Here is a 57671-nt window from a genome sequence, read left to right on the forward strand (position 1 = left end):
AATTTCAAAACAAATTCTCTGGTAATCCGTATGCATTCATGATTAATCCTGACAATATCAAAATACAAAAAAGCATCGAATACAACGAACAGCAAGCTCCTGCAACAAGTTCGGCTTCGCAAAAATACAAAAGTACTCCAAGCGATAAACTGAGCTTTGAAATGGTGATAGACTGCACTGGAATCATAGATGTCAAACGTACCGATATGGCCAAAGAAATAACAGCATTAGAGACGATAATTTATACTTATAATGGCAAAATACACCGTCCTAATTTTGTAAAAGTGCAGTGGGGTCAGAATATTACATTCAACGGAGTTCTCGATTCTATCGACATCTCTTATACCCTATTTAAACCAGATGGAAGTCCGCTAAGAGCCAAGATATCTTTGTCTTTTAGTCGTTATATTTCTCCAAAAACTGTAACTAGAACAGATGCTCCAGAATCTCCAGACCTTACGCATATTGTAAGCGTCTCAGAAGGAATGTCTTTACCGCAATTGTGCCAGAAAGTATGGAATGACGATTCGTTTTACATACAAGTTGCGGAGTACAACAAACTAAACAAATTCAGAAACCTCAACGGTATCGACAAATTAATATTTCCACCAATAAACCCTTCTAATTAATGAGTGCTTCAACTGAAATAAAAAGTGGCGGAATTGCAACATTCGCAGTCAAAGTTAATGGAAAAGCTATAGCCGATGAACTAAGCGTGCTTTCTATTCATATTGAAAAAAAAGTAAATCGAATTGCTTCTGCAAAAATTATAATTCTAGACGGAGAACCCAATACAGGTAAATTTGATGCTAGTTCTTCTGCGACTTTTGCTCCAGGAGCATCGATCAGCATTGAAGCTGGATACGACAATACTAATACGATTATTTTCTCTGGCTTAATTATGAGTCAGACCCTTCGCGTTGATAATCTTGTCGGATCTGCTCTAGAAGTAGAATGCCGTGACAGTGCCATAAAAATGATTGTAGGCCGCAAAAGCCTTACTTTTTCTAAACAGAAAGACAGTGATATTATAGCATCAATTATAGGAACTTATTCTGGGTTAAGTGCAGATGTTACTGCCACAAGTACAGAATGGCCTGAACAGATCCAATTTTATGCTACCGATTGGGATTATATTATGTCACTAGCGGAAGCAAATGGACTAATTGTAACCACTTTAAACGGAAAAATTTCTGTATTTCCTCCTGATAAAACTACGACATCGGTGCTTACGGTAACTTATGGAGATAATCTACTTGAGTTTAATGCCAAACTAAATGCAGTAACACAATTAGGAAACGTAGCTGCCAATAGCTGGGATTTTAAAACCCAAGCCGTTTCAACGGGCAATGCTGCACCAAATGTTTCAGGAGCTGGAAATTTAACTACAAAAAAATTATCTGATGTTATCGGACTTTCTACGTATCAATTGCAGACTTCTGCTCCATTAGAAACAGCAGATTTAACCAATTGGTCAAAAGCCCAGATTATTAAAAGTGAATATTCTAAAATAATGGGTGAAGCTAAATTTCAAGGCACAAATTTAGTCGACCCTGGAAAATATATGACCTTCGCTGGTCTTGGAGATCGCTTTAATGGCGATTACCTCATTGGAGGCGTTGTGCACGATTTGTCTCAAGGAAACTGGGTTACTGAAGTAGCACTTGGACTTTCTCCTTTATGGTTTACCGAAGAACCAGATGTTATGGCACCTCCGGCATCTGGTCTTGTTCCTGGTGCAAAAGGTCTCTTTAACGCAACAGTAAAACAGATGTATGAAGATCCCGATTCTCAATATCGAGTTTTAGTCGATGTTCCATTATTAGACCCAAAAGGTCAAGGAATCTGGGCGCGTCTTACCAATTTTTATTCAACAAGCGGAGCTGGAGCCTTTTTCATGCCCGAAGTTGGAGATGAAGTCATTTTGGGTTTTATAAATGAGGATCCGCGTTATCCTATAATTCTTGGAAGCGTTTATAGCAGTACAAGCATAAAACCTTTTACAGGTTTAGATCCAAATCAGAAAAACTCAATAAAAGCGATTGTTTCCAAATCAGGAATCTCAGTACAATTTGATGATGATAATAAAGTATGGACTGTTGCCACTCCTAATAAAAATACAATCATCATAAGCGATAAAGACAAGAAAATCACCATTCAGGACGAAAACAATAACAGTATCGTAATGTCTAGCAGTGGAATTGATTTATCAAGTCAGAAAAACATCAACATCTCAGCCAATCAAAACGTTACCATCAAAGGAAACCAAGGCGTCAACATACAATCAAGCGGTGGAGATGTCGCAATAAAAGGCCTAAACATAAAAGAAAACGCAGATATGCAATACAGCGCTCAAGGCGGACAAATGGCACAAGTTTCTGGAGGAATGCAATTGACTCTGAAAGGTGCAATGGTCATGATTAATTAAGATGAAAGATGCTAGAAGCAAGATTCGCTAATCGCGATTAAACAAATAAACGATTAACCAATTAAACAAAATAAACTATGCCACCAGCAGCAAGACTTACAGATTTTCATCAATGTCCGATGGTTACTCCTGGAGTACCACCAATTCCTCATGTAGGCGGACCGATAATTGGCCCATGTGCGCCTACTGTTTTAATAGCAGGATTACCAGCCGCCAAAGTTGGCGATACATTGGTTTGTGTAGGGCCTCCAGATTCTATTATAAAAGGATCTGCAACGGTTATGATATGCGGTATGCCAGCCGCAAGAATGGGAGATCAAACTGCTCACGGAGGATCCATTATGCTAGGAGCATTTAATGTAATGATCGGTGGATAATATAGCACATAATGACACTGCCTTTTTAGGTTCAGGATGGGCATTTCCTGTTTCATTCTCTGCAGATAATCATCAGTTAAATCTATCTGCTAATGAAACCAATATTAACGAGTCGATCAATGTCATTTTAAATACTCGTAAAGGCGAGCGAACACTTGAAGCTGAATTTGGTTCTGGAATTCAACAATTTATGTTCAAAAAAATTGACAGTACATTGAAAGGCGAAATTATAGAAGCCATCAAGTTTGCTTTATTACGTTACGAACCGAGAATACTTGTTCAAGACGTTAGAATTGCATCTACCGATATAGTAAACGGAACTATAGAAATACTGATTAGCTACATCTATTCTAAAACCAATACAAGACACAATTATGTGTTCCCATTCTATTTAAAAGAAGGAACCAACTTAGACAAGAAAAAATGATTTTAATTGATCAAAATAGCGCCATAAATTCTCTTAACGAAGCACTCGTTCCAAATCCGCATTTAATAGACGGAAGAACCGAGCAAGACTGGCTTTACTTTTTGACAGAATTTAGCAAATTGATCAATTTCTATAATGACAGCAATACCATTGACGGAAACTGGAGTCCATTTTTACTCAAAGATCCCGTTTTTTTGACAGCTTCGATTTCAAAAACAAATTACAAAAAACTGTACGTTGACTATAAAAATGGTTGTTTAGAAATTCAAAACTTAATCCTAAAAAAAGTCTTGATTCCGAACTCAAGAGCTTTAAATAACTTGTTTGATCGCATTACGGCTATCTATCAAATTATAGAACGATGGACGCATTATATGCAAAGCAATAGTGAAATATACGATCTCAAAACGTATATGTTGCAAGAAGTAAAAACTAGATTAAGCATTGATTTTTGGGCTATTCAATCCTATCGACAATATTTGTACAAACTAAATGTCGATGGTTTATTTATTATGTCGGCTCCTTTTGAAGAATTCAAATCTTTTGACAAAAATATCTGGTATATCAATAAAGATAAAATTCCTTTTTGGCAGGTTTTCGGATTTGAAAAAGAACATCCGATTTTGCAGGAAACTAAGTCCGTACTGATTACTAGCTTGGATATTCTAACCAAAATCGGCGATAAGTTGTTTCAGTTTTTAGAAACCATAATTCATCATGCTTCAAAAGAATTTAAGAAACTAAACCTTAAAAAAGGACATTTTCCAGATACTGTTTTGTTGCGTTCATTTGTAAATATTCTAAAAATTCAGCAAGAGCAATTAAATGGACTTTCAGAGAAACATCTTGATTTTTATTATCAAAATATCCTGAAACAAACCAAATTACCTGCAGTTGCAGATCAGACGTTTTTGTGCGCAACACTTACAAAACCAACATCTGTTTATACTTTGCCTAAAGGAACTTTGTTTAACGCTGGAGTTGATGCAAATAAGAATCCTATTTTGTTTGCATCACAAAAAAATGCAACCCTAAATCCTGCTACGATTGCAAGTGTACACAAGCTTTCCTATCAGAATAAAAACAATGCGTCTTACAATTTACAAACTATTGTTAAGCCGACCGAAATTCAATTAGATGCAGAAAATAAGGCAATCAGCTGGGAAACTTTTGGTTCAGATGATCTTTCTCTAACCCCTTCTTTAATCGGAATTGGGTTTGCTTCGCCAATGCTATTATTACGTGAAGGAAAAAGAAAGATAACCTTGACACTAGAATTTGATTCGCCAATAGATTTACAAATTCTTCAAAAAGCCAATTATTTTCTAAGCACGCAAAAAGATTGGCTAAAATTGGATTTGGTTCCATCAAATTTTACAATCGACGCAACAAGACAGAATATCGTTACCATTGTTATCAATCTTGACGCTACTGTCGCTGCAATCGAACCGTTCTTGGTTAATCCAGACGGACTCAAAAGCGATTGGCCCATGATGAAGGTTTTGTTTCAAAACGTTCCTAATCCCCAGAATCCTCCTAAAGTTATTTCTATCACTATTGCCTTAAAAGTAACAGGTATGAAAACGTTTCAATTATACAATGATTATGGAGAATTAAGCACCAAAAATCCATTTCCTCCTTTTGGACCAATTCCGTTGGTAAATGCCAATTTTATTATCGGAAACAATGAAATCTTAAGCAAACCTCTTGATAGTTTTATTGTAGAAATAGATTGGGATAAAAGACCTAATGATTTTTCAGTGTATTACAAGGAATACAACCTTTATTTAAATCCTCCTCCAAAAAAAACGTCGCTTATTGAGGAAATCGAAGAGGGAATCAAACACATTTTTTTTCCAAAAGAAGAAGAAAAAATAATTGTTCCCGAATTTTCGAATGCCAGTTTTATGGTTGATTTTAATATTATGAAGAACAAATCTTGGCAAAATGTCAAAATGAGCAAAATTACCAGCAGTGAAGTTGATAAAGTATTTGTTCCCAAAGATCTTATCCCTAAACCTCTTTATCTGTTTGATCTTGAAACTGGAGATCCTAGCAAGCCTATTCTCAATGCATCTAGCAGTTATTATCTGTATTGCAAACCCGATTCGACTCTGAATACTATTGCGTCTCCAAAAATTCCTAAAATCTGGAAACCTGACCCAAACATTCAGAAAGAGGTTTTAAAATTTACAGAAGAAAGTTCATCTGGATTTGTAAAAATGACTTTGTCTAGTCCAGAATATGGTTTTGGTTCAGAATTGTATACAAATGTTGTGGCTAGCATTGCTTTGCAAAACGGCAATAAACTTGCAATGGCTAAAGATCAAGAAGTAACCGATTTTATTGCTGCAGCCAATGTTCCGTTTGTTCCAAAAATACAAGGTTTTTCAGCTATTTATAATGCCAGTGTCACCTACAAACTTGATGGCACTGCAGGCGATTATCCGCTACAATATTTTATTTATGCTCCATTCTCAAATTATACGGTTTTTGATAGTGCTACGGCAGATAAAACCGAAACCAATCTATTCAGTACAGAAATCGTAGGGAGTTCTGAGAATGGTGCTGTAAAAGGTTTTCCGCTCTACCCGTCTTTCAATTATAACGGAGCATTGTTTATAGAACTGGATAATTTGATTTGCAACAGCACTTTGAATCTCTATTTTGAATTGGCCAGAAATTCGACTGCGCTAACCAACCAGAATAGCATTTCGTATTATTATTTAAGCGAATCAGGTTGGAAAAACATTCAGCCATTGTCAGATCAGACCAACCAATTTAGATGTTCAGGAATTATAGAAATTCCGATTCCAGCAGATTGCAACAATGACAATACTATAATGCCTGGAACTAAAAATTGGATTTCTATTGCGGCTATTGGCAACCTTGCTTCTTTTTCTAAAACCACTTTTATGCAAACCAACGGTTTTAGCGTGCAAAGAACAGGAACTGCATTTCTGACCGATACTGAAAGTCCGCATATTGATGCCAATACAATTACAAAACCAGAAAACAAAATTCCGGAAATAGGTACAATCCTTCAGCCTTTTGCTTCTTTTGGAGGAAAAGCTGCCGAGGACAAAACTGATAGAAATAAAAGAGTAAGCAACAGCATTAAAACCAAAAATAGAGCAAGCACACCCTCAGATTATTATACTCTGATTGCTGAGAAATTCAATACCATTTATTATTCAAAAGTTGTCACTAAAAAAAATGATAATAGTACAAATGTTTACCTGATAAGAAAAATAGCATCAGATAATGATTCAAACGCTTTTATTCCTTTGGTGACCAATGCTCTAGAAATTCAGGTGCAAAAGTTTTTAAGTGCTAACTCATCGCCATTTATTAATCTAAAAGTTTCCAATTTCAATCTAGAGTACGTTTGCATCAATATCACAATTCAAGTCGATCCAAACTATCAGACGACATTGGTCAGCAAGAATGTAAATCTAGCTCTAAAAAAGTATTTGTCGCCTTGGATTTCGAATTGTCCATCTGAAATAGCAATTGGCAAACCTCTTGTCGATGCCAAAGTGAGCACATTTATACAAAACATAAAAGGAGTTCTTACTGTCGAAAATGTAACCTTTTCGAGCTATTATATCGATCCTGTTACAGGAGCTCAAACTACCATAAAAAGCGAAAAAGAAACTTTAATGCCGTATGGTTCAACGACGCTTTTAGTTTCGGCGCCCAATCATAATATTTCATATCTGATATAAAAATGGATACTAATAATCAAATAACAAGACTTCAGCTTCCACCGTATCAGGATTTTAATTTCCTGAAAGACGAGGCTATTGATTATATCCAAAATCATATTGGAAATGAATGGACAAACTTTAACCCCAGCGATCCTGGAATGACCATTCTTGATCAGGTATGTTATGCATTGACCGAATTGGGCTATTGCACCGATTTTTCGATACCAGATATTTTGACAGATTCTACTGGAAAAATGGAAATCGAAAATCAGTTTTATATGCCTTATAAAATCCTGACTACGTCGCCCTATACTATTGATGACTATAGAAAATATATCATCGACGGAATTGAAGATGTATATAATGTTGAGATTGCAACTTACAATGATAATATCTTGCCATTTAGCCGAGTGTATCAAACTTATCTCTACATCAATCCAGACATTACAGATGTTAGCACATACAATAACATTTGCAAATCGGTCTTTTATTACCTCAATCAGAGCCGAAATATTGGAGAACTTTTTAATATGCCGATTGTGTTACAGCCCCAAAATTGCTGGATTGGAGCAAAAATAGAGCTCGAAAAGGATGTTGATGAGCATACAGTTTTATTAGAACTTCAAGATAAAATTCGCACTTATATATTTCCAAAAATAGATCAGGTGAATTATGATGCTATGAAAGACGACGGATATGATTCTGCCGAAATATATGATGGGCCTTATCTTAAAAATGGATGGATTTTAAATCAATCTTTATCCGATAAAAAAGATATTATAAAAGCCATTGATCTGATTCCTGTAATCGAATCAGTAACAGGCATTATTTCGGTTTCAGGAGTGCAACTTTATCAAAATACAAATACTGTACAAACATTGCAATCAACTGAAAGCCAAATATTATCTATTGACATTATGGCTTCTTATAAAGAGAAAAAATTAATATTGAGCAGTAACGGAAAACAAGTTGCTGTTGATCCTTTTGGTCCGTTGCAAATTAATATTGGCAAATATCAAGATACCTCGACAAGTTTAAACAACAAGCCAACTATAAAATTGCCCAAAAGCAGTTTTAGAGACATCAACAGTTATTATTCTATCCAAAATACATTTCCGCAGCAATATGGTATTGGCGAAGATAAAATCGAAGACAATTCTGCGCCAATTCAAGTTGCGCAATCGCGTCAATTAAAAGGTTATTTAACCTTATTTGATCAGGTTTTGGCAAATCAGTTTTCACAATTGGCAAATGTTTCAAAACTATTTTCTTTTACTAATTCGGTATGCGGAGCACCTTCAGACAATGAAGCTTTTTATGCCTTTAAAGATAAGTACGAGAAAAAACATCTAGAATATCCTGTTCCGTACAAAATGTTTTCTCCAAGTTATTTCTATCAGTCCTTGTATAATATTCCTCATATAAAACCTTTATTAAAAAATAATGCCATTTTCGAGTACAGTTATGGAGACGAAACCAAAAAGGAATTGAAAGAAAAAAGCTGGCGAGAATATCAGCAAGATCCTTATAATGCCTACATTTTTGGAATGATGAAAATCATGGAGGAAGAAGATGTAAACTTTGAAAGACGCAATAAAATACTTGATCATCTGCTTGCTAGACATGGTGAATCTCCAAAGGTAATTGATGCCATAATTCACGATACAATCTATACCGGAAACAAGAAAAAGGATCAGATTATCCTAAAGAGCTTGTATTTGCAGAACCTTGATTTATTGTCGTATAACCGACTAAAAGGCTACAATTTTCTGACTGCTGCAAAGATAGATCAAAACAATGATGCTGGTTTGCAAAACATTAAAAAGGAACATTTTGACCATATTAGTGAAAACACCTCAGATTTTGTTTTTCAATCTAATAAAATCAATAAAAAGGAAAAGCTAAGCAAAACAGATTTCAGTAATTTTTCGGGTTTAGAACTAAAACTTAATTTACTTTTCGGATTAAAAAACATATACGCCAATTTTATTACAACTCAATTTGAAACTTCTCAAAATTCTATCGAAGATCAATTAAACAGCAACAAAACGATACAAAAAATATATTGGTTTAAAGAAAAAAGAAAAGGCTGCGTTTTTATCGAAACTTCTATTCTTTTAAGTCAATTAAAATATAATATTGAAATTCTAAAACAAAGCAACAATTCATATAACCGAATTCAAAACATAGATTTTCAATCAATTGCTAACTTAAATTATATTTTAAATACAACAAGCCAATCTATTTTGGATGCTCAGCTTTTGAAAGGTTATTTAGAATTTTCTAATGAAAAATACTCTTTGATCTCTGATGATTCTAAAAGCATACTTGCTTCAGAATATACAAAAAGTAAATTATCTGATTATGCTTTCCGTATTACGGTTTCATCTGGAAACGGAACCATTACAATAACCGATGAGGTTTTTAAGAAAAATGCAATTTTAGTATTTCCAGATTTTATTCCAGAATTGCAAACGCCCCAATTCAAAAAACGCTTAAAAGAGTTTCTTACAGTCAGCCTTCCAACAAACATAAAATGTGAATGTTTATTTGTAAGACTTCAAGATCTTGAAACTTTTGTGCCTAATTATAATAGTTGGCATGAAAGCTTACGCTTCAAAAACACTTTGGATGTTCTCGATAAAGAGAGAAACAACTCAGAAACAACAAGTTCAAATGCTGAACAATCAGCAGTGAATTTAATCAATAGTCTAACCTCAATTTTAGAAACAAAAAATGGAAGAAATAAATAGCCATATTGTATCGAGTCTAAAATGGGACACGACTTTTGATCAAAAAAAAGAAAGTTACAGGCTTCAGGAGCGTTTGAGCACTTGGAGCAAAATTACTTTGCCAAGAGAAGTCAACGCCATTTTTAACGAATTATGTCCGCAAGAGCAAAGCTGGCGTATTGAAACGCTCGAACTAGATTTAGGTTCTTGTGATTATAGCGATCTTGAATTTGATCTTAGCCGAAAAATACGAAATCTATTAAGAGAAAAAATTGCCGAACTAATTCTGTATCAAAACAGTCAAAAACAAAACGGAATTGCAGTTTACAATAAAGAAAAATCGATTCTGGAAAACCTGATGATCTTTCTTTTAGAAGGTTATCTGCCTTGGAATTATCAAAATAAAGAAGGTTCTGTAAATCAGATTATGGCAGAATTACTTCAAAATAATCTAGCTGAGGTTATTGCCATTATTAAGGAAACCGGAATGACACATGAAGAGGTTAGAAAACGAATTGCATGGCAGTTTGAGGAAAAGAATATAACCAAAATAATTGCAGCACTTGAACCTAACAATAGTAGTTCTATTATTGAATTTAGCGCAACGATGGTTAATATTCAGGTTAAAGAAACCATTATTCAAACTAGCACGGCAAGTTTTAAAAAGAATCTGTGGTTCTTTATTCTGAACTTTTTACTACTAGAACGCGGAACTCTTTTTAATAAACTCGCTTTTATGAAAAGCAGTATTCTACAAATGGCTAATCATTACAATATTGCTTACGCAGAACTTATTATCTTAATTGAAAACACGATTATAAAACTCTCAGATAAAACGTCTCAGAATAACGATTTCATTGCTTGTCTTAAAATATTGACTCAAGAATATGAAACTCAAAAAAGTGAAAATTACAAGCCAGAAACTGCTACAAATTATTGGAACGTATTAGACCAATTACTAAAAAACAAAAACAATAGAAAATTTAAATCCGACAAAGACAATCTGAACGAGTTGATTATTGCATTGAGTATCGAGAATAAAACAAAGTTTAATGCTCTTATTCAGCCTATTTTTAAAGACAAAACCCAGATTGGATCTCTACTTCAAGATTTAAACGAGACTTCTATAAAAGTACTTTTCTCAAGATTAGACTCTACTCCATCGCTTCTTCAAATGGAATCAATAATTTATTTGAATAAGCTGAGCCAGACTTTTAAACTTAAAACAAACAGTAAGGCTTTGTGGGAAATTGGAATGCTTTTTCTTATCAAAAATAAAAATGCTGACAATAGTGTGTTTCTGCTTTTCTGCGTTAAGGAATTAGGAAGAAAAAATAATCTGAGCCATGAACATCTATTGGCGATGTTTACCAATGCTAAAATACCAGCCGCAGTAAAAAACAATAATTCGGCAACAATTTATACCAATCTCAATGCTATTTATTGCAAGGAAATAAGCAATAATAATTCTAATTATCCCGCTGTTCATTTCAAAAATCTTGTAGCTAAACTTGAACTTGAATTACAGAAAAACAGTACCAAAAGCGTCTTTTTTATCGATTTGCAAAGATCTCTGACTAGAAGCATTTTATTGCATCCTAAAATGGCGTTTGAAGTCATGTTAACACACGTAAACAAAGAAGTTTTGAAAAAAATACTTCCGCTGGTTTTAAATCGAGAAATGCTTCAATTATTGGTAAAAACAGCCAATTATAAAAAAACAAAACTTGTGCAAACGATTCAAGTTGTTTATGAAATTCTAAATGAAAAAGATAAATATGATTTTCCTGAAGAATTAATAACAGACGATTTGTTACTATTTGGAATGCAAGAAATATTGTTTCATCCAGAACACAATTCTTCTTTATTTCTGGAAACTATTATTGTGCAACTATCCAAAAAAGTAGCCGATAAGAAACGTAACGATTATTTTCAGTTTATCGCAAAACTGATTCAGTCCAAACGAATTAAATCTTTTGGAGTTTCCATTAAAAAAACTTTTTTAAATCAGTTAAAAAATACAAAATCAATTGATACTGTTGCGCTTGCTTTACTCATTCAAAATACATCACAGCAAAACCAACAAGAATTAGCGCAATTATTGACCGTTAATTTTAATGATTCAGGATTTGTTTTACTGCGAAAACAAGATAGAAAAGAGAGCGAAAATATATTGCATTATTTCTTGACCAATGGAGTTGCACTGAAAAAGAATTGGATTCAGAAAACTACTTCTGTTATAACTCAAAATGCAAAATCGGTTTCAAAAACTAAGATTATTGCAGAATTAAACGAGCTTTTTTGGAACACAATTTTAAAATATTCAGCTTACAAAGGCAATGAGGTTTTATTTGAAAAACTGCTTCAGAAAGAGCTTAAATTGTATTTAAAAAAGAATGTTTCAAAGGAAAAAGTACAGTTTGAAAACGAAATAAAATCTTTTGAATCTACCAATTCTACACCAGAATTAGAACATTTTTTTGAAAGCGAAATGATTTCGGATTATATGGTTTCTAATAAAACTTCAGAATCTATCAATACAGATATATTGCTTGAAATTGAAAATTTATCTGAGAAAGAAAAATACAAATGGATATCGTCGATTCTTATAGAACGCCAGATTTCTTCTGCATTCAATATTTCTAAAACAATTGAAATTAAAGATATTTTGAATGCTATTATCTTAAAAGAGCCTAAAATTTTCTTTCGAATAATAAAAAAAGAATTTATTCCCGAAGCTCAAATGGATTGGCTTTGCCGCAATATCAGCTTTCATAATTTGTGCAATGCGGTAAGTCAATTAGATAAAAACAGAGAATCATATTTGAAAATTCTGGAAAAATTTAATCATGTGTTGGGAGGCGTAACCATCAAAGGTTTGGCTTCTAAAGAAATGCAGCATCTTTTGCTTCGAAAAGTTTTGAAAGCTGTAGTCAACGATAATTGGAGACTTATTGCAATTGATAAAATATGGAATGAATTGATTTGGGAAATTGTAACCAAAAAAGGAATTTCTAAAAAAAACTTTCTGATTGATATTGAAAAATATATCTATCAATTTCCTCCCGCGTTACAGCTTGGATTCAAGGAAATTCTAAGAACCGAAAAACAAACCTCAACTATTTTAAAACAACCTGAAATATTCTCGAAAATGGAACAAATTAAAATTAAAGAAAAACCAAAAACTAACCTCAAGCAAGGTGTTGCGGTTAGAAATGCAGGAATTGTACTCTTGAACAATTATATCGCAATGCTTTTTGAACGACTGAATCTAACCTCAGAAAATAAATTTATAAGTAACGAACATCAGGTTAGAGCCGTGCAGTATTTACAATATGTTATTACGGGAATACAGGAAACAGAAGAAGTTTATCTGCCTCTAAATAAAGTTTTGTGTGGTTTGCCATTGACAGATACTGTGCCTGATTTTATAGAAATGTCTGATCGGGATAAAGAATTAATAAACGGTTTGATACAAGCGGCGATTTCGCATTGGCCAGAAATTGGAGACTGCTCCATAGACGGTTTTCGCGGAAACTGGCTTGTACGTGACGGAATTCTGGTAGAACTAGAAGATAAATGGGAGCTTACAGTCGAAAAAAGAGCTTATGATATATTGATTAACAGGTCTCCTTTTGCTTTTTCAATTGTAAAATACCATTGGATGGATAAGCCTCTTCATGTCATTTGGCCTTATTAACAAAGCATTCGAAAAACTGCTTATCTAAACAAGAACCAGGAATACAATATTGAAATATAAATTAATCAACTAAAAAAACTATTATGAACAGTTACAACGAAAATCTGCATTCTAGTGTATTGTCATCATTAGAAAGTCAGGAGATGACCAAAAAACAATTGAGTTCACAATTGAGCAATTCGATGTTTACTCTTTATTATGCCGAAGGAGCTGAAATTGTTGCACAGGAAAAACTCGATGCAACAACAAAAATGTACACAGAAAAACAGCATATAAATGATGTTGTTGTGAAAAATAAGAACATGGCAGACAACTTGTTATTATCTGCAAATCAGCAAAAAACATATGTAACGCAAGCGGTTACCAATATGGCTGTTTGTGCATCAAACATACAGATTGCTTCCAATTCTATTGTTCGTTTGGCGAGTGATATTGGCAGTATTTACAGTATTGTTAATGCAGCTGATTATGGAACTCAGATTTATCAGCAGACTCTTGAAGCTTACAATCTGATTAACAAAACAGCTTACAATGCCGAACGCACTTCGCAATATGCTATGGAAGCCACTGCTGCGATTTCTGAAGTTTCAAGCTCAACAGTTGCCGACGGAGCTAAACTGACGAATACATCTGTCAACAATTTATTGCAGGTAACCACTTCTGACTTAACGGCTATTACGGCAGTCTTAACTGTAGATAATGACACAAAATCTAAAGCCAGTATTGCTACAAGAGCTGCAGAAGGTGCTATAAAATGCAGTGAAGTCGAATATGATGCTGCAAAAAAAGCATATACATTCAATAACGCACAATTTAACCAAAATCTAGTTGTTGAAGTTCCTAAACTTTTTGATCCTTCGTCAGGCAATTTTAATGTTTCATTTAATGCTTATAGAAGTCCGTTTTCTGCAGACGACAGAAATCCTGATACCCAAAATGTTGGATTAAAAAAACCTGTATTAAGCTATAATATCATTTTGGTTAAGGACAGCAAAAAATCATTGTTTAGTGCTTCTGTTGCAGAAGATTTAGTAGGCAATCCTGCCCAGTGTAAAAGCATACCTGCTACTCAAACTCCAGATGCTCAAGGAAAATATACAGAGACTCTAGCCTATAAACAATATAGAGATTCTGACAACGATCCGTTGGTTCTTGGAGAAAATTATGTGGCTTTTCTTTTAATCATGTTTACTGAAAGCTACAAAAAAGAGATTAATACGTTTGACGAATATCTGTCTGCTCCTTCTGAAGTTTTTTCATTAACCTATACCTTAAAAAATGCCAAACATATTGGCGCTTCTAGAGAAAATGGTTCTGAAGATTTGTCTAAAATTACTTTTAGCGTTGAAAAGGAAGAAGTCTTAAAACCAGCTGAAATTGATTACAGATGTTTCTTCTTGCCTTATCCTGATGATATGGCTACAAATGAGGATTTAGACACGCTTGAATCTAAAATTGAAACGCTTGAATTAGAAGAAGAAATTAAAACGGTTGAAGCAGAAATTAAATCTTTTAATGAAGAAATCGAAAATTTAAATGCTTCGGCAAATCAGCCGAATGCCGAAGGAGGCAAAAATGCTAAAGATGCCGATCAGGAAAAACAAAAAAGCGCAAGTTTGAAAAGTGCGTTGACAGATACTAAAGAAAAGTTACGTCTCGCAAAAAGCCAATTGGCAGATCTGAACACAAAACTGAAAGACGTTAAGGACAAATCGCCTAAGCCCGTTAAAAACACCAATGCTTTCTTCTTCAATTTAAACTTAGCCGAGAACATTCCTGCAGGAAACTTTACCAATGCCAAACAGCATAGAACTGCATCTGGACATGAATTTTTGGTAGATATTGATACTACAACTACTGACAATTTTGGAAATCCTTTGGTTGAAGATAAAAATTACATTCCAGTAGTTTTATCGTATTACAAAGGCACAGAAAACTCAAGATCGAAGTATACCAACAGTCTTTCTGATTGGCAAAATACACCGCCAATACCTTATTCTACAAAAGAAACTTTAAAATCATCAACTCTTTAATACCTCAGCTATATGGAAACTATATTATCACCAGGCATAAAATTGCAGAAGTACGGAATTACAGAAAAGAAAAAAGCTGAACTAGACACGCTAAAAAATCAAGTAATTGATGCAACAGCAATTGTACAGCAACAGCAGACAATTGTAAACTCGCTAACTGAAAAAGCAACCAGATATCAAGGGTATTTATTGACTTCTGAAAGCAATCGTACACATGCATTAAGCAATAAAAACTTAGTTGATCAGGTTATTCAGAATGCTTACGATTTGGCTTTAAATTCAAAAAATGCTTTTGCACAAACTGTATTGTCCGCTCAAGACACTACAAGAGTCTCTAATAACATTAGCGATTTAATCAGCAAATTAATTTATTCTGTAGAAATAATTAATAAACTGTCTAATCTAGTTATTCGCAAAAAAGCGCTTAATCCGCTGATTTCTGATGATTTAATTAGCCGAATTAATACCGCTGGCAATGACGCTAATAATGCTGTTGCACTTACCTTGGTTGCCTTAAAATCTACTTTGGCGGCTGAGGCTTCTATTTTAGAATCTGAAGGTGCCATTACTCTAGAAAGCAAACAGGCTACTAAATTGTATTTGACTTTAACCGATGAAAAATCTTTAGATACTGCATTGTCACCACAGCCAGCTTCTAAGACTTCGGCTAGAGCATTAATTTACGAAGCGTACAAAAACGCTCAAGTTGCCTACGAAAAAGCCAATACAGCAAATGATGAAACTGCAAGACAATTGAGCATTGCAACTTCTAATTTAAATAAAGCGCAGATTAAGCTTCAGTCGCTTCAATCTAGCCTAGCCGCAGCAACTGCAGCCGCTTACGCTTCTTAAAACAAATAAAATGTCCACTGTTTCGGTATTGCATTCAGTGGACTTTAATTCTAATTGTTTAAGGTTATGGATCATACTAACAAGAACTTCTACAGACAGTTTTATCTAAAAACCGTAGGATTTCTGCCTACAAAACCATTGAATAAAAGTCTTTTCCCAGGCGATTATTTTCAAATCAAAAATGGAGAAATAATCCTGCTGGGAAATATTTACCGCAATGGAATTATATCGCATCACGATGCTGATATTAGCGGTACAATTGCTTTGAATGATGCCAATTGGAATTTTAGCGACGGCATTTCAAAACCTTATTCTGGACGATCGATCGCTCACGGCTCTATTGAAGGTGATTTTGAATTCAGCAAGCTCATATTGGCTTTTGCTCAAAAAGGAAGTTTCATTTTTAAAGCCGAAGAACCAGAGTCTGTAAAAATTAATAATTGGAACGAAATCCAGCAGCAATTAATTATAAAACTGACCCAAACCTTATATTCTTTTAGAGAGCTTTATATCGTAACAGAAAGCGCTACTGCAAAAAGCACTACTCTAGCTACAGCTGGCGAAGCAAATGCTGAATTGGAATTGGCTTGTGAAGCAGAAAATTTTGGTCTGACAGATATTTTTGGACATCAAAAAACCAAAACAATTCAGTCAAAAGATATTGAATATTACCACAGGGAAACCAAAAGAAAGCCTGCTTATTTTAAAGCCAAAAAATTAGTGGTTCAGGATGAAAAACTATCTTATTTCATAAGTGATTTTATAGCTAAAGAAAACAATGTAAGCGCATGGACAGATTCTTTTTTTGATTCAAATTTTCATAATGATACTGATTACAATACTCAAATGATTATGCAAAATGCTCAAGGTTTTTATTTAGATATGATGCAATCCAACGAATTAAATCCGAATACGGCTTTATTATACTTTAAATGGGCTGATGCTAATTTGGACGATGTAGAAAAACTATTTGGGGCTTATGGAAACTAATTCCAATATCACGGTTTTGTACAATGAAATGGATTGGCTTCAAAAGGTAATCGATCAGGTTATTTGCAGTTATCTGCTTCAAGAAGGCCACGAAAATCGTTGGCAGGATATTCCGCTTCCCGAAGCTGATGCCAATACTGAAGACAGCGTTTATTACAAAAAAATAGAAGAATGGAATCTAAATCTCTACGAAAGGCTTTGCCTTGCTTTGATTCTAGCACCTCAAATCAAACCTGAAGTTCTAGATATTTTCTTTAGTAAAAATGCCATGTACGATCGCGGTTTTACTGAATTTGGCGGTGTTGTCAATAAAAATCACAGCGGGTTTCTGCCTACGGGGCAAACGCTCTCTTTTTTAATTACAGCTGTTGATACTGAATTACGAATTGAATTGCTAAATATTCTAAACACCTCAAACATTCTTTCAAAAGAACAGGTTTTGGTTTTAGAAAGTACGGAATCTAATGTTCCTATTCTGAATCAGGTTCTTTCGCTTAATGAACGCTGGCTTAACTATTTTATAACCGGCACTTTACCTAAATTGGAGCATAGCGTTTCATTTCCAGCGCAACAGATTTCGACCAAATTAAACTGGGACGATTTGGTTCTCGAAGAACATGTTATGAATCAGGTCATGGAGATTAATGCTTGGCTTAATCATGGTGAAACTTTGATGAAAGAATGGGGATTGGAAAATAAAATAAAACCCGGATATCGAACCCTTTTTTATGGACCTCCGGGAACGGGAAAAACGCTTACAGCAACATTGTTGGGAAAAAGTACCAATCGAGAAGTCTATAGAGTTGATCTTTCTATGATTGTTTCCAAATATATTGGAGAAACCGAAAAAAATCTGTCTAAAATATTTGATGTTGCACAACACAAAGATTGGATTTTATTTTTTGATGAAGCCGATGCGCTTTTCGGAAAAAGAACTACTGCCACATCTTCAAACGATCGGCACGCCAATCAGCAAACGGGGTATTTATTGCAAAGAATTGAAGATTTTCCTGGAGTGGTTATTCTCGCATCCAATTTAAAAGAAAATATGGATGAAGCTTTCTCAAGAAGATTTCAATCGATGATTCATTTTACGATGCCAACCGCTGAAGAAAGAATCTTATTATGGGAAAAAGCATTTTCAGGGAAATGTCAGCTTGATCCTAATATTGATATTGAAAACATCGCCGAAGAGTATGAATTGGCTGGCGGTGCCATTATTAATGTATTGAGATTTTGCGCTTTGGCAGCTATTCAAAAAAATGAAACAATAGTAAGTCAGCAGGATTTATTGGAAGGCATTAGACGTGAATTTAAAAAAGAGAATAAAACACTTGTGGTTAGCCATATGAATTGATATTCTTCTCTCTATTAAAATATTACAACTATTAATAAACATTGCAATTTAATTAACCAAAAACATTTTATTATGAAATCAACAACAAAGTGGGCGATTGAAAAGTACAAAGTTACTGTCAATGGCAACGCATTTTTTGGCAATGGAGTAAGCTATTCTCCAGTTCCGTGGGGTGGCTGTACAGCATTTGTTCCTTATGGAGATTTTACAATTGAAACTTGGAAATCTGTTTGGCAAAGAGATTTGGAGCTTATGAGATCAAATGGCGTAAATCTTTTAAAGACTTATAACACACTTGATGCCGCTCAACTAATAGCTGGCGGAGACCCAGAAACATGGGATCATGATCACACAGAATTTCTAAACACCTGCTGGAATGATGGCAATAATCCTATTTATGTTTTAATGGGTTACGCACCGCCAAAAAATCAACAAGCAGCATTTCTTTCTTCTTCATGGCAGAATCAGAGTAATGTGGATATGCGTGCTACTATTAAAGCTAATTTTATTGAATTGGCAAAATCTTGGGGAGCATTTCCTGCTGTAATGGGATTTGTAATGGCAAATGAACTTAATGCAGATAATGTTGTTAATAATCCATTGTTTTTTGAATATTGGAATGATGTCGCAATAGCAATAGGCAATACTGCGCCTGGCAAATTAACATCATTGGCAAATGTAGACGATTCAATGATAACTGTAAATGCTGGCAACCAATACATGCTATCGGGTAATTTCTTTTGGGGATACAATTCATATCGCGGCAATTGGACAAATTCTAATGGATTTGATAATTTATTTTCAACATTTCAAGATGCAACAGCTTCCAATCCAGTTCCGTTAATGCTAACAGAATGGGGAGCGCCTGCTTCTACTCATGATGCTAACGGAAACATGACAGAATTAAATGAGTCTCAAATGAACAATTTAGTAACCTACATTACAGGCCATTACAATAACATAGTGCTAAATCGTTCTGATATTGGATCTGGAGTTTGCTGTGGTGGAACCTATTTTGAATGGAGCGATGAGTGGTGGAAAGCAGATCCAGACGGTACACAATGTAATCAGCCTAATGCTGCTCCTACCTGCAACTCAGGCGTATGGAATCCGGGACCAAACATGAATGTACAGCCTAATTACCCAGGCAACTACTGGGATGAAGAAGGATTCGGATTATTTTCAATTGCCCCTGTAAGCCCATCTACAAGAAAACCCGTGACAGAAGGCGGATGCCCAGGACCTTGGAATCCTGAAACCAATTCACCGTATGCACCCGATACACTAACAGCCAGACCGCATGCCAAAGCATTATTTACAGCTATGTCAAGCTTAGGAAAATAAACGTATTCAATTCTTTTAATAAGTTTTGTGGTTGTTTAAAAATAGCGACCACAGAACTTTCTATTATAAAATTCAATTGTGAACTCAGAGAATCTATTCCAATAAATTGATATGAAAAAGAGTGATGAAAATACAGAACAACTTGCCGTTTCTAAAAAACGTGAGCACAAACATAAAGTTGTACTTAAAATAGGCAATTGGAGAAAACAATTCGATTTCAATTACATCAAAACAATAATAGCAATAGCCTTAAATCATTGCTGTAAAAGTCATGAACTTATTATTAATGGTTATTTAATAACAGATCAAAATCTTTATTTGATAGTTAAAACAAACGAAAAAACAATAGACGCAATCGTAAAAAAAGTAGAATTGCAAATTATTCTTTTACTTAAAATTAATCCTAAAGAACTAAAAGAAAGTAAATATGAAATCTCATTTATTACAGATGACGAGAACATTATTTATGCACCTCATAAATCATTATTCAAAATATATCCAATACAAGACGAGTATTTAATAAAGCTCATAACTGGAAAAAAAGTAACACTCCCCTACTATGACCGTAATCTTGAAGATTTAAAGTTAATGATTCACAATCATCCATTTTGTTCGGCTATTGATTATCTAGGGGCTATTGGCCCGGTGCACGTAACTTTATTAGAAAATTAATTATCTAAATCTAATTACGATTCTTAAAAAAAACAAGCAGTTATCTAATTCAAAAAAGAAGAAAATGACGCAGGAACAAAAAAAAATATCCGAAAACATAACATCTATTGCTGCTGCAAATACTGCTATCGGTAATAATACTGTTCAATTAAAAGATAATCGCGAATTATCTGTTGTACAAAGAAAACTTCAAGAGAGCATATTATCAGATAAAACGGTTACTCAGTTAAAAGGTGGTAATGGAAAAAAGAATCCAAAGAAAAGAAAAAGGCAAGACTCAGAAAGTGAAGATGACAGCGGCGATGATTATGAACCGCCACAAGCTAAAAAACAAAAAAGGTACCATATCCCAAATGACACAAGAGACCACGTTATAGAACATACCGCTCATCAACGCACTAATGTAAATGACAACTATGATGCAATCTATACTTGTCCCGGTTGCAGACGTCCACTTGCCTATAAAGAAAAAGGAAGCAAAAAACTTGAACTAACTCGATTTGCTTATACAAGCAAAGGAGGTAACAAACACGAACAACGTGCTTTAACATTAGATCATTATCCGACTTGGGCACAACGTGAACGTGATTTGAAATCAAAAGGTGCAAGCGATGCAGAAATGAAAGAAGATCATAATGATCCAGATCGTCTAAGAGCTTTTTGCAAAGTATGCAATGAAAGCCATAAATATGAGAAAAAGAAAAAAATCGATTACGAAAGTGACGATGATGAATCAGGATACCATACTCCAGATGACGAACCTGAAAACAAAGGATTCTATAAAGATTTCCGCAAAGATCCTGATCCAGGCTCAGGCGGTTCTGGCATAACAGTTTAGAAACTGTAGATCTCCTAGTTTACCTCATCGCAATTTTAATAAATAGAAAACATTATGAATCGCTATAGTAAAGTTCCAAAAGAAAATGATTATAAAGGAGCAGCAAACAGTCTTACTTCTAATAGAAATACTATTGGAAATACTTTTCAGCTGGTCGATAATCGTGTTTCGTCTTCAACTTTAACCAATAGCAATATTTCAACTACACAATTAAAATCTCATCAAGCTATTGCCAATTACAATTCTAATGTTGTTCAGTTAACGAAATTTAACAAAGAGCAACGAGCAAGAAAGCTAGCAGCGAATAAAAAGAAAAATGACGGCTATCATACCTGCAATCACTGTGGTTTTCAGCATTCACTAGTGCATTATGCGACATTCCAAAACAGACGAATGGGCGACGGACAGTTTCACATTGATCATATACAGCCTGCTTCAAGGGGTGGACGAAATAATATGAGAAATGGCAGAGTGCTTTGTGGAACTTGCAACACCTCTCGAGGAAACAGAGCACATGTTGGTGCAACTGGTTTTAAAAAATATCATGCACTGCATAGAAAAAAAGCTGCAAAAAATTATATGCGTAGACCAAGTAAGAAAAGAAGATAAAGTATTTAAATCTAGAAATAACTAATAGTACTTAAAATTAGTTTTTATGGAATATTCAACTGATAAAACCAAAACTCAAACTGCCGCGAATAGTTCTGGCGAAAAAGTTATTCAAAACAAGGCAAGAGAGCTTCAGGACAATCGTCCCGTTTCCATTTTACAAAGAAAAGTCAATAAAACTGGTTTGCCAGACAATCTAAAATCAGGCATAGAAAATCTATCTGGTCATTCTATGGATGATGTTAAAGTGCATTATAACTCCAATAAACCTGCACAACTTAATGCTCATGCTTATGCACAGGGAACTGATATACATCTTGCATCAGGACAGGAAAAACATTTACCTCACGAAGCTTGGCATGTGGTACAGCAAAAACAAGGACGAGTAAAGCCTACCCTGCAGATGAAAGGCAAAGTGAATGCAAATGATGATAAAGGTTTGGAAAATGAGGCTGATGTTATGGGGACGAAAGCTATTCAGTTTGTAAATTACAATTCTCCAAATCATGTTAAACATCATAATTTTTTAAACTCACAAACGGTTCATCAACGCGTTAGTATTAAACTAGACAACGGGACCTATTATCCAAATACTCATGAAACTGGAGAAACTGTAGAAAGCGACGATTTGACACTTGAACAGCGCACAAAAGCAAGTAATGATTTGCAAAAAAGTGCTGATTTAATTAGTCAGATGCAAGAAGGTTGGACACATCTCACACAAAATATAGACCCTATCATCGATCCGCTTTTATTAGCGGCAGATATTACTGATGAAGCTACAAAAATTAGCGCTAGACAATTGTATCAAGCGTCACAAAATACTGGACATGGACTAACTGCCTTGATTGAAGCTCAAAGAGAGTGGCAAGATTTTTTACATTACAGTGGCATACCGATGCAAGATATACTTACTGTACACCGCAGTTTTGGTTTTGAATACGAATTTGCAACATGGGAACTTGTAAATCCGAAAGCCACAGATGTTGCTTCACATACAGAAGTAGGGAAATCTACTTCTTTAAGCCCGCTATTTAATACCCCTTTTATATTGGAAACTGATGCTCAAAAGGAGTTGGAATTAGTCGCTCCTCCTCTTTTAGCAGGACACATAAATGGCGGCATAAATAAAGCCTTCATATCGCAGGTTCACACTTTGTTTGTTCAGGCTTTGTCAACATTTAGAACAACTCATTCGACGACAAATACAGTTGTAGAAAATTTACCATTCAATGACTATATTGGTACGGGTTGGAGCTGGGAGGGACCTGCAAAAAAAATTAGAGTTACAAGAGCAAGAAATAAATGGGCAACGAAAGTAAATCAAATAGGTTATCAATTAAACATTGTTCTTAAACCTAAAGAAATAGCAGAACGATTTCAGACAAATGCTTCTGGTGCAGATACCTATCATGAAAAGGTTTATAACAATATTCTTAAACGTTTTCATGATAGTGTCGTATACCAAGACTTAAAACCTCCGCTAACTCAAATAGATACTGCATTATTGTTATTGTCCAAAGGTATTTCTAATGCTATAGCCATTCCAACATTGAGTTTAGTAGCAAAAACAAGAAAGCCTTGGGTTAGCGGTGATTTACATTCTCACGTCAAAGATTTACATGGTATCTGGGTCAAAGATAATGTACCTAATATTACCTTTGCGGCAGTGAAAGGAAATCCTCAAGCTCAAAATGATTTAAAAAACATTATATTATCTGCAAAAGATATGATAGTAAGGGACATTTCAACAAACATACCTTCGTATAACCCTCCAAAAGAAGTTAAAAGTGAAACTGAGGGAATTAAAGATATGAGAAAAGCTCATTCTGAACTAGACACTGCTGTAAAAGGTGGTGGCGGTACTACTACTCTTAAAAAAGCTGCTGAAACAGAAGCTATTGCCTGTCTGACCAAAGTTTTAGAACGTCTAGAAAACCCTGACAAAGCGCCAACCATTAATGCAAAAACAGATTTCCTTGCCGAAAAATTTGGTACAGGAGATGGTGTCCGTAAAGATACATACGCCAATATACCAGCTTCTCACAATAATACTTTACACTTAGCCGAATTAAGAACAAATACAGCAACTGATGATTTTTTAAAATAGTCATTTTAACTAATTGTAAGGGCTCAATAATATATAATCCATTCAATATCAACAATTAAAATTTAACAAAGCATTATTATCAATAAAGAATATCCTATCATTTTATAAAGTATTGATTTATCTACCTACAGTTCGTACTTTTGCCCTCATGAGTGATAATTTTACAAATGAATACTTTGGTATAGGAATACAAAATGGTAAAACGCCTGAAAATTTAGGGGTTTTGTGGAGGTCGGCTCAGAACTTAGGCGCTACTTTTATATTTACCATCGGAAATCGATATGCCAAACAAGCCTGCGATACGCACGATGCAGTAAAAGCGATTCCATATTTCCATTACGATACTTTTGAAGCTTTTTTTGAAAATTTACCAAAAGGAGCAAGATTAGTTGGTGTTGAATTATCTGAAAAAGCTTCTGATCTCGAAACCTTCGAACACCCAAGACGCTGTGTTTACATATTGGGTGCAGAAGATCATGGTTTATCTAAAAAAGTAATGGAAAAATGCCATCATTTAGTAAAATTTAAATCAGAAAAAAGTTTGAATGTAGCTGTGGCGGGAACTATTGTTATGTATGATAGAAATTTGTCTAAACCGCGATCTTAAAATAAGTTATAAGAACAGATTAGGGATGAACATAATAGAAGACATTCTTTTGCCATTAGCCATAATTATAGTCGGTTTGTCTTATTCAAAATGGCTGTACAAAATAAACAATGGCTTTTTTAGAAAGAATGTTGATTTGTTTTCCAATTCAAAAGATTTGCAAGGATGGTTTGGTGCACTAGTTCTTATTGCTACAGGTTTGATATTTCTGCTGAAAGGAATTTTTAATCATACATTCTAAAATCATTACGAGAAAATTTTTATTGCCCAACATAACAAATAAAATATTTGTATCAACATCTTTTGAGAATAACATCCCGCATCTAAACTTCTTCCAATTTTTATAATAAATTGATTTACAATTACAAATCCTTCTTTCAAATTCACCCTCTTCGCTAAAAACGTCTAATTACCATTTTTTTAATACTTTTTTTACAGAAAATATTTTTTATTGCTTTTAAAACCATTAAAATATATTTTCAGGACTTTATTGCACCCAAAAATGTATTTTATTTCTTCTTCTAAAAACCATTATTAGTCAATTTTGCACACGAAATTATTCAAGATTTTTCATTGAAACGATCCGAAGGTAATTTCCAAAACTAACTATTCAATAACCAAATTACCAACCAAAATGGCAAATTTTAGCAGGATTAAAATGGGGCCTAATGGTGTGTCTGGATCTAATCTGAAAACAAAATTGATGGCATACTGTCTTTTGTTTTCTTTATTTCAACTCCACGGATACGCCCTTAGCTCGAAAGGTGCGACGCTATCGCAAAATGTACAACAACAAAAAACCATCACTGGACAAGTCAATGATGAAAATGGTATGCCGCTCCCAGGTGTGACGATTTTAGAGAAAGGAAGTAAAAATGCTGCCTTAACAGATTTTGACGGGAAATTTTCTTTAAAAGTAGAAAATGAAAATGCTGTATTAGTATTCTCTTTTATGGGTTATACCAATACTGAGGTTTCCGTAAAAGGAAAAACTACCGTAAATGTAAAAATGCAAAGAGCAACAGCTTCGTTAGAAGAAGTTGTGGTTGTAGGATACGGTAAAATGAAGAAAAAGGATTTAACAGGGGCAATTGCTCAGGTTTCTCCTGATAGATTAGTAAACCAAAACCCGCAGACTGTTCAAGATATCTTAAGAGGTACTCCTGGTGTACGAGTTGGTTATGATCCTTCTGCAAAAGGAGGCGGAAAAATACAAATTCGTGGACAGACTTCTGTATATACTGCAAGTACAAATAAGGATGAAAAAAGTGGCCCTCACAATGCACCACTTATTATTCTTGACGGAATGCAGTTTTATGGTGAACTATCAGAAATCAATCCTGATGATATTGCCCAGCTTGATATCTTAAAAGATGCTTCTGCTTCATCTGTTTACGGATCGAGAGCCGCGGCAGGGGTTATTCTTATCTCAACCAAAAAAGGTAAAACAGGAAAACCTATGGTTAGTTTTAGTACAAACACAACCATTAGCAATAAAAGTGCCTATCGTAGTGTGTATTCTCCAGAGGGATATTTAAAATATCGCGAAGATTGGGAAACTGCTCAAACCTATGGTGTTAACCCTGCTACAGGGCAATATGAAGCATTTATATCAGGAACAGTGGCAAATGGCAGACCTGGCTATTTTTCAAATCCAAATGATTTAGCTAAATGGGGTATTACAGAAGCGCAATGGCTAGCGTATCAGCCTGCTGCTCAAACAACAGGAAAAAGCAGTAAAGAAGTATGGGGAAATCGTTTAGGATTGAATTTCGATCCTTCATTAATGGCAAATTTTCTAGCGAATAAAACACATGATTGGAGTGATAGTTCGTTTAGAACAGGAATTAATCATGACAATAATTTAAGTATTTCTGGAGCAAGCGATAGAGTAAATTATTATATGTCTTTTGGCTATTTAACTTCAGAAGGAGCTATTGTTGGAAATGATTATAAATCTGCTCGTTCTAACATGAAAGTTGATGCAAAAGTTACAGATTGGCTTGACCTTGGACTAAACGTTAATTTCCAAGATCGATCAGATGGAGATGTTACGCCTTCTCTGGACACTCGTTCTGGCTTCAATAATATGATGAGAACTAGTCCGTTTGGAACTTTTATAGATGCAAATGGCAACTACGAGAGACAGCCAATGGGGAAAAATGTTTCTGGACAAAATTATAACTATTACTACGAGCGTCAATTTATTGATAAAGAGACTGGATATACCACATTGAATACTATTTTTAATGCTAAAGTAAGTCTGCCAGCAGGTATTACTTACACATTTAATATTGCACCTCGTTACCAATTTTTTCATGACCGTTATTTCAGATCTACACAGAACCCAAACTGGCCTGCAGCTACTACAGGGGTAAACAGAAATAATTCGACAAGATTTGATTATAACTTGAATAACACCATAACATGGGACTATACAATTGCTCAAAAACACCACATTATTGCCACTTTTGTTCAGGAAGCTGAGGAGCGCCGTTATTGGTCAGATGAGATAGATGCTTATAATATTCAGCCTTCAGATGCTTTAGGATTTCACTACATAAATACGGCAACAATGGCAAATAGTGCTATTAGATCAAATGATACGCATGAAACGGCAGATGCTTTGATGGCTAGACTTTTCTATTCGTTTGATAACCGTTATATGCTTACAGCAACTATACGCCGTGACGGATATTCGGCATTTGGAGCTTCAAACCCTTATGCAGTTTTCCCATCTTTTGGAGTTGCATGGAACTTTAAAAATGAAAAATGGTTTAACTGGGAAGCGATGAGTACAGGTAAATTACGTTTGTCTTGGGGACAAAATGGAAACAGAACGCTTGTAGATCCGTACGTCTCTTTGGCAAACTTAGTAAATACCGGAACAATGGGATATCTGGACGCTTCAGGAAAAGCGCTTGAAATAAAATATCTATCTCTTGATCGTATGGCAAATCCAAATTTGGAATGGGAAAAAACAACGTCTACAAACATTGGTCTTGATTTAGGTTTCTTACGTGATCGCATTACTGCTACTATAGATGCCTACAGATCATCTACTAATGATATGATTATGAGCCAATCTTTGCCTGGCTTTACAGGGTTTTCAACAATTGCCACTAACCTTGGAGAAGTGCAGAATCAAGGTGTTGAATTAAGCCTTAGCACTTTAAACATGCAAAAACCAAATTTTGAATGGCGCACTTCATTCGGAATCTCATATAACGAGAATAAAATTGTGTCGTTGTATGGCAATATGGTAGATATTAAAGATGAAAGCGGTAATGTTATAGGGAAAAAAGAGGGAGATGATTCTGCTAATGGATGGTTTATAGGAAGACCGATCACACAAATCTGGGATTATAATGTAACTGGAATTTGGCAGAAAGACGAATGGAAAGAGGCTCAAAAATACGGACAGCGCCCTGGAGATCCAAAAGTGGCTAACAGCTATACAGCAGATGACGTAGATGCAGTAGATGCAGATGGCAACCCTTATAAAAAAGCGGTTTATAATGAAAAAGATAAGCAGTTTTTAGGAAATTCAAATCCACCTGTTCAATGGATGTTACGCAATGATTTCAAGATTTATAAAAATTGGGATTTGGGCATCAGCATGTATTCTAATATGGGAGGCAAATCTCTTGACTCAAACTATATGAACACTTTCAACGATTCTAGTTTATATAAATTCAATTTCAATCCATATCTGAATCCATATTGGACACTTGACAACCCTACAAATGAATGGGCGCGTCTTGATGCTAAAGGCCCTGCAGGAACTCCAGTTGCGCCAGGAAGATTATATGACCGTAGTTTTATTCGTCTAGACAATATTTCGTTAGCTTATACACTTCCTAGAGATCTTATGGATAAAGTGCATATTAAAAGTATTAAAATCTATGCTTCAGTTCAGAACGTTGCAACATGGGCCGCATCTAAAGAATGGAAATATTATGGAGATCCAGAAACGGGCGGACTGGCGACAAGACAGTTTAATTTAGGTTTTAATTTCCAACTTTAAAATTATTCAACAATGAAAAAATATATAAAAAACAGCATTTCAAGACTAGTGCCTTTTGTACTATTGGCAGCACTTTCTAGTTCTTGTTCGAAAGATTTTCTCGAAGCAGATCCGCTTTCGTTTTACGAGCCAGAAACCACATTTTCTACAGAGTCCGGATTGCAGGCAACTTTAGCACTTTGCGATAAACAGCTAAGAAATAATTATATTCACTACGGTTATTCTGGGGTTAGTGTGCCAATTGGTACAGAATATCTTTTCTCTGACATGGCGCAATATGGAAAAACCGATACAGGCAGCAATATTGCCGATTATGCTAATACAATTGTACCTACTACAGATTATAGAAGAGATGCAGGTGGTGAACATTTATATCTTGGTTTTCTTTGGACTGAAGCTTATACAGGAATTAAGAATGCTAATACTGTATTAACCTATATTGACAGAGTGACGACTTTAACAGAAGATGTTAAACGTAAATATATCGGGCAGGCTTATTTTCATAGAGCATACCGTTATCTTAACTTAGTATATCAATTTGGAGACATTCCTTTGATTACTAAAATTTTAGAAGTTCCAAAGCAGAGCTATTATTCTACTAAAAAAGAAGCCATCATAGAAATGATTACAGCAGATATGGAGAAAGCTGTAGAATGGGTTCCAGAGCAAGCAAAAATTGGATATGTTGGAATGATTAGTAAAGGTGCTTGCCGTCAGTTATTGATTAAATGTTACTTAGCCTCTGGCAGATTTGCTGATGCTGAAGCGCAAGCTAATATTTTGATCAATCAATCTGGCTATGCATTAGTGCAAAATACTTTGGGAATTTTTGATCCAGGAGGAAACCCAACAGCATGGCCTATTACAAGAAATGTAATTTGGGATTTGCACAGACCTGAGAATAAAGTAATTGCTGCAAACACTGAGGCTATCTTGATAGCGCCAAATGGAGGAGCGCAATCATTCTTAGCATTTTCTTCAATGAGAATTTTTGGTCCAAACTGGAATGATGCCAACTTAATTACTCCTGACGGAAAAACAGCAGCGCCTCGTTTTCCATCAAATGATAAAACAAATTATAATGCAAAATATGATTATCAAAGAGCAATTGGTCGTGGTATTGGTACAATCAGTGGTTCTTATTATTCACAGCATCCTATGTGGGTTGTAAATGGCGTTGAGGATAAAGTAGATCTTAGACATAACAGTACTGTTGGCAACTGGGTAAACATGGAGAATTTGAAATATGCTCCTGGAGCTGGAGGAAGCGCAACATGGGCAGGACAAAATTTTAGAATGAAAGATGCATCTGGAAAATTGTTAGCACAAGATTCTATTCGTGATTGGTATGATTTTCCACATTATAAAATATTTTATCATGATGTTGTAGCAGAAGCAAATCCAGCTGCAAATGATTTTCAAGGTGCTACTGCGGGAGCAAGCGCGCATATGTACATTTATCGTTTAGCTGAAACTTATTTGTTGCGCGCTGAAGCACGTTTTTATCAAGGCAATGTTTCTGGAGCAGCTCAAGATGTGAATGTAGTGAGAACAAGAGCAAAAGCTTCACAAATGTATACTACAGTAACTATTGGTGATATTTGTGCCGAAAGAGGAAGAGAACTTTATATGGAAGAATGGCGAAATGTAGAGTTAAAACGTATCTCGCACTGTCTGGCTCTAAGCGGAAAAGCAGACGAGTGGGGAAATACTTATAATAAAGATACTTGGGATAAACAATCAGGGAAAGATGCTACTGGCGGAAGCTACTGGTGGCAACGTATTGTTCATTACACTCTTTACAATAAATATCCGGCAGGTATTGCTATTAAACCAGGTGTAAAGTTTTATTCTATGGATAAGCGTAATAATTATTGGCCAATTCCATATAGACTTGCTATCGAACCAAATATCAAAGGTCAGTTAAGCCAAAACTTTGGATATGATGGTTATGACGCAGGAGTAAAAGTTTGGGACAAATGGCAAGATGCTGTTGATGATGAAAGCAAAATTTAAATTTTCATTTAAATACATCTGAATAACAAAAAAACGAGTTAAATATACTTTAACTCGTTTTTTTTTATTCTTAAATAAAATCGTTCAATCAAATCTGTTTGTCGCTAATTGAAAGTAAGCTCATAAAAAAATTAAAAAAGCGGAAGAAAAACTTCCGCTCTTTTTTCAACTAACTTAAACTAAACTTAAAGAGATTAATACCCCGGATTCTGATAGGCTGCTTTTTCTTCTGCCGTCATTTGCATACCATCAAGCTGACTTGTTGGTATAGGACGTAGATAATTCTCAGGCGTAATTGTTCTTGTAAAGACTTTAACACTGTGGTCTTTCCAATCATTTGGATTAGTGGCTCCTGCAATTGAAAACGAATTTCCATACTCAGTCCATTTTTGCGTTCGCACTAGATCATACCATCTGTAACCTTCTCCAAAATATTCTCTGGAACGTTCAGCCAAAATATAATCAATATCTATAACTAAAGGAGTAGCTGCCGTCATTGCTGCACTGTTGTCCTGTGTTTTTACTTTGTTTCCATTATTATCAAAAGTCCATTTTCCAGCACGAGCACGAATCACATTAATTAAATCTCGCGCTGTTTTTCCTCCTTGCACAGATGCTCCTTTAACAGCAGCTTCAGCAGCAACAAAATATAGTTCTGAAAATTTTGCTATTGGAAAAGGACGCGTACTACTTCCGTTAGGAGATCCTAAACCTGTTCCGTTATCTGTACGGTAAGGGCCTAATTTCCAGTTCCCAGGATAACATATTCTTGAAATTACCCTTGGCTCAATTACAAAATCTGCTCTTCCTGGTAAAACTCCTGCACCAATTGAACTGTTAAACACCGAGTTAGAATAATCAATTCCTGGAGTATCATCATTTAAAAACGTTAGAACTGCGTCTCCGTTTGCTATTGGAAGATAATTAGCATTATATAATACTGGAGAGCTAATTCCTGCTTTTGCCCAGTTTCCGCGATAAACTGTGGTAAAGGTACCATCATAACGCGAATCATTTGTTTTATCGGCAAATGTCTTTTTAAATACTTCTATAGGTGGTGCTAACATAGTCCAAGGTCTTCCCAAATGCTGTTCTGCCTCACGTTGCACAGAACTTACAGATGCCCAGTTGCTGCTGCTTGAAGAGCTTCTTACCCCTGTATAGTTAAACTGACCAAACCATCCGGCAAAATAATCGGTGCTAAAGCCTCCACCGCTATAGCTAAGATCACCACCGTTGTAAAGAGAACTTGTCTCTGTGTGATCAGCATATAAGAGCATTTCTTTATTACGGTCATTTTTACCTACGCTTACTTCATAAAAAGAAGGAAGCAATCCAAAAGGACCTGGATTATTAATTGCTTCTACGGCAACATCATAAGCTTGCTGATAATACCAAGCCGCGTCATGTCCGTCTAAATCTTTACGGTCGCTTAACGGGTAAGTTGGTATATTATTTGGGTTTTCAAGCCACCATGCAAATGTCAGGTAGGCTTTTGCAAGGTAAAAACGTGCTGCCGTTTTAGTAAGACCTCCTGTTACACGACCCGAAACAGGTAAATCCTCAACTGCCTTTTTTAAATCTGGAAATATCGCTTTACTGTAGACTTCTGGAACTGTGTTACGTACAGAAGTTCTTACTGTAGAAGAATTAAATCTCAATTCTCCTGCCCCTAAGTCCAAAGGCACACCACCAAAAGTCTGTACTAATAAAAAATAATCAAAAGCTCTAAAAAATCTTGCTTCGGCAATAAGTGCTGGAGAGATAGTTCCTATTTTGGAAGCATTCTCAATTACTCCGCTTGCTGTATTGATATTTGGAAAAGTATTTCCCCAAACAATACCTGTATTACTGGTTTGAGCATTAATAACACCAACTCCAGAAAAATCAAGATTTTTAACATTTCCATCTGAATTCTGCCCCCAAGTTGACTCATCAGTTGCAATCTGTCCAGTATTTAAAAAATAACCACTTCCGTACATGTATCTTAAATGTCCATACATAGAAGTTATTCCTCCCATTACACCTTCCTGAGTAGAAAAATAGTCTGGCGTAAAAATAGCCCTCGGGTTCTCTTCTAAAATATTATCGGAACATCCTGCCAGAAAAATTGAAGCAAGTGCCGTTATAATGCTTTTTTTTACTTTAATATGTTTCATTTTCTGTCTGTTTAAAAAATTATATTAAGTCCCAAAATCAGGTTGCGCGACTGAGGCGTATTGTACCCCACAGTTAATAGACGGCTTAAATTTCCTGAATAGGCAACAGCCATATTTGATGCGTCATTTGCATAAGAGTTTGTCTCAGGATCCAGTCCGGATACTTTGTGATATGGAGAATAAATTACCCATGGATTCTGAATTGTGCAGTAAAGTTTTAGTTTTTCCATACCTGCGCTTTTAATCCATTGTTTATTCAAACTGTATCCAAGAGTAATAGTTTTTAACTTCACAAATGAACCATCAAAATAGCCAGAAGTCGAGCCATACTTAGGATTATTACTTTCTGTGGGACCTCCTGGTTTCGGAAATTGAGCATCTGTATTCTCTGGCGTCCAGTAATCCACATCAATTTGTCCACGTCGACCATCATTAATATTTAAATATCCATTAGAACCATAAAGTATACTATTTAAAATACCTCCACTTTGAAAAAGACCAACAACGCTTATATCAAAATTTTTATAGGCTACTCTAGTGTTAAAACCACCTTGAAAATCAGGATCAGCATTTAAAACCTGTCTGTCTTCTGCCCCAATCAATCTTGTTGGAGTTCCATCAGCATTATAATCTCCAGTATAAGCAACTCTTATCATACCAGCTTGGCCCGCAGGACCTTCATATTGTTTTGCTTCAGCATCAGTTTGCCATATTCCTACTTTTTTGTAATCATATATAACATTAAGAGGCTTTCCAACAAACCACCAGTTATTCTGATCTTCTGTCATGCCTGAAGCAAGAGATACTAATTTGTTTTTGTTACTGTAAATGTTAACGCCTGCATCCCAAGTCCATCCATTATAATTATCCAGAATTACACCATTAAGGCTAAGTTCCCAACCTTTGTTCTGGGTTGATCCCACGTTTCCAACATATGAACTAACTCCTGAAGTTACAGGAAGATTAACACTCAATAGAAGATCTTTTGTATCTGTAGTGTAATATTCAGCTGTTCCTGATAATCTGTTATTAAAAAGCGAAAAATCCAATCCGACATTAGTCGTTATAGAATACTCCCATCCTAAATTAGGATTTGGAAGAGTTGAAACGTAATATCCTGTTGCATTGTTTGCTCCAAAATTATAAGGTCTTGTACTTAAATATCCTAACGTTGCATAAGGAGCAACTGACTGATTAGAGGTCTGTCCATATCCTCCTCTAAGTTTTAATGAATTTACCCACTTCACATTTTTCATGAAAGACTCTTTACTAATATTCCATCCTGCTGAAAATGCTGGATAAGTATGCCACTGATTAGAAGGTGCAAGACGAGATGATGCATCCGAACGTACTGTCGCGCTTATCATGTAACGATCAGCATAAGAATACATTACACGCCCCATATAAGAAATTAAACCGCTTTGAGTATAAGTTTGATTTCCGTTATTTATTGTAATATCATCATTATCACCTGTAGAAGTTTGTCCTAAATTAAAATACTGGAAACTATCTCCCGCGATATTTCTTCTTGAAATTAACGAACTATTATAGGTATCCTGTGCTGATGAATACATAGCTAAAGCATTAATTTTATGCTTCTCAGCAAATGTTCGATCGTATGTAAGCAATGATTCGACGGTCCAGCTTGTAGATTGCGAATTTCCAATTGAAGCCACATTTGGGTTATCTGGATTTGCATTAAAAACTCCAATACCAGTATAAGTGCCTGAATTACTTGTTCTATAGTTGCCTCCTAAATTCACACGAGCTTTTAATCCCTCAACTGCAGGTATCTTAAGTTCGCCATAGATCGAATTATAAGAACCAAAAGCCTTATTTGTATCTGCCCATTTATCGCCAAGATTTCTCATGCTTTCTCTTGTATACACCCAGTTTTCGTCCTGAGGCATTTTTACTGTTCTTTTTAGCGATCCGTCTTCATTATAAGGATTTGCAATAGGAGACATACTTAAAACCCCATACATTCCCAAACTAGCACCATCAGTTATGCTGTAATTATTATTCGAAGAAAATCCTATTTTAAAAATGCCAATTTCTTGATCTAAAGCTGCACGAATAGAATATCTATTATACTCAGATCCTGGAATGACCGCTTGATCTTTATAATAATTAACTCCGACATTATAATTTCCATTTTCTGTTCCTCCAGTAACTGCGATATCGTGATTGGTCACGATTCCTGTTCTATAAAACAGATCTTGCCAGTCGGTATTTACATCATCAGCTTCATCAATTCCGTTTACAAGATTCTTTCCTGCCAGTTTACGAAATTCAACATATTTTGGCCCCTCCATCATTGGATACTTTACAGCAGTCTTATATCCAGTGTAAGTATTATAAGCAATTGACGTTCGCTGTCCTTTACTTCCTCTGTTACTCGTTACCAAAATAACTCCATTTGCACCTCGAGACCCATAAATTGCTGTCGCTGATGCATCTTTTAAAATATCTACACTTTTGATATCTTCTGGACTGATATCTGCTAACGTACCTGAAAACGGAATACCGTCAAGCACTACCAAAGGATCATTACCCGCAGTTAATGAGCGAGTTCCACGAATACGAATTTGCATAGCAGCACCTGGTTTAGTAGAAGTCTGTGTAATCTGTACACCTGGAAGACGCCCCTGCATAGACTGAGTAATATTAGCAGAAGGAACCTCTCTTATTTCGCTTCCCTTAATTGAAGCAACAGATCCTGTCACAGCCTCTTTACGCTGGGCTCCATAGCCAATCACTACTACTTCTTTTAAATTATTAGAATCTTCCTCTAGCTTTACATTAATCTTTTTCTGTCCGTTTACCCCTATTTCACGGCTTGTAAAACCTAAAAAACTGAAAACAAGTACTCCATTAGAAGGCACGTCAATAGAATAAGTACCGTCGAAACCGGTACTAACACCAGTCTTTGTCCCTTTTACATTTACATTAGCTCCAGGTATTGGTCCCTTATCATCTGAGACTGTCCCGGTGACTATTGTTTGTGCATTCGACTGAATCGAAAAGACAAACATTATGATCAAAAAACCAAAGCAATTGAGAAGCTTTGATTGACTTGTAACAAAAAAGTTAGTCATAAAAATTGATTTAAAATTAAAATATGGTTTATGGTTTAGTTAGCGTATTAAAAACTATACTACCAACAGGGTAAATAGTTTTTGAAACAAATATATATCTTTTTTACAAAAAACAATCGGTTGTGTAATTATTTTTTTAATTATTACTCAAAAAAATACAATAAAAAAACATTATACATATTTTTAGTTTGAATTATTTAGAAATAAATCAATATACAGCTGCATAATCTTTTATAAAACGAATAAATATTATCTTAGAATTAAAGAAAAAATAAAAAGCATAAATTAAAGAAGAAGATATAAAGCCAATATTTAAAGAAAAAAACTGAAAAAGCTATATATAAACTACAATAACCTTAATTTTATTTAAAAAATTTTAAAAAACAGAACTTCACTGGCAATTACAAAAACAATCGGTTGCCTTTTATAAACATTTTAGAATATTTCTATATTATCAAGATTTAGAACTTATCAGGAAATCGAAATTTGAATAAAACAAAGCAACATTTTTAAATCATAAATATCCATGAAAACAGGTATTGCATCTGGTGTGTTACAATTGTAAATTTGTTTTATAATCTAAAGACTTACTAATGATAGCAAGACATTCAGTTCACATATAAAACAGAATTATTGTTTAAAGCACACAAGTGCAAGTAAAAAGAAGAAAGAAAAATGCCTACTATGTTAAACTTCGCTTCAACAAATGTTAAATATTAAGTAAACTCCCGTAAACTCTAATCATTTTGCTTATTTTTGTAATAGGTGTTTCAGGAAACGGACTTTAAAATTTCTTATAGTTGCTGATAATTTTTTTTTCAGATGCTATTAAAAAACTCTAAATTTCTTTTCCAAAACCTACAAGAAAATATGTAATACCAAATAGCCCCAAGACTATGAAAAAAATTACTCTAATGATCTGTCTGCTGTTTGCCGCAAGCGTAAACGCACAACAAGAAAAAGGAATTATCGGATATGCAAACTGGCTAGACAACTGGACAGAATTCAAACCGCAAAAATCTGATTCTAAAGAAGCAAACCAAATACTTGCCGGAAATATTACCGAGAACACTAAACTGATGAAAAAGAATGTATACATCCTACAAGGAAATGTATATGTTACTAATAATGCTGTTCTTACGATTGATCCAGGTACGGTAATCATTGGAGATGCTGCAAGCAAAGGAACTCTTATTATTTCTAAAGGATCCAAAATTATGGCTGAAGGTCAAGAAACCGATCCTATTATATTTACTTCAAATGCTAGCATGAAAAAAGCTGGTGACTGGGGAGGTTTAGTAATTCTTGGCGATGCACCTATCAACAAATTTGGTGGTGCAGGCTCATACAATATGGATCTTGATCCTAGTCTTACTGTATACGGAGGAAACAATGTTGCAAGTAGTTCGGGAGTTTTAAAATTTGTGAGAATTGAATTTGCAGGTCGAAAAGTAAAAGGAGCAGATAGTTTTAACGGACTTACTGTTGCAGGAGCTGGAAACAAAACCGTGTTAGAAAATATTATGGTGAGCTACTCTGGTGGCGACTCTTTCGCCTTTTATGGTGGAGATGTTAATGCTTCTCAATTGGTTTCGTATAAATCAATTAACGACGATTTTAAAATCACTCAAGGAGCACAATGCCGTTTATTCAATTCATTAGCAGTGAGATCTTCATACTTATCAAGTAACAAAGATGGTTCAAGATGCCTTGAAGTAAAAGCTTATGAAAAGAAAAGTGAAACAGACTTTACTAGAAAATCTACTTTTGTTTCAGCTTCTAATCTTACCATGCTAAATGATAGCGAAAATATTAAAGCCGATATACAATCAGGTTTAGTAAAAGAAGCAATTTATGTGGCTGATAATGCCTCTTTAGAACTAAAAAGAAGTGTTGTTTCAGGCTTTAACCCAGCGGTTTTATTAGATAGCCAGACTGCAATAAATGCTGACAACTTAAAGAAAATCAAATTTGAAGAAATGTTTTTTAACCAATGCAGTGGAAACATTTTTACAGAAAACAACAAAGATAATTCTGATTTAGAAAACTGGTACGGTAACAGCATTTTCTCGAATGTATATTCACAAACCGACAATAAAGAAACTTTTGTGGATATCTACAATGCAAGAAGACCTGACTACAGATTACAGCTAGGAAAAATTACAGCATCTAGCGGAAAGTAATTTTCTAAAAAATATCATAAACAAAAAAGGAAACATCTCAAAAGACTGTTTCCTTTTTTTGTCCCTTTTTATTCCTAAGAGCAATACATTACTTAAAAAAAACCTGAGAAATATCTCTCAGGCCTTTTTAAACTATTTACGTCACAATTACTATTTGCTGAAATCGTAACTAAGCGAAGCTCCGAGGCCAAATTGAAATGTTGATGCATAATCAGTAACTGCCACTGGTCCCCAATAGTAATCCCAATAATAATCATATCCAACAGCTGCTGACATAGACTGAAGATAAGCATGAAGATTAATTGACAAAGGCGAATTGGTCTTTACTTTTACACCGCCTTTAATTTCCCATGCAAAATAAGTTCCGCTGCCACTTTTTGGCGTTTCAAGAATAGCAACTCCTAAACCAGCACCAAGAAACGGAAGCGCCTTTTGAGAGCTTGATCCGAAATAATACGTATAATCTGCTAATATGTAATTAATAGCACCTTTATCGTCTCCAGCATTAACTTGAGTTCCAGGAGGAATAGGATTGCCATTATTAGGTATGGTACCCTTTGTATATAACGGCATACTTGTGTCTAGTCTATTGTATTTTAATTCTACAGAAGCATTATCCATTATAAAATATTCCAAACCAAGACCGTACTCAAAACCATCTTCTACTTTTCCGTAAGAAGAATCAAAATCTACCCTATCAGAAAAGGTATACCCTCCGTACAAATTAAGCAAAAATGATTGAGCACTTTGTGCCGACATCGCCAGCGAAAAGAAAAAAACAGCAACTAATAAATGATACTTTTTCATAATTTCTAATTTTAATTTACAATAAATGATTTTGTTTTGCATGGTGGCTACAGTTGGGTATTTTTTTAATGTAGCGCTTGTTAGGTTTATGATCAGTTTAATTGTATCAAAGTTATCTCACAAAAACATTTTATAACAAAAAAAAAAGATCAATGATGTTGCAAATTATAAAATGAAACCATTTTTTTAACAGTCCATTTAGATTAATCTTGAATGCTCTTTAGGAACGTCTTATAACTATATCACGAGATTCAGCGCTTATAATAACACATTTAGACAAATTCAAAACATTTATAGTAAAAACTGAAACAGGGTTTTCGTAGCCCATTTTAATTTCGCTTTAAAGATATTCAGCCAAATCCGAATATTGATAAACCGATTAAACTATGAAAAGAACCTTCAACTTATTTCTCGCACTTACATTTACTGCATTAAACGCTATAGCCAAGACTAAAGATGATCCTTCTCCTCTTTGGTTCAAAAAAACAACAGAGATAATACACTTTCAATTAAACAAAGCCGCTCAAACTTATGTGCCTGGAAAAAATCCAAGATCTGTTAATCCAGACGGAACAGTTCGTCTTGCAGGAATAACCGATTGGACAACAGGATTCTTTCCAGGAAGTTTATGGTACGGATATGAACTTACAGGCGATAAAACAATGGGTGAAGAAGCTAGGAAATTTACACTTGCCTTAGATTCTATCAGAAATATTAAAAATACTCACGACGTTGGTTTTATGCTGTTTTGTTCTTACGGAAATGCCTATAGAATTACAGGAGACAAAACATATCTTCCAGCATTAGCAGATGGCGCAGCAAATCTTTATGCTCGTTTTAGTCCGACTGTAGGAACCATCCGTTCTTGGGATTTCCCTTGGTTGCATTATCCTGTAATTATAGACAATATGATGAATTTGGAGTATTTATATTGGAGTGCCGATCAGTTTGACAAACCTGAATATGCTAAAGCAGCCAATACACATGCTTCAACTACTATGAAAAATCATTTTAGGAAAGATTACAGCTCATATCATTTAGTAGATTATGACCCAAAAACAGGCAAGGTTTTGCATAAAGGCACTCATCAGGGTGTTACGCATGAATCTTCATGGGCGCGCGGACAAGCTTGGGGCCTATATGGCTATACAATGTGTTATGCAAATAGTAAAAATCCAAAATTTTTAACTCAGGCAGAAAATATTGCATCTTTTATTATGAATCATCCGCGAATGCCAAAAGACAAAGTTCCTGTTTGGGATTTTGATGTCCATAATGCTTTAGATACGGCAGAACTAGCGCCAAGAGATGCATCTGCTGCAGCTGTTATTGCTTCTGCTCTTTTAGATTTAAGTACTCAGGTGAAAGACGGAAAAAAATATGTTGATTATGCAGAAGAAATTCTTAAATCATTATCATCAGATGCTTATTTGGCAAAACAAGGTGAAAATCATTTCTTTCTGCTAAAACATAGTGTAGGAGCTTTTCTGTATAACTCAGAGATTGATACACCTCTTGATTATGCCGATTATTATTTCCTTGAAGCATTAAAAAGATATGCTGAGATAAAAAAACTTGAAATCTAAATTAGATCAAAATGAGTCTTTCTGCAAAAACTTTCGTCTTTCTCTTTGTTTTACTATTAATGCAAAAAACTATTGCACAAGAAGTCCAGATAACCAAATCTAGTTTTAATACTATAAATCTTGATTATAAAGGACTTGAAAAAGTAAAAAAACTAGTTTCTTTATCGAAATATGAAGAAGCTGCAAACCAGCTATTAAATTATTATCGAAATCGCACTGATGTTCGGCATCTAAATTTTAATGAGAGTGATTTAGAAAAATTAAAAGGAAAAAAGGTTAATAACAATACCTTAGAACTTGCCAATAATATTCTGATACACAAATTTAAACCTCATAAAGGCTATCCAACATATGATTACGGACAAGACATTAATTGGCAATATCGTCCTGTACAAGATCAATTACTGTCTACCTTTTTACATAGAACTGCTTTTTGGGAATCATTAGGTATAGTTTACAATAGCTCTGGAGATGAAAAATATGCAAAAGAGTGGGTTTTCGAAACACGCGATTGGATTAAAAAGAACAAGCAAGGAACATATCCTGACGAAAAAGATTTTGCTTGGAAAGCTTTTGTTGTTTCTTTTAGGCTTAATCATTGGTCTTCATATTTCAATATGTTCTTAAATTCGCCAAACTTTACTCCTGCTTTTTTAATGGAATTTTTAAATTCTTATAATGAGCAAGCAGAATATGCATCTATAAATTATACAGATCTTGGAAATCATAGATTGTATGAAGCTCTTCATATGATGTATGCAGGAAGTTTTTTTCCTGAAATGAAGAAGGCCGCTGCTTGGCGCAAAAGCGGAATTACTGTTTTAAATGAAGAAATTCAAAAACAGCTATTGCCTGATGGGGTTCAATTTGAACTTTCTCCCTCCTATCATATCGGAACTATTAAAATATTTTTAGATGCTTTGCAGATTGCTCAATTAAACGGAATGGAAAATGAATTTCCAGAAAGCTATAATAATCTAGTCGAAAAAATGGTGCTTGCAGTTGGCAAATATTCATTTCCAGATTATACTTTTCCCTTATATGGAAATTCTTTCATAACAAATAAAAGCGCTATGTTAAAGAACTATCAGATTTGGGAAAAAGTTTTTCCAAAAAATGAGACTATCAAATATTATGCGTCAAACTTTAAATCAGGGAAGAAACCAGAATATTTATCAAGCAGTCTCCCAAATGCAGGTTTTTACGCTTTTAGAAATGGTTGGGATACCACCGCAACTGTAATGCAGATTAAAGCTGGACCTCCAGCTGAGTTTCATTCTCATCCTGACAATGGCAATTTTGTACTTTGGATAAAAGGCCGAAATTTCACACCAGATTCAGGCAGTTTTGTTTATGCAAATGTGGGTAATCAAGAAAATCCTAAAAGAGATTGGTACCGTTCTACTAAAGCGCATCAAACTTTAACACTTGATAATCAAAACATAACAAACGATGCTAAACTATTAGAATGGCAACCTGATGGAAACACTCAGATTTTGTCTTATAGCAATCCAAGTTATAAAGATTTAAACCATGAAAGAACTTTTCTTTTTATCGACAACACTTTCTTTCTCATTATTGATCGAGCAATAGGAGCTGCAACAGGCAATTTAGGAATTCATTTTAATCTTAAGGAAGACAGCAAAGCTTCAAGTAATTCTTCAGACAATACCATTACAACTCATTATCAAGATGGGAATAATCTGTTGATACAAGTCCCTAATAAAGAAAGAATTGCTTTAAAAGAAGAATCTAGCTTTGTTTCGTACGAATATCAAAAAGAAACACCAAGACCAGCTTTTGCTTTTGAAAAAACCAAAAACAATCAACAGTCACAAGGTTTTGTTACCCTATTACTTCCATTTGATGGGCAAAGAGCTCCAATAGTAAAAATTATAGAAAATCCAGAGCATAATATTTCTCAAGGAAAAATTGATCTAAATATTAATATCAATGGAAAAGAAAGGCACATAAAAAAAGACCTTGTCCATTAGACTTAATTAAAAGAAGAAATCAACCAAAACTATAGTTTTATTTGAGCTTTCACTAAAATTTAAAACAATACAAAGCTATCTTTGGTATGATAATATCATCCAGATAGCTTTTTAATTATAACCACAAAATTATCTAACTCAATTAATTAAAAACCTAAATGAAGAATTTTAAAAAAAATACCGTTTTATTGTTTTTCCTTTTGGCATCGTTCTTTAGCCATGCACAGGAAACTCCAATAAAGAAAGAAAGTTTTGCAATAATAAACCTGAATTATAAAGGCTTAGAAAAAGTGAACAGCCTTTTTAACTCAGCCAAATACGATGAAGCAGCACGAGAGCTTCTGACTTATTATCGCAATAGAAAAACCATAAAACATCCTGATTTTAATACAGGGGACGAAAATAGATTTCGCGGAAAAGAAATTGGCAAGGCAAATCAGGAAAAAGCAGATAATGCTTTAGTCCATAAATTTCAGCCTCAAAAAGGTTATGGATTTTATGATTATGGAAAAGACATTAATTGGGAATATTGGCCTGTAAAAGACAATGAAGTGCGCTGGCAATTGCACAGAGTTACGTGGTGGCTACCAATGGGAATGGCTTATCGCAGTTCTGGAGACGAAAAATATGCTAAAGAATGGATTTTCCAGTTTCGCGATTGGGAGAAAAAGAATTATCTGGGAAGCTCTAGAGAAAATGATTCTTTTGCATGGCGTCCTTTAGAAGTATCAGATCGCGTGCAAAGTCTGCCTCCTACATTCAATTTATTTGTAAATTCTCCGAACTTCACTCCTGCTTTTTTAATGGAATTTTTAAATTCTTATAATAAACAAGCCGCTTATATTCCGGAACATTACAGTAAAGAAGGCAATCATTTGCTGTTTGAAGCACAACGTATTTTGGGAGCTGGAGCATTTTTTCCTGAACTTAAGCAAGCTGATTCATGGCGCAAAAGCGGTATCGAAATCCTGAATCGCGAAATTAAGCTTCAAGTATTTCCTGACGGTGTTCAATGGGAACTTTCTCCTATTTATCATGTTGCCTGCATTGATATTTTCTTGAAAGCTTATAATTCAGCTAAAATGGCTGGTGTAGCAAAAGAGTTTCCCGATACGTATGCACAGACTATAGAAAAAATGATTTTGGCATCTATAAGCATGATGTTTCCTAATTACAACTATCCAATGTTTGGCGATTCGTGGCTGGCCGATAAAGAAGGCAGAATAAAGCAGTTTAAAAACTGGTCTAAAGTGTTTCCTGAAAATGCACAAATCAAATATTTTGCAACTGACGGCGCGGAAGGAAAACTGCCAGATTATCTTTCAAATGCGTTACCAAACGGCGGATTTTACACTTTTAGAAATGGTTGGAATAATCAGTCAACGATAATGATTCTAAAAGCTGGACCGCCTGCAGAATTTCACGCCCAACCTGACAATGGAACTTTTGAACTTTGGATTAAAGGTCGAAATTTTACGCCCGATTCAGGCTGTTATATTTACAGCGGTGATGAAGAAGTAACAAAAAAAAGAAACTGGTTTCGTCAAACCAAAGTCCACAGCACTTTGACATTAGACGATCAAAATATGGTGATCACCAAAGCAACACAAAACAATTGGGCAACAAGTAAAAATTTAGATGTTTTAACGTATACCAATCCAAGTTATACCGATTTAAATCATCAACGAAGTGTCTTGTTTATTGACAATAAATACTTTTTAATAATCGATAAAGCAATCGGAAAAGCAACTGGTAAATTAGGTGTTCATTTTCAATTAAAAGAAGACAGCAAACCCGTTTTTGACAAAGCAAACAACAAAGTATATACAACTTACGAAGATGGAAATAATCTTTTAATTCAATCTTTAAATGCAGATAAACTTGCTTTAAATGAAGAAACTGGAAAAGTTTCTTATGCTTACGCGAAAGAAGTAGCAAGACCAGCATTTGCTTTCGAAAAAGCTAAAAACGATGCAAAAACAGAATTATTTATTAGTATTGTTTATCCTTTTGCAGACAAAGCTCCAGATATTAAAATTCAACCGAATAAGGACAATGATTTCAATAAAGGAATTATTAGTTTGAACATTTTAATTGATGGCAAAAAAAGCGAAATTAAAACTCGTTTAAACTAAATATAAAAATCTTATTTCTCCAAAAAGCGCTTAAAATTAATTTTAAGCGCTTTTATATTTTAAAAATAATTCATTCTGTTGGAATACTTCGTTGGTAGAATTTGTAAAGATAATTTTACGTAACATTTTGCTTCATTTCGCTTAACTTATAATTTTTACGCAAACGATTTAGAGAATGCTCGTAATTGCTAGCTTTGCATCAAAAAATAATTTAGTAAAACATCATTAAATACTAATTAAACCCTGATTTTAAAGGACTTTAAGTATCGTATTAATCAAATTCAATAGCATTTTGGACGCATTCAAAACTGTCATGGAAACCCGATTTCTATATTTGTTTCAATTAAAATCAAAAAACATGACTAATCCAAAAAAAATGACCAGGCTTTTACAAAACTTATATTTATTGCCTAAACGTAAAATTCCCCTGCCCCTTTTCGCAAGTTAATTTATTGTTATAATTTTCTCCACAGCGTCAATATAAAAAATGTGGTGACTTACTAAACAAGATCAAAACCAACTTAAATAATATCAACAGGAATTCTACTTACTATCCAATTCCTCTTTAAAGAAAAATTATGAAAAGGATTATATTTTTATTCTTACTGCTAACCACATGTAAGATGATGTATGGGCAAAACAAAATTACCGTAACTGGTAAAGTAACCGATGCCCAAAATCTGCCAATGCCAGGAGCAACAGTTTCTGAAAAGGGAACTCAAAATGCTACTGTAACTTCTATGGACGGGGATTACCAAATTAAAGTAAAACCAAACGCAATACTTGTGTTTTCTTTTATCGGAACAAAATCTAAAGAAGAACATGTTAAAAACAGAACAGAGATTAATACCAAACTAATTGATGACACTAACAATCTTGATGAAGTAGTTGTTGTAGGTTATGGAACAAAAACTAGAAAAGATCTTACCGGAGCAATTTCTTCTGTAAAAGGTCAAGAATTAGCTAAAGTTCCTGTACAGAACGTAGCACAGGCGTTGCAAGGTCGCATTGCAGGTATGCAAGTAACGATGTCTGACGGAACTCCAGGCGCTGAACCATCTTTAAAAATTAGAGGAGGAACTTCTATCACACAAAGCAACGAGCCGTTGTATGTGGTTGACGGAGTAGCACAAACTGGCGGATTAAGTTTTTTAGATCCAATGGATATCGAATCTATTGATGTTCTAAAAGATGCCGCGTCGACTTCTATTTATGGTGCTCAAGGTGCAAACGGAGTGGTTTTAGTAACAACCAAAAAAGCTAAAGGCGGAAAACTTACAATAAGCTACGATACTTATGGAGGAATAAAAACCATTGCCAAAAAACTTGAAGTAATGAATCCTTATGATTACACCAAGTTAATATACGAATCTGCTACAGATGATGCTAGAATGCAAAAATTTGTAGGCGCTTATGGTACTTATGATGAGTTAGAAGGGCTTTACAAAAACAGAAAAGGAATTAACTGGCAAGATGAAGTTTTCGGAAACGCTGTTGTAAATCAATATCACAAAATCAGTATTAGCGGAGGCGAAAATGATACTAAATACAATGCTTTTTATTCTGTAAATGATGATGAAGGAATTATGCTCGGAACAGGTTCTGTAAAAAATATCGTGAAACTAAATGTCATCAACAATATCAGTAAAAAATTCTCTGTAAATGCGATTGTAAACTATTCGAATCAAAAAATTACTGGACTTTCTACCAATGATGGTGGAAATGCAAGGTTAAGCATGCTACAGAATTTATTGCAATACAGACCTACAATTGGAAAAACAGGTTCTGATGAAGATCTTAAAACTTTATTGGTAGATCCTTTAGACAATCAAGATTCGCCAACATTCCAAAGTCCGCTTATTACAATTGACAGTCAGAAAAGAGAGGCCATAAATAGGTCTATCAATATGAGCTTACAGCTGCAATACAATATTACACCAAAATTAATCTACCGCGGATTAATAAGTTATACAGACAATAGCAATAAAAGCAAATATTTCAATGACTCAAGAGGTATTCAGGCCATAAGAGCTGGCGGTGCAAATGGTGGAGTAACACACAATATCGGGACTCGTTTAAACTATAACAACGTTTTAACGTACAGCAATACTTTCAATAAAAAACACAAATTTGATGCTACTGTAGGGCAAGAATACATCTACAATTATGCAGAAGGCGTTACTGCAACAGCATCTGCTTTTCCGAATGTAAATTTAAGCTGGGATAAATTACAGCTTGGAACCATTGCTGGAATTCCGACCACTTTTGCAGAGGATGACAAATTACTTTCTTTCTTTGGAAAAGCCAACTACGCGTTCAAAAACAGGTATTTATTTGCTGCCAGTTTAAGAGCAGACGGATCTTCTAAATTTGGAACCGAAAACCAATGGGGCTACTTCCCTTCTGCATCTTTTGCTTGGAGAATTATCGAAGAGAATTTTATGCAAAAACTTCCTGTGTTTTCAGATTTAAAACTTCGTTTAAGCTATGGTGAAGCAGGAAATAACAGAATTGCCAATTATGCTGCTTTGGGAATTTTTAATTCAGGTTCTTATCCCTTAAACAACCAGACCAATATCACGGCTTTTCAAAACAATCTTCCTAATCCGTTCCTAAAATGGGAAGCTACAAAATCAACCAATATTGGTTTTGACTTAGGATTTTTTAAACAAAGAATCTCTTTAACGACCGAATTGTACGAGAATAAATCTAAAGATCTTCTTTACAACACACGTGTTCCTGCAAGTTCAGGCTTCAAAAAGCAGTTTCAAAATATTGGAGCTACTTCTAACCGTGGTTTAGAATTTACCTTGAACACTATAAATATTAAAAACGACAATTTTATCTGGAACACAACTTTCAATATTGCTTTCAATAAAACAAAAGTTTTGGCTTTAAGCGAAGGAGAAACTTCATTACTTACAAATAGTTATACAGACAAGAACGATTATATTCTTAAAGTCGGACAACCTGTTGGAACTATGTACGGTTATGTAAATGATGGATTGTATCAAGTAAGCGATTTTGATTATAACCCAACTACAAAAGTGTATACTTTAAAATCGGGCGTTGCAAGCGATAATATTGTTGTGCAGCCTGGATTTATCAAATTTAAAGACATAAGCGGTCCTGACGGAAAACCTGATGGTGTAATTAATGATTTGGACAGAACTATTATTGGAAATGCAAATCCAAAATATACTGGAGGTCTAAATAATACTTTCAGCTATAAAGGAATTGATTTGAGCGTTTTCCTTGATTTTACTGTTGGAAACGATATTTACAATGCCAATGTTTTAAACAATTCAAGACTTAACTTAGACAATCTAAACACATTTGCCATCTACGCAGACCGATGGACTACAATTAATGCCGCTGGGCAACGTGTTACCGATCCAGATGAATTAACGGCTTTAAATGTGGGCAAAAAATATCCTGCTTTTAATGGTAATACAACTGGACGTTTGTACAGCGATATCATAGAAGACGGTTCATTCTTAAGAATTAACAACATCAGTTTAGGTTATACATTGCCAAAAGATTGGCTGAAAAAATCTAAAATCTCAAACCTAAGAATCTATTTCACGGCCTATAACTTATATGTATTTACTAAGTATTCTGGTTACGATCCTGAGGTAAATGTTCTTAACAATGCTATCACTAGAGGAGTCGATTTTAGTGCTTATCCTAGAAGTAAATCCTTTGTTACAGGATTAAATATTTCATTATAATTTAAAGTTTAAAAAAATGAAACACAATATATTTTCACGCAAAGCAATTGTTTTAGCAGGCATTACCTGTCTTCTATTACCACTTAATTCCTGTGACAAAGATCTAGAAGTTACACCCTATTCTTACTTTACCACTTCGAACTTTTTCTCGGATGTAAACGAAGCCAATATGGCAACGCTTGGAGTTTACGAAGCTATGTCATCAATGGACAGTTATGGATGGAATATTTCATTAATTTTTGATGCTGATACCGATATTGAACAAATGTCGGGAATTGGAGCCGACGACTGGCGTACAATTGCACATTATCAAGGGATTTCGCAAACCAACACCTTTTATTTGGCTTGGAGCAAACTGTACGAAGGAATTGATAGGGCAAATGTCGTGATAGAAAGAATTCCGCAAATGGAATTGTACACAAACGGAACAGAAACTCAAAAACAACAATTAAACCGTTTTCTTGGCGAAGCTAAATTCCTTCGCGGATTTTACTATTCAGAACTCGTACGTTTATGGGGAGATGTGCCATTTAAAACAAAAAGTTCTCAAGCGGGAGATAAACTTAATGGTGCTCTGATAGATCGTCAGGAAATTTATACTCAGGTTATAAAAGACATGCAGGAAGCCGCTTTACTTCTGCCAGATCAGATGCCAACAGATGAGCGCATCAATAAATGGGGTGTAAAATCTATGCTTGCCAGAGTAGCTTTGTTTGCTGGAGGATATTCTTTAGGAGCTGATGGCGTTATAAAACGTCCAGCCAATTATAAAGATTATTATAAAATTGCACAGAAGGAAATCAATGAGGTTATGGCTCAAAATCCGTACAAATTGAATCCGTCTTATTCTAAAGTATTTAAAAACCAATGTCAGCACGTTTTAGAACCAACAGAAAATATTTTTCAAGTTGCTTTTTATAATCCTGCAGGGAATATTGGAAATGCACCGTGGGTAGGAAATTTTAACGGCCCAACAACAGCAAGCGGAGTATATCCATCAAATATAGCACGATGTCTAGTTCCGAAACCTTTTTACAGCAGTTTTAATGCTGCAGATCAAAGAAGAGATTTCTCAATTGCCACTTATCAGATTAATAATTTGGGGAATAAAATTCCGCTTTTGACTACCAATCAGGACGAAAGATGGACCGTTTCAAAATGGAACAGAGAATTTATGACCAATGCAACCGCAGAAAGAGTCTACACACACATCAATTGGGTAATTATGCGTTATTCTGACTTGCTTTTAATGCGTGCAGAAGTAGAAAATGAATTAAACGAAGGTCCAAATGCACTAGCTTACGAAGCTATAAACCAAGTTCGAAAAAGAGCTTTTGGCGCTGACATTCAAGGAAGTCGAATTGCAATTGACTTAAAAACAAAGGGAACTGGCTATACTAATGCTGCAAATGTGGTTATTCAAATTACTGGAGGCGGCGGTACAGATGCTGCTGCAGCAGTCGTTAACCTTGCCAGCGGAGGCGTAAATACTATTGCTATGCTTCGTTCTGGAGATGGTTATACTTCTGTGCCAACAGTAACAATTACTAGCACAGACGGAAAAGGTTCTGGCGCAACTGCCACAGCAAGATTATTGCCTAAACCAACAACAGCCGAAATAAACCTGCCAAACGGTCTTGATAAAGTTGCATTTTTTAAAGCCTTACAGCAAGAACGAGCTTGGGAACTTTCTTTTGAAGGAATGCGCAGAGCAGATTTAATAAGATGGGGAATTCTGGCAGATAAACTAGCTGAAACAAGTGCTGCTGTCAAATTAATTCGTTCAACATACTTTTATCCATCAATCACCAATTTTATAACAGGAAAACACGAGTTATATCCTTTTCCTCAGAATGAAACCGATGTCAATAAAAGCATCACGCGTCAAAACCCAAAATACTAAGTGCTTACTAATTTAGAAACCATTCATGTTTAATGTTAATGCAGGGCTTCGGTTCTGCATTAACTATTATTTCAAAAAGCAGATTTTAATAAAAAACAGTTGTTTTTAGCTAAATCTAATATCATTTTGAACAAATTCAAAACTGTAAATAGACAATGATTGGTATTTTCGTTTTTAGATTCCAAACATTGAAATAGAAGAATCCACCATTAAAATAGAGATGAAATTTCAAAAAAACATATTCGTTTTGTGCCTTCTAGGAATTTTGAATATTCCATTACTAAATCATGCACAAAACATCGACCGTCCAAATATCCTGATCATCATGACCGATCAGCAAACCGCTGATGCGATGAGCAACGCAGGAAATACAAACCTGCATACGCCAGCAATGGATAAACTGGCTCAAAATGGAGTTCGTTTTACTAAAGCCTATTGCGCACAACCTTTGTGTTCGCCATCACGTTCTGCTATTATGAGCGGTAAAATGCCTTATGAGACTGGCTTTATTGGAAATGCACCAGAAAAAGATGGACAATGGCCTGACGATTTATTGATGATGGGAAAAATTTTCCAGAACGGCGGATATAAAACGGGTTATGTCGGAAAATGGCATCTTCCCGTTCCTACTTCTAAAAAAAGCCAACATGGTTTTGAATATATAGAAAACACCAATTTTCAGGATTACAACGATGCAGCAACACCTTCTTTTTGCGCCCGATTTATTAAAGAAAACAAAAACGCACCATTTTTATTGGTCGCTTCATTCTTGAATCCACATGACATTTGCGAATGGGCACGTGGAGAGGACTTAAAAATGGATGTCTTAGAAAGTGCTCCACTTGCAGACCAATGTCCTCCGCTTCCAGCCAATTGGAAAATTCCTGAGCACGAACCCAAAATTGTACGAGAGCAACAGAAAGTAAGTTTTAGAACTTATCCAACTGTAAACTGGACATCCGATCAATGGCGTCAATATCGTTGGGCATACAATAAACTGATTGAAAAAGTAGATAGTTATATCGAAATGGTTCTGGCTTCACTCAAAAAATACGGCATCGAAAAAAATACCATAATTGTTTTTACTGCCGATCATGGCGATGGTTATGCAGGACACAGCTGGAATCAGAAACAAATTCTTTACGAAGAATCGGCTAAAATTCCGTTTATTATTTCAAAAATTGGAGAATGGAAACCAAGCACAGACGAAATGTTGGTTTGCAATGGAACAGACATTATTCCAACCATCTGCGGTTTTACTGGAGTTACGAAACCTTCTGATTTAAAAGGAATTGATTTGAGCAAAAAAATAGCTAACCCAACTTTAAAACTTCGCGACACTTTGGTTATAGAAACCGATTTTGCCGATAACGAAGAACTTTTAGGAATTAGCGGACGCGCCGTAATTACTCAAAATTACAAATACATTGTTTACAATAAGGGCAATTTAAAAGAACAACTATTCAATCTAACCACAGATCCAGGCGAAATAACAAATCTAGCTGTAAACAAAACGTATAAAAAAGAACTGCTTGCCATGCGTCGTTATTTAAAACAATGGTGCAAAAAGAACGGAGATTCATTTCAATCAGGATTATAAATCATTCAACATAAAAAATGATAACTAAAAAAACATATCCAATAGCGTTACTTCTAATTGCCTTTTCTGCTTTCAGTCAGAAACAACAGGCTGTCATAAAATTAACCGCAGAAAAATTACACTCAAGAGTACGCGAATGGCCTTATCCTGTTAATGGCATAACGGTTCCAACAAATGCTCCTGCCCTTCTTTGGCCTGGAACAAACGGAAAAGAAATGGTTAAACCAATGGAAAGCGGTAGTGAAGTTAAAGAAGATCCAAATATTGGTAACGTACGTTATAAAGTTATGCTTGCTAGCGATAAAAACTTCACCAAAAACCTCATTTCCAGCGCAGAACAGCGTTGGGCCGTTTATCCTCTACATCAAGCATTAAAAGCTGGAAAATGGTATTGGAAATATGCTTATGCCTTAAAAAACAGCAATCAATGGACATGGTCACCTACTTACGATTTTGTAATTGATGCCAAATATGCAAACGAAAAAGTTTCTCCGCCAGTAACCGAAGTTTTAAAACGAAATGAAGGAGCACATCCAGTTTTGTGGGATATGCGTACTATTGGGGACGATTTTTATCGCAACAACTTGAATAATCCTGAGGCGAAAAAGTTTATCGCTTTCGCGGAAAAATTAATGCTGGCTCCTCTTCCAACTGAGAAACCACAACGCGTCATTGATACAACGGGCAAAAATCCTTTAGAGAAAAAGATTATTATTGAACGAATGTATCATGGTTTTGGAGATGCTGTTGGAACTCCTGTTCGCAATTTATGCATTGCCTATCAGCTTACTAAAGACGAGCGTTTTATCTTAGATGCCAAACGTAGAGCGATAAACATTGCCAACATGAATCCTAACGGACTGGCAACGGGCGATGACTTTACAGGCGGTGCCGTACTCGAAGCTTTAGGATGGTTTTATGATGCAGGTTATGAATTCTTATCTCCGCAAGAAAAAGAACTTTTTAAAAACATTATTAAGCTGAGAGCCAAAAGAGTTTACGATCATTTGCCTAATCGTTTTGAATTGCACGTAAGCGACAATCACGTTTGGCAGATTACTATGCGAAACCTAGCTATTGCAACTGTTGCGGTTATAAACGATGTTCCTGAAGCAAAAGAATGGCTTACGTATTTGTATGAAGTCTGGTCTGCGCGTTTCCCGGTATTAGGCACAACAGATGGTGGCTGGCATGAAGGAAACGGCTATTTTAGAGTTAACTTTAAGTCGATTATTTATCTGTCCCAAATGTTTGGTGATTTTAGCGGAGTCGATTATTTCAAACTGCCTTGGATGCAGAATCTTCCTTACTATATGCTTTATACACATCCTAATAAATCGGCAAGCACTGCTATTGGCGACATGTGGGAAAATATTCCGTATATCGTAAAAGGTGAAGCTTGGTTTGCAGACGCGCTTACTTATAAAATTGATAATACGTATTTAAACTGGTATGTTGACGGTATAAAAAGAGATTATTCGAAGTATTATCACGGTACAGATGATTATCTTCTTTTCAGACTTTTAAATTTTAAAACCAACCGAAATTTACCTGTTTCATCTCCCACAGATTTGCCAAAAACACGCAAATTTGGAGATGTTGGCGTTGTTGCCATGCATGAAGATTTGGCAAATGCCGACAAAACATTAAGCAGCTATTTATTCAGCAGTCCGTTTGGTTCTTCTGGACACGGACACGCTTCGCAAAATGCATTTACAATTAATTATAAAGGAAAAGTAATCTTTGGAGGAACGGGTTATTACAGTAATTTTAGCGACAAACACAATCTTCTCGATTATCGATCAACAAAAGCTTATAATACCATTTTAGCAGACAGTTTAAATCAAAAAATTGGTGAAGAAGGTTACGGATGGATTCCGAGAGCGATCTCAGGAAAGCGCATTCAGTACGCTTTAGGAGATGCAAGCAATGCGTATGGCGAAATTAAAAGTGAATTTTGGCTGAATAGATTTGAACAAATCAAAGTAGTTCCGAGTAAAGAAAGCGGTTACGGAGAATCTGGTGTAACATTGTACAGAAGACATATGCTGCAATTAGAAGGCGGATATATTGTTTTATATGATGAATTGGAAGCTAAAACTCCAGTAAAATGGACAACTCAGTTTCATTGTCCTTATTACACAATTGAAGGTCAGAATTCAGAAAACCCAAATCAGCAGCAATTTGCAGTTAAAACCGATTTAGGAAGTGTTACGGCGAATGTTTATGCTGAAAGTCCGTTAAAAATGGCGGTACACAATCAGTTTTTCGAAGCTGCTGTAAACTGGAATAAAGTGACCAATGATGAAGGACAAATTAAAGATTTTAAAGATCAATGGCACGCGGGAATCACTTCTCAGCCAAAACAAAAATTTAGATTCTTAACGATCATTCAGATTAAAGATGGAAAAACCGAAGTCATAAAAACAATTTCGAACAAAGATGGATTTATAGATTTACAAGCTGGAAACTGGAATATAAAAGCGCAATTGAACGGAGAAAAACCTGCTACGTTGCAAGTTTCAGGAAACGCAGTAAAATCAATGTTTAGCTACGGAAATCTGCCAATTCAATTTGAAGGAAAAAAGTATGCGCCAAAAATTCCAGAAAGTTCTGTTTTACTTGAAATCGACAATGATAAAGTAAATCGACAAGAAGTTGTAGACGAACTGCCAGATGTAGCCAAATACGACAAAAATTAAGAATAGAAAGTGTTTTCTTTTTGTTTAAGTTCTTTTAAAACAAAAAGAAGCCAATAACAATTTATAATTAAACCTTTATGAAGAGAACGATTATTCTTTTTGCGTTTTTCTACATGACTCTTTTCGCCTCGAAAAGTTATGCCCAAGTGCAAGATCGCTATTTCCGAACCATTTCGGTTGATAAAGGCTTGTCGCAGAGTTCTGTTTTTGCCATTCAGCAGGATACTTTGGGTTTTATCTGGATTGGAACTCAGGATGGATTAAATCGTTATGACAGTAAAGGTTTTAAAGTTTATCGACCAATTAAAAACGTTAAAAATAGTCTACAATCATATTACATTCGAAGTCTTTTTACCGATCATAAAGGGCAATTATGGATTGGCGGCAATCAAGGAATTAGCGTTTATAATTATAATACGGACAGTTTTGCCAATTATCCATTGCCACGAAATATTGGCGAATGGTATATTTCTGCCATTACAGAAGACAATCAGCATAGAATCTGGGCATCTTCTATAGCTGGCGATGTTTTTGTGCTTTATCCAAATGAAAAGAATTTTGTTCCTATAAAGTTTAATGCGTCTTCACATGAAATCAAAAAAATCGCCTACATCGGCATTTGGCAAAAACAGATTTTATTGGGTACAGATGTTGGTCTTTTCCAATTAAATCCTAACTCACATCAGCTTACAAAAATAAATCTGACTTCAAAAAAGCCCTATATAAATGATGTTTTTATTGAAGGTAAAAAACTATGGGTCGCTACAGAAGGTGAAGGTGTAATTAAATATAATGCCGAGAACAGGACTCTAACTTCACTTCTTCATAATACTGCAAGCAATAGCATTGCCGACAATAATATTAGATGCATTAACAAAGATACCGAAGGAAATTTGTGGTTTGGCACTTTTAAAGGTTTGAGTATTTATAACCTTAAAAACAATTCATTCAGCAATTATTCTCATCAAATCTCACAGCCGTATACTATCAGTCAGAATTCAGTTCGCTGTATTTTTAAAGACAAACAAAACGGAATCTGGTTAGGAACTTATTATGGCGGTCTAAATTATTATCATAAAAACGATATCAAGTTTAATCTTTTAAGTCAAAATTTAGGAAACCCATCTTTAAATGATGAAGTTATTGGCGTTATCAAACAAGATTCTAAAGGTAATTTCTGGATTGGCAGCAACGACAAAGGATTAAATTATTGGAATAAAAATTCCAATACCATCCGTTATTTTTCTAATAGCGAAAACAATCCAAACAGTTTAAGTTCGAACAATATTAAAGCTATTGAATTTGACGGCAACGGAAATGTTTTAGTGGGCACGCATAACGGCGGATTGAATATTTTAAATCCGAATACAGGTTTGGTGCAACGTTTTCTCCACGACGAAAATAATCCAAACAGCATTGCAGGCAATTTAGTCTATAGTTTACTGAAAGATTCTAAAGACAGAATTTGGGTTGGAACACGATCTGGACTAGATCAGTTTCATCCTGAAACTAAAACGTTTACGCATATTCATTTGGATAAGGCCGGAAAAAGACCAGCCTCTGATGATATTACTTTTCTCTTTGAAGACAGCAAAAAACGCATTTGGATTGGATCCACAAATGGAGTTACGCTTTTTTACCCGGAAACACAATTGTTTGGCAATATAGGTCACGGAAAATTAAGTGATGATATTGTAAACTGCATTACCGAAGATAAGAAACACCGAATCTGGATTGGAACGAGAGAAGGATTACGATTGTATGATGAAGCACAAGAATCTTTCATCAGTTTTAAAGCAAGAAAAGATTTCTTTAAAGAAACAATTTATGGTATAATTCCGGACGAAGACAATTTATGGATCTCTACCAACACAGGATTAATCAAGTTTAACCCAGACAAAGGTTCTGTACAAACTTTTGATGAAAGCGATGGTTTGCAGAACAAGCAATTTAACGATTATGCATTCTGCAAAGCAAAAGACGGAATGCTGCTTTTTGGCGGTATCAAAGGTATTTCGTATTTCTATCCGTCTATGATTAAACAGAGTCCGCTTCCTTTAAAATTAAGTTTTACGGCTTTAGAAGTTTTAAATAAAACGGTTGCAGTAGATGACGAAACTGATATTTTGGAACAGCATATCGATCAGATTAAAAAATTGGAAATTGGACCAGAATATAAACAGTTCAGCATCTTTTATAATACTTTCAACTACATTTCTTCCAACAGAACATATTATTTCTACAAACTTGAAGATGTTGATAAAGACTGGCAAAGAACAGACGAATTGAAGGTAAGTTACAGCAATTTACCTGCTGGCAAATATAATTTTCAAATAAAAGCTGTTGGTCCAAATGGCGAAATGAGCACTGTGAGAAATTTGCAAATTGTAATACTTCCGCCGTGGTACAAAACAATATGGTTTTCTTTGTTATTGCTTGCTATAATTGGTACAGCAGTTTATATCGGTTTTAAAATCATTAAAGAAAGAATTCAAGCCGTACAGCAGCTAAAACTGGAAAGAATTGAGAAGGAAAGAGTGAGTTATATCAACCAGATTAAAATGGACTTTTTTACTAATGTTTCTCATGAACTAAGAACTCCTTTAACCTTAATTTTAGCGCCTTTAGAAGAATTATTAAAAATGCCATTTGCTGATAAAGTCACAAAAAAGAAACATGAATTAATGTTTATAAACACCAAAAGACTTTACAATTTGGTTGATCAATTGTTTGAGTTTAGAAAAACAGAAATGGGAACGCGTCCTTTAAAAGTGGGCAAAAGTGATATTGTTCGTTTTACACAGGAAATTTTTGAATCGTTTAAACCGCTTTCAGAAAAAAACAACATCCATTATACTTTCCATTCAGCCGAAACGCAACTTGTGTTTCTTTTTGATAAAGATGCAATGGAGAAAATTTTGTTCAATCTATTATCGAATGCTTT

The 57671-nt window shown here is 34.9% G+C and carries 32 protein-coding genes (2 of these 32 running past the window's edge); 29 read left to right on the top strand and 3 right to left on the bottom strand.

The annotated features are described in order from the left end of the window. The 20 genes from JI750_RS21780 to JI750_RS21875 all read left to right on the top strand — a co-directional run. On the top strand, positions 1-629 hold the 3' portion of the coding sequence (locus JI750_RS21780) for a CIS tube protein (protein ID WP_202006511.1). 46 nt of this gene lie to the left of the window's left edge; 629 of the gene's 675 nt are visible here — the last part of the coding sequence; its start codon lies beyond the left edge, outside the window; the stop codon is at positions 627-629. Then, on the top strand, positions 629-2428 hold the full coding sequence (vgrG, locus tag JI750_RS21785; protein ID WP_202006512.1) for a type VI secretion system tip protein VgrG: 1800 nt from the start codon (positions 629-631) through the stop codon (positions 2426-2428). The genes JI750_RS21780 and vgrG overlap by 1 nt, the downstream gene beginning before the upstream one ends. Before the next feature lie 77 nt (positions 2429-2505). Beyond that, positions 2506-2805 (top strand): PAAR domain-containing protein, encoded by a 300-nt coding sequence (locus JI750_RS21790; RefSeq protein WP_202006513.1) that lies wholly within the window; start codon positions 2506-2508, stop codon positions 2803-2805. Next, entirely contained in the window at positions 2798-3232 is a 435-nt protein-coding gene (locus JI750_RS22080; RefSeq protein ID WP_202006514.1) for a GPW/gp25 family protein, read from the top strand. The genes JI750_RS21790 and JI750_RS22080 overlap by 8 nt, the downstream gene beginning before the upstream one ends. Beyond that, a complete protein-coding gene (locus tag JI750_RS21800) occupies positions 3229-6960 on the top strand; it encodes a baseplate J/gp47 family protein (RefSeq protein WP_202006515.1) in 3732 nt (1243 codons plus the stop codon). Before JI750_RS22080 ends, JI750_RS21800 begins: the two co-directional genes overlap by 4 nt. A 2-nt stretch (positions 6961-6962) precedes the next feature. Further along, the gene (locus JI750_RS21805) at positions 6963-9695 is read left to right on the top strand and encodes a baseplate wedge protein (RefSeq protein ID WP_202006516.1); all 2733 of its coding nucleotides are present in this window, start codon (positions 6963-6965) and stop codon (positions 9693-9695) included. Further along, on the top strand, positions 9679-13374 hold the full coding sequence (locus JI750_RS21810) for a contractile injection system tape measure protein (protein ID WP_202006517.1): 3696 nt from the start codon (positions 9679-9681) through the stop codon (positions 13372-13374). The genes JI750_RS21805 and JI750_RS21810 overlap by 17 nt, the downstream gene beginning before the upstream one ends. Positions 13375-13457: 83 nt before the next feature. After that, positions 13458-15407 carry a hypothetical protein gene (locus JI750_RS21815; protein ID WP_202006518.1) on the top strand — a complete coding sequence of 650 codons (1950 nt, stop codon included), beginning with the start codon at positions 13458-13460 and terminating at the stop codon, positions 15405-15407. A gap of 12 nt (positions 15408-15419) precedes the next feature. Continuing rightward, the gene (locus tag JI750_RS21820) at positions 15420-16259 is read left to right on the top strand and encodes a hypothetical protein (protein WP_202006519.1); all 840 of its coding nucleotides are present in this window, start codon (positions 15420-15422) and stop codon (positions 16257-16259) included. A 66-nt stretch (positions 16260-16325) separates the two neighbouring features. Further along, positions 16326-17249, top strand: coding sequence for a hypothetical protein (locus JI750_RS21825; protein ID WP_202006520.1), 924 nt, complete (start codon positions 16326-16328; stop codon positions 17247-17249). Beyond that, positions 17239-18606 carry an ATP-binding protein gene (locus JI750_RS21830; protein ID WP_202006521.1) on the top strand — a complete coding sequence of 456 codons (1368 nt, stop codon included), beginning with the start codon at positions 17239-17241 and terminating at the stop codon, positions 18604-18606. The genes JI750_RS21825 and JI750_RS21830 overlap by 11 nt, the downstream gene beginning before the upstream one ends. A 72-nt stretch (positions 18607-18678) precedes the next feature. Further along, a complete protein-coding gene (locus tag JI750_RS21835; RefSeq protein ID WP_202006522.1) occupies positions 18679-19950 on the top strand; it encodes a hypothetical protein in 1272 nt (423 codons plus the stop codon). Between the two features lie 111 nt (positions 19951-20061). Continuing rightward, positions 20062-20622 carry a hypothetical protein gene (locus tag JI750_RS21840; protein WP_202006523.1) on the top strand — a complete coding sequence of 187 codons (561 nt, stop codon included), beginning with the start codon at positions 20062-20064 and terminating at the stop codon, positions 20620-20622. A 64-nt stretch (positions 20623-20686) separates the two neighbouring features. Then, on the top strand, positions 20687-21460 hold the full coding sequence (locus JI750_RS21845) for a GH-E family nuclease (RefSeq protein ID WP_202006524.1): 774 nt from the start codon (positions 20687-20689) through the stop codon (positions 21458-21460). A gap of 54 nt (positions 21461-21514) precedes the next feature. Next, positions 21515-22069, top strand: coding sequence for an HNH endonuclease (locus JI750_RS21850; RefSeq protein WP_202006525.1), 555 nt, complete (start codon positions 21515-21517; stop codon positions 22067-22069). A gap of 46 nt (positions 22070-22115) precedes the next feature. Beyond that, positions 22116-24179, top strand: coding sequence for an eCIS core domain-containing protein (locus JI750_RS21855; protein ID WP_202006526.1), 2064 nt, complete (start codon positions 22116-22118; stop codon positions 24177-24179). Positions 24180-24327: 148 nt separating this feature from the next. Next, a complete protein-coding gene (locus tag JI750_RS21860; protein WP_095930138.1) occupies positions 24328-24786 on the top strand; it encodes an RNA methyltransferase in 459 nt (152 codons plus the stop codon). Between the two features lie 25 nt (positions 24787-24811). Beyond that, entirely contained in the window at positions 24812-25027 is a 216-nt protein-coding gene (locus tag JI750_RS21865; protein ID WP_202006527.1) for a hypothetical protein, read from the top strand. A gap of 393 nt (positions 25028-25420) precedes the next feature. Continuing rightward, positions 25421-28813: a SusC/RagA family TonB-linked outer membrane protein gene (locus JI750_RS21870; protein WP_202006528.1), complete on the top strand. Its 3393-nt coding sequence runs from the start codon at positions 25421-25423 to the stop codon at positions 28811-28813. 12 nt (positions 28814-28825) lie between these two features. Further along, complete coding sequence (locus JI750_RS21875) at positions 28826-30829, top strand: RagB/SusD family nutrient uptake outer membrane protein (protein WP_202006529.1); 2004 nt, start codon at positions 28826-28828, stop codon at positions 30827-30829. Positions 30830-31023: 194 nt separating this feature from the next. Here the strand turns inward: JI750_RS21875 and JI750_RS21880 are convergent, their stop codons facing one another. Both JI750_RS21880 and JI750_RS21885 read right to left on the bottom strand, forming a co-directional pair. Beyond that, complete coding sequence (locus JI750_RS21880) at positions 31024-32988, bottom strand: RagB/SusD family nutrient uptake outer membrane protein (protein ID WP_202006530.1); 1965 nt, start codon at positions 32986-32988, stop codon at positions 31024-31026. Between the two features lie 11 nt (positions 32989-32999). After that, entirely contained in the window at positions 33000-36086 is a 3087-nt protein-coding gene (locus JI750_RS21885; protein ID WP_202006531.1) for a SusC/RagA family TonB-linked outer membrane protein, read from the bottom strand. An 896-nt stretch (positions 36087-36982) separates the two neighbouring features. Between JI750_RS21885 and JI750_RS21890 the strand changes: the two genes are divergently transcribed. Continuing rightward, positions 36983-38269 carry a beta-helix domain-containing protein gene (locus tag JI750_RS21890; protein ID WP_202006532.1) on the top strand — a complete coding sequence of 429 codons (1287 nt, stop codon included), beginning with the start codon at positions 36983-36985 and terminating at the stop codon, positions 38267-38269. Between the two features lie 150 nt (positions 38270-38419). On the opposite strand, the gene JI750_RS21895 is transcribed toward JI750_RS21890, so the two are convergent. After that, the gene (locus JI750_RS21895; RefSeq protein WP_202006533.1) at positions 38420-39076 is read right to left on the bottom strand and encodes an outer membrane beta-barrel protein; all 657 of its coding nucleotides are present in this window, start codon (positions 39074-39076) and stop codon (positions 38420-38422) included. 386 nt (positions 39077-39462) lie between these two features. Here JI750_RS21895 and JI750_RS21900 point away from each other — a divergent pair, with 386 nt between their 5' ends. The 8 genes from JI750_RS21900 to JI750_RS21935 form a co-directional block, all read left to right on the top strand. Then, the gene (locus JI750_RS21900; protein WP_202006534.1) at positions 39463-40662 is read left to right on the top strand and encodes a glycoside hydrolase family 88 protein; all 1200 of its coding nucleotides are present in this window, start codon (positions 39463-39465) and stop codon (positions 40660-40662) included. 11 nt (positions 40663-40673) lie between these two features. After that, complete coding sequence (hepC, locus tag JI750_RS21905) at positions 40674-42656, top strand: heparin-sulfate lyase HepC (RefSeq protein WP_202006535.1); 1983 nt, start codon at positions 40674-40676, stop codon at positions 42654-42656. 158 nt (positions 42657-42814) lie between these two features. Next, positions 42815-44791: a heparin-sulfate lyase HepC gene (gene hepC, locus JI750_RS21910; protein ID WP_202006536.1), complete on the top strand. Its 1977-nt coding sequence runs from the start codon at positions 42815-42817 to the stop codon at positions 44789-44791. A 578-nt stretch (positions 44792-45369) separates the two neighbouring features. After that, positions 45370-48522 carry a SusC/RagA family TonB-linked outer membrane protein gene (locus JI750_RS21915; protein ID WP_236673133.1) on the top strand — a complete coding sequence of 1051 codons (3153 nt, stop codon included), beginning with the start codon at positions 45370-45372 and terminating at the stop codon, positions 48520-48522. 16 nt (positions 48523-48538) lie between these two features. Continuing rightward, entirely contained in the window at positions 48539-50425 is a 1887-nt protein-coding gene (locus JI750_RS21920; protein ID WP_202006537.1) for a RagB/SusD family nutrient uptake outer membrane protein, read from the top strand. Between the two features lie 220 nt (positions 50426-50645). Then, entirely contained in the window at positions 50646-52025 is a 1380-nt protein-coding gene (locus JI750_RS21925) for a sulfatase family protein (RefSeq protein ID WP_202006538.1), read from the top strand. 17 nt (positions 52026-52042) lie between these two features. Further along, entirely contained in the window at positions 52043-54727 is a 2685-nt protein-coding gene (locus JI750_RS21930) for a DUF4962 domain-containing protein (protein ID WP_202006539.1), read from the top strand. A 77-nt stretch (positions 54728-54804) separates the two neighbouring features. Next, positions 54805-57671 carry the 5' portion of a hybrid sensor histidine kinase/response regulator transcription factor gene (locus tag JI750_RS21935; RefSeq protein ID WP_202006540.1) on the top strand. 1171 nt of this gene lie beyond the right edge of the window, so the window shows 2867 of its 4038 coding nt (coding positions 1-2867); it begins with the start codon at positions 54805-54807; its stop codon lies off the right edge, out of view.

It is taken from the genome of Flavobacterium tagetis (assembly GCF_016735615.1).
GTDB classification, from domain to species: Bacteria; Bacteroidota; Bacteroidia; order Flavobacteriales; family Flavobacteriaceae; genus Flavobacterium; species Flavobacterium tagetis.

What these genes read in the sequence shown, in the direction of transcription:
- vgrG (WP_202006512.1), top strand. Translation starts at nt 629, where the DNA reads ATGAGTGCTTCAACTGAAATAAAAAGTGGCGGAATTGCAACATTCGCA.
- JI750_RS21790 (WP_202006513.1), top strand. Translation starts at nt 2,506, where the DNA reads ATGCCACCAGCAGCAAGACTTACAGATTTTCATCAATGTCCGATGGTT.
- JI750_RS21800 (WP_202006515.1), top strand. Translation starts at nt 3,229, where the DNA reads ATGATTTTAATTGATCAAAATAGCGCCATAAATTCTCTTAACGAAGCA.
- JI750_RS21805 (WP_202006516.1), top strand. Translation starts at nt 6,963, where the DNA reads ATGGATACTAATAATCAAATAACAAGACTTCAGCTTCCACCGTATCAG.
- JI750_RS21810 (WP_202006517.1), top strand. Translation starts at nt 9,679, where the DNA reads ATGGAAGAAATAAATAGCCATATTGTATCGAGTCTAAAATGGGACACG.
- JI750_RS21815 (WP_202006518.1), top strand. Translation starts at nt 13,458, where the DNA reads ATGAACAGTTACAACGAAAATCTGCATTCTAGTGTATTGTCATCATTA.
- JI750_RS21820 (WP_202006519.1), top strand. Translation starts at nt 15,420, where the DNA reads ATGGAAACTATATTATCACCAGGCATAAAATTGCAGAAGTACGGAATT.
- JI750_RS21825 (WP_202006520.1), top strand. Translation starts at nt 16,326, where the DNA reads ATGGATCATACTAACAAGAACTTCTACAGACAGTTTTATCTAAAAACC.
- JI750_RS21830 (WP_202006521.1), top strand. Translation starts at nt 17,239, where the DNA reads ATGGAAACTAATTCCAATATCACGGTTTTGTACAATGAAATGGATTGG.
- JI750_RS21835 (WP_202006522.1), top strand. Translation starts at nt 18,679, where the DNA reads ATGAAATCAACAACAAAGTGGGCGATTGAAAAGTACAAAGTTACTGTC.
- JI750_RS21840 (WP_202006523.1), top strand. Translation starts at nt 20,062, where the DNA reads ATGAAAAAGAGTGATGAAAATACAGAACAACTTGCCGTTTCTAAAAAA.
- JI750_RS21845 (WP_202006524.1), top strand. Translation starts at nt 20,687, where the DNA reads ATGACGCAGGAACAAAAAAAAATATCCGAAAACATAACATCTATTGCT.
- JI750_RS21850 (WP_202006525.1), top strand. Translation starts at nt 21,515, where the DNA reads ATGAATCGCTATAGTAAAGTTCCAAAAGAAAATGATTATAAAGGAGCA.
- JI750_RS21855 (WP_202006526.1), top strand. Translation starts at nt 22,116, where the DNA reads ATGGAATATTCAACTGATAAAACCAAAACTCAAACTGCCGCGAATAGT.
- JI750_RS21860 (WP_095930138.1), top strand. Translation starts at nt 24,328, where the DNA reads ATGAGTGATAATTTTACAAATGAATACTTTGGTATAGGAATACAAAAT.
- JI750_RS21865 (WP_202006527.1), top strand. Translation starts at nt 24,812, where the DNA reads ATGAACATAATAGAAGACATTCTTTTGCCATTAGCCATAATTATAGTC.
- JI750_RS21870 (WP_202006528.1), top strand. Translation starts at nt 25,421, where the DNA reads ATGGCAAATTTTAGCAGGATTAAAATGGGGCCTAATGGTGTGTCTGGA.
- JI750_RS21875 (WP_202006529.1), top strand. Translation starts at nt 28,826, where the DNA reads ATGAAAAAATATATAAAAAACAGCATTTCAAGACTAGTGCCTTTTGTA.
- JI750_RS21880 (WP_202006530.1), bottom strand. Translation starts at nt 32,988, where the DNA reads ATGAAACATATTAAAGTAAAAAAAAGCATTATAACGGCACTTGCTTCA.
- JI750_RS21885 (WP_202006531.1), bottom strand. Translation starts at nt 36,086, where the DNA reads ATGACTAACTTTTTTGTTACAAGTCAATCAAAGCTTCTCAATTGCTTT.
- JI750_RS21890 (WP_202006532.1), top strand. Translation starts at nt 36,983, where the DNA reads ATGAAAAAAATTACTCTAATGATCTGTCTGCTGTTTGCCGCAAGCGTA.
- JI750_RS21895 (WP_202006533.1), bottom strand. Translation starts at nt 39,076, where the DNA reads ATGAAAAAGTATCATTTATTAGTTGCTGTTTTTTTCTTTTCGCTGGCG.
- JI750_RS21900 (WP_202006534.1), top strand. Translation starts at nt 39,463, where the DNA reads ATGAAAAGAACCTTCAACTTATTTCTCGCACTTACATTTACTGCATTA.
- hepC (WP_202006535.1), top strand. Translation starts at nt 40,674, where the DNA reads ATGAGTCTTTCTGCAAAAACTTTCGTCTTTCTCTTTGTTTTACTATTA.
- hepC (WP_202006536.1), top strand. Translation starts at nt 42,815, where the DNA reads ATGAAGAATTTTAAAAAAAATACCGTTTTATTGTTTTTCCTTTTGGCA.
- JI750_RS21915 (WP_236673133.1), top strand. Translation starts at nt 45,370, where the DNA reads ATGAAAAGGATTATATTTTTATTCTTACTGCTAACCACATGTAAGATG.
- JI750_RS21920 (WP_202006537.1), top strand. Translation starts at nt 48,539, where the DNA reads ATGAAACACAATATATTTTCACGCAAAGCAATTGTTTTAGCAGGCATT.
- JI750_RS21925 (WP_202006538.1), top strand. Translation starts at nt 50,646, where the DNA reads ATGAAATTTCAAAAAAACATATTCGTTTTGTGCCTTCTAGGAATTTTG.
- JI750_RS21930 (WP_202006539.1), top strand. Translation starts at nt 52,043, where the DNA reads ATGATAACTAAAAAAACATATCCAATAGCGTTACTTCTAATTGCCTTT.